The sequence below is a fragment of the Nocardia sp. GTS18 genome, from assembly GCF_013839555.1.
GTDB classification, from domain to species: Bacteria; Actinomycetota; Actinomycetes; order Mycobacteriales; family Mycobacteriaceae; genus Nocardia; species Nocardia rosealba.
Map to the genome: position 1 here is coordinate 339973 of NZ_JACBIU010000001.1, position 55771 is coordinate 395743.

58 protein-coding genes (2 of these 58 running past the window's edge) are annotated in these 55771 nt (G+C 67.0%); 21 read left to right on the forward strand and 37 right to left on the reverse strand.

What is annotated here, in order from left to right; translation table 11 throughout:
• Nucleotides 1-337: the end of a hypothetical protein gene (locus HYG95_RS01650; RefSeq protein ID WP_181696226.1), read on the forward strand. The gene continues 992 nt to the left of window position 1, outside the view; only the last 337 of its 1329 coding nucleotides appear in the window; its start codon lies beyond the left edge, outside the window; its stop codon occupies nucleotides 335-337.
• Here HYG95_RS01650 and HYG95_RS01655 read toward each other — a convergent pair.
• The 8 genes from HYG95_RS01655 to HYG95_RS01690 form a co-directional block, all read right to left on the reverse strand.
• Complete coding sequence (locus HYG95_RS01655) at nucleotides 306-695, reverse strand: ferredoxin family protein (protein WP_181696227.1); 390 nt, start codon at nucleotides 693-695, stop codon at nucleotides 306-308. The two genes, HYG95_RS01650 and HYG95_RS01655, sit on opposite strands and share 32 nt — an antisense overlap.
• The gene (locus HYG95_RS01660; RefSeq protein ID WP_181696228.1) at nucleotides 692-2278 is read right to left on the reverse strand and encodes an FAD-binding protein; all 1587 of its coding nucleotides are present in this window, start codon (nucleotides 2276-2278) and stop codon (nucleotides 692-694) included. The genes HYG95_RS01655 and HYG95_RS01660 overlap by 4 nt, the downstream gene beginning before the upstream one ends.
• 62 nt (nucleotides 2279-2340) lie before the next feature.
• Nucleotides 2341-3276: a TauD/TfdA family dioxygenase gene (locus HYG95_RS01665; protein ID WP_181696229.1), complete on the reverse strand. Its 936-nt coding sequence runs from the start codon at nucleotides 3274-3276 to the stop codon at nucleotides 2341-2343.
• Nucleotides 3277-3380: 104 nt separating this feature from the next.
• On the reverse strand, nucleotides 3381-4721 hold the full coding sequence (locus HYG95_RS01670) for an LLM class flavin-dependent oxidoreductase (RefSeq protein ID WP_181696230.1): 1341 nt from the start codon (nucleotides 4719-4721) through the stop codon (nucleotides 3381-3383).
• 15 nt (nucleotides 4722-4736) lie between these two features.
• Nucleotides 4737-5600, reverse strand: coding sequence for an ABC transporter permease (locus HYG95_RS01675; protein ID WP_181696231.1), 864 nt, complete (start codon nucleotides 5598-5600; stop codon nucleotides 4737-4739).
• Nucleotides 5593-6438 carry an ABC transporter ATP-binding protein gene (locus HYG95_RS01680; protein WP_181696232.1) on the reverse strand — a complete coding sequence of 282 codons (846 nt, stop codon included), beginning with the start codon at nucleotides 6436-6438 and terminating at the stop codon, nucleotides 5593-5595. The genes HYG95_RS01675 and HYG95_RS01680 overlap by 8 nt, the downstream gene beginning before the upstream one ends.
• A complete protein-coding gene (locus tag HYG95_RS01685) occupies nucleotides 6435-7517 on the reverse strand; it encodes an ABC transporter substrate-binding protein (protein ID WP_181696233.1) in 1083 nt (360 codons plus the stop codon). Before HYG95_RS01685 ends, HYG95_RS01680 begins: the two co-directional genes overlap by 4 nt.
• Before the next feature lie 253 nt (nucleotides 7518-7770).
• On the reverse strand, nucleotides 7771-8505 hold the full coding sequence (locus HYG95_RS01690; RefSeq protein ID WP_181696234.1) for an IclR family transcriptional regulator: 735 nt from the start codon (nucleotides 8503-8505) through the stop codon (nucleotides 7771-7773).
• A 162-nt stretch (nucleotides 8506-8667) separates the two neighbouring features.
• Here HYG95_RS01690 and HYG95_RS01695 point away from each other — a divergent pair, with 162 nt between their 5' ends.
• Nucleotides 8668-9291: a TetR/AcrR family transcriptional regulator gene (locus HYG95_RS01695; RefSeq protein WP_181696235.1), complete on the forward strand. Its 624-nt coding sequence runs from the start codon at nucleotides 8668-8670 to the stop codon at nucleotides 9289-9291.
• A gap of 21 nt (nucleotides 9292-9312) precedes the next feature.
• Here the strand turns inward: HYG95_RS01695 and HYG95_RS01700 are convergent, their stop codons facing one another.
• From HYG95_RS01700 to HYG95_RS01725, 6 genes are all read right to left on the reverse strand, one after another.
• The gene (locus tag HYG95_RS01700; RefSeq protein ID WP_181696236.1) at nucleotides 9313-10398 is read right to left on the reverse strand and encodes a lipocalin-like domain-containing protein; all 1086 of its coding nucleotides are present in this window, start codon (nucleotides 10396-10398) and stop codon (nucleotides 9313-9315) included.
• Nucleotides 10395-11633, reverse strand: coding sequence for an oxygenase MpaB family protein (locus HYG95_RS01705; RefSeq protein WP_181696473.1), 1239 nt, complete (start codon nucleotides 11631-11633; stop codon nucleotides 10395-10397). Before HYG95_RS01705 ends, HYG95_RS01700 begins: the two co-directional genes overlap by 4 nt.
• Before the next feature lie 159 nt (nucleotides 11634-11792).
• On the reverse strand, nucleotides 11793-12752 hold the full coding sequence (locus HYG95_RS01710) for an ABC transporter substrate-binding protein (protein ID WP_181696237.1): 960 nt from the start codon (nucleotides 12750-12752) through the stop codon (nucleotides 11793-11795).
• A 29-nt stretch (nucleotides 12753-12781) separates the two neighbouring features.
• On the reverse strand, nucleotides 12782-13540 hold the full coding sequence (locus tag HYG95_RS01715) for an ABC transporter ATP-binding protein (protein ID WP_181696238.1): 759 nt from the start codon (nucleotides 13538-13540) through the stop codon (nucleotides 12782-12784).
• A gap of 1 nt (nucleotide 13541) precedes the next feature.
• On the reverse strand, nucleotides 13542-14399 hold the full coding sequence (locus HYG95_RS01720; RefSeq protein ID WP_181696239.1) for an ABC transporter permease: 858 nt from the start codon (nucleotides 14397-14399) through the stop codon (nucleotides 13542-13544).
• A 15-nt stretch (nucleotides 14400-14414) separates the two neighbouring features.
• Nucleotides 14415-15704, reverse strand: a complete 1290-nt coding sequence (locus HYG95_RS01725) for an aryl-sulfate sulfotransferase (RefSeq protein ID WP_181696240.1) — start codon at nucleotides 15702-15704, stop codon at nucleotides 14415-14417.
• A 157-nt stretch (nucleotides 15705-15861) separates the two neighbouring features.
• On the opposite strand from HYG95_RS01725, the gene HYG95_RS01730 reads away from it, so the two are divergent.
• Nucleotides 15862-16917, forward strand: a complete 1056-nt coding sequence (locus HYG95_RS01730; RefSeq protein ID WP_370465645.1) for a LacI family DNA-binding transcriptional regulator — start codon at nucleotides 15862-15864, stop codon at nucleotides 16915-16917.
• On the opposite strand, the gene HYG95_RS01735 is transcribed toward HYG95_RS01730, so the two are convergent.
• On the reverse strand, nucleotides 16910-17797 hold the full coding sequence (locus HYG95_RS01735; protein WP_181696242.1) for an alpha/beta fold hydrolase: 888 nt from the start codon (nucleotides 17795-17797) through the stop codon (nucleotides 16910-16912). The genes HYG95_RS01730 and HYG95_RS01735 overlap by 8 nt on opposite strands.
• A 54-nt stretch (nucleotides 17798-17851) precedes the next feature.
• Here HYG95_RS01735 and HYG95_RS01740 point away from each other — a divergent pair, with 54 nt between their 5' ends.
• The gene (locus HYG95_RS01740) at nucleotides 17852-18637 is read left to right on the forward strand and encodes an AraC family transcriptional regulator (protein WP_181696243.1); all 786 of its coding nucleotides are present in this window, start codon (nucleotides 17852-17854) and stop codon (nucleotides 18635-18637) included.
• A 16-nt stretch (nucleotides 18638-18653) separates the two neighbouring features.
• Here HYG95_RS01740 and HYG95_RS01745 read toward each other — a convergent pair whose 3' ends face one another.
• The 4 genes from HYG95_RS01745 to HYG95_RS01760 all read right to left on the reverse strand — a co-directional run bounded on the left by HYG95_RS01745 (nucleotide 18654) and on the right by HYG95_RS01760 (nucleotide 22087).
• Complete coding sequence (locus tag HYG95_RS01745) at nucleotides 18654-20246, reverse strand: MDR family MFS transporter (RefSeq protein ID WP_181696244.1); 1593 nt, start codon at nucleotides 20244-20246, stop codon at nucleotides 18654-18656.
• Nucleotides 20243-20884, reverse strand: a complete 642-nt coding sequence (locus HYG95_RS01750; RefSeq protein WP_181696245.1) for a TetR/AcrR family transcriptional regulator — start codon at nucleotides 20882-20884, stop codon at nucleotides 20243-20245. Before HYG95_RS01750 ends, HYG95_RS01745 begins: the two co-directional genes overlap by 4 nt.
• Before the next feature lie 52 nt (nucleotides 20885-20936).
• The gene (locus tag HYG95_RS01755) at nucleotides 20937-21437 is read right to left on the reverse strand and encodes a pyridoxamine 5'-phosphate oxidase family protein (protein ID WP_067487578.1); all 501 of its coding nucleotides are present in this window, start codon (nucleotides 21435-21437) and stop codon (nucleotides 20937-20939) included.
• Between the two features lie 74 nt (nucleotides 21438-21511).
• The gene (locus HYG95_RS01760) at nucleotides 21512-22087 is read right to left on the reverse strand and encodes a DUF2637 domain-containing protein (protein ID WP_181696246.1); all 576 of its coding nucleotides are present in this window, start codon (nucleotides 22085-22087) and stop codon (nucleotides 21512-21514) included.
• A 331-nt stretch (nucleotides 22088-22418) separates the two neighbouring features.
• Here HYG95_RS01760 and HYG95_RS01765 point away from each other — a divergent pair, with 331 nt between their 5' ends.
• Nucleotides 22419-22838, forward strand: a complete 420-nt coding sequence (locus tag HYG95_RS01765; protein ID WP_181696247.1) for a hypothetical protein — start codon at nucleotides 22419-22421, stop codon at nucleotides 22836-22838.
• A 52-nt stretch (nucleotides 22839-22890) separates the two neighbouring features.
• Here HYG95_RS01765 and HYG95_RS01770 read toward each other — a convergent pair whose 3' ends face one another.
• From HYG95_RS01770 to HYG95_RS01790, 5 genes are read right to left on the reverse strand one after another with little or no spacing between them, the layout of a single operon-like run.
• The gene (locus HYG95_RS01770) at nucleotides 22891-24153 is read right to left on the reverse strand and encodes an acyl-CoA dehydrogenase family protein (RefSeq protein WP_181696248.1); all 1263 of its coding nucleotides are present in this window, start codon (nucleotides 24151-24153) and stop codon (nucleotides 22891-22893) included.
• A 25-nt stretch (nucleotides 24154-24178) separates the two neighbouring features.
• Complete coding sequence (locus HYG95_RS01775; protein WP_181696249.1) at nucleotides 24179-25060, reverse strand: SDR family oxidoreductase; 882 nt, start codon at nucleotides 25058-25060, stop codon at nucleotides 24179-24181.
• Between the two features lie 3 nt (nucleotides 25061-25063).
• A complete protein-coding gene (locus HYG95_RS01780; RefSeq protein ID WP_181696250.1) occupies nucleotides 25064-25936 on the reverse strand; it encodes a MaoC/PaaZ C-terminal domain-containing protein in 873 nt (290 codons plus the stop codon).
• A 2-nt stretch (nucleotides 25937-25938) separates the two neighbouring features.
• Nucleotides 25939-26373, reverse strand: coding sequence for an SRPBCC family protein (locus tag HYG95_RS01785; RefSeq protein ID WP_181696251.1), 435 nt, complete (start codon nucleotides 26371-26373; stop codon nucleotides 25939-25941).
• A gap of 39 nt (nucleotides 26374-26412) precedes the next feature.
• Nucleotides 26413-27618 (reverse strand): lipid-transfer protein, encoded by a 1206-nt coding sequence (locus HYG95_RS01790; protein ID WP_181696252.1) that lies wholly within the window; start codon nucleotides 27616-27618, stop codon nucleotides 26413-26415.
• A gap of 161 nt (nucleotides 27619-27779) precedes the next feature.
• Between HYG95_RS01790 and HYG95_RS01795 the strand changes: the two genes are divergently transcribed.
• From HYG95_RS01795 to HYG95_RS01805, 4 genes are read left to right on the forward strand one after another with little or no spacing between them, the layout of a single operon-like run.
• Nucleotides 27780-28784 (forward strand): AraC family transcriptional regulator, encoded by a 1005-nt coding sequence (locus HYG95_RS01795; protein WP_181696253.1) that lies wholly within the window; start codon nucleotides 27780-27782, stop codon nucleotides 28782-28784.
• Between the two features lie 4 nt (nucleotides 28785-28788).
• Complete coding sequence (locus HYG95_RS01800; RefSeq protein ID WP_220138916.1) at nucleotides 28789-29835, forward strand: hypothetical protein; 1047 nt, start codon at nucleotides 28789-28791, stop codon at nucleotides 29833-29835.
• On the forward strand, nucleotides 29808-29999 hold the full coding sequence (locus HYG95_RS24455) for a hypothetical protein (RefSeq protein ID WP_220138917.1): 192 nt from the start codon (nucleotides 29808-29810) through the stop codon (nucleotides 29997-29999). Before HYG95_RS01800 ends, HYG95_RS24455 begins: the two co-directional genes overlap by 28 nt.
• Nucleotides 29983-30747, forward strand: a complete 765-nt coding sequence (locus tag HYG95_RS01805; RefSeq protein ID WP_181696254.1) for a hypothetical protein — start codon at nucleotides 29983-29985, stop codon at nucleotides 30745-30747. Before HYG95_RS24455 ends, HYG95_RS01805 begins: the two co-directional genes overlap by 17 nt.
• 36 nt (nucleotides 30748-30783) lie before the next feature.
• Here HYG95_RS01805 and HYG95_RS01810 read toward each other — a convergent pair whose 3' ends face one another.
• On the reverse strand, nucleotides 30784-32610 hold the full coding sequence (locus HYG95_RS01810; RefSeq protein ID WP_181696255.1) for an NAD(P)/FAD-dependent oxidoreductase: 1827 nt from the start codon (nucleotides 32608-32610) through the stop codon (nucleotides 30784-30786).
• 111 nt (nucleotides 32611-32721) lie between these two features.
• On the opposite strand from HYG95_RS01810, the gene HYG95_RS01815 reads away from it, so the two are divergent.
• Complete coding sequence (locus HYG95_RS01815; protein ID WP_181696474.1) at nucleotides 32722-33984, forward strand: helix-turn-helix domain-containing protein; 1263 nt, start codon at nucleotides 32722-32724, stop codon at nucleotides 33982-33984.
• Between the two features lie 107 nt (nucleotides 33985-34091).
• Here the strand turns inward: HYG95_RS01815 and HYG95_RS01820 are convergent, their stop codons facing one another.
• Nucleotides 34092-34694: a hypothetical protein gene (locus HYG95_RS01820; RefSeq protein WP_181696256.1), complete on the reverse strand. Its 603-nt coding sequence runs from the start codon at nucleotides 34692-34694 to the stop codon at nucleotides 34092-34094.
• Between the two features lie 260 nt (nucleotides 34695-34954).
• The gene (locus HYG95_RS01825; protein WP_181696257.1) at nucleotides 34955-35554 is read right to left on the reverse strand and encodes a TetR family transcriptional regulator; all 600 of its coding nucleotides are present in this window, start codon (nucleotides 35552-35554) and stop codon (nucleotides 34955-34957) included.
• 139 nt (nucleotides 35555-35693) lie between these two features.
• On the opposite strand from HYG95_RS01825, the gene HYG95_RS01830 reads away from it, so the two are divergent.
• From HYG95_RS01830 to HYG95_RS01840, 3 genes are read left to right on the forward strand one after another with little or no spacing between them, the layout of a single operon-like run.
• Entirely contained in the window at nucleotides 35694-36914 is a 1221-nt protein-coding gene (locus HYG95_RS01830) for an alkane 1-monooxygenase (protein WP_181696258.1), read from the forward strand.
• Nucleotides 36914-37090 (forward strand): rubredoxin, encoded by a 177-nt coding sequence (locus HYG95_RS01835; RefSeq protein WP_181696259.1) that lies wholly within the window; start codon nucleotides 36914-36916, stop codon nucleotides 37088-37090. The genes HYG95_RS01830 and HYG95_RS01835 overlap by 1 nt, the downstream gene beginning before the upstream one ends.
• Nucleotides 37087-38241, forward strand: coding sequence for an NAD(P)/FAD-dependent oxidoreductase (locus HYG95_RS01840; protein WP_181696260.1), 1155 nt, complete (start codon nucleotides 37087-37089; stop codon nucleotides 38239-38241). Before HYG95_RS01835 ends, HYG95_RS01840 begins: the two co-directional genes overlap by 4 nt.
• A 178-nt stretch (nucleotides 38242-38419) precedes the next feature.
• On the opposite strand, the gene HYG95_RS01845 is transcribed toward HYG95_RS01840, so the two are convergent.
• A complete protein-coding gene (locus tag HYG95_RS01845) occupies nucleotides 38420-38731 on the reverse strand; it encodes a hypothetical protein (RefSeq protein ID WP_181696261.1) in 312 nt (103 codons plus the stop codon).
• A 13-nt stretch (nucleotides 38732-38744) separates the two neighbouring features.
• On the opposite strand from HYG95_RS01845, the gene HYG95_RS01850 reads away from it, so the two are divergent.
• Together HYG95_RS01850 and HYG95_RS01855 are read left to right on the forward strand one after the other, a co-directional pair.
• Complete coding sequence (locus HYG95_RS01850) at nucleotides 38745-39071, forward strand: hypothetical protein (RefSeq protein WP_220138919.1); 327 nt, start codon at nucleotides 38745-38747, stop codon at nucleotides 39069-39071.
• A gap of 359 nt (nucleotides 39072-39430) precedes the next feature.
• The gene (locus HYG95_RS01855) at nucleotides 39431-39940 is read left to right on the forward strand and encodes a MarR family winged helix-turn-helix transcriptional regulator (protein WP_220138920.1); all 510 of its coding nucleotides are present in this window, start codon (nucleotides 39431-39433) and stop codon (nucleotides 39938-39940) included.
• A 311-nt stretch (nucleotides 39941-40251) separates the two neighbouring features.
• Here the strand turns inward: HYG95_RS01855 and HYG95_RS01860 are convergent, their stop codons facing one another.
• From HYG95_RS01860 to HYG95_RS01870, 3 genes are all read right to left on the reverse strand, one after another.
• Entirely contained in the window at nucleotides 40252-40752 is a 501-nt protein-coding gene (locus HYG95_RS01860; protein ID WP_181696262.1) for a hypothetical protein, read from the reverse strand.
• Nucleotides 40753-41027: 275 nt separating this feature from the next.
• The gene (locus HYG95_RS01865) at nucleotides 41028-42170 is read right to left on the reverse strand and encodes a N(5)-(carboxyethyl)ornithine synthase (protein ID WP_181696263.1); all 1143 of its coding nucleotides are present in this window, start codon (nucleotides 42168-42170) and stop codon (nucleotides 41028-41030) included.
• Nucleotides 42171-42222: 52 nt separating this feature from the next.
• The gene (locus HYG95_RS01870; RefSeq protein ID WP_181696264.1) at nucleotides 42223-43179 is read right to left on the reverse strand and encodes a hypothetical protein; all 957 of its coding nucleotides are present in this window, start codon (nucleotides 43177-43179) and stop codon (nucleotides 42223-42225) included.
• A gap of 309 nt (nucleotides 43180-43488) precedes the next feature.
• On the opposite strand from HYG95_RS01870, the gene HYG95_RS01875 reads away from it, so the two are divergent.
• Nucleotides 43489-44337, forward strand: coding sequence for an LLM class flavin-dependent oxidoreductase (locus HYG95_RS01875; RefSeq protein ID WP_181696265.1), 849 nt, complete (start codon nucleotides 43489-43491; stop codon nucleotides 44335-44337).
• Between the two features lie 450 nt (nucleotides 44338-44787).
• Here HYG95_RS01875 and HYG95_RS01880 read toward each other — a convergent pair whose 3' ends face one another.
• Entirely contained in the window at nucleotides 44788-45000 is a 213-nt protein-coding gene (locus HYG95_RS01880; RefSeq protein ID WP_181696266.1) for a hypothetical protein, read from the reverse strand.
• A 159-nt stretch (nucleotides 45001-45159) separates the two neighbouring features.
• Between HYG95_RS01880 and HYG95_RS01885 the strand changes: the two genes are divergently transcribed.
• The gene (locus HYG95_RS01885; protein WP_370465646.1) at nucleotides 45160-45930 is read left to right on the forward strand and encodes a nitroreductase family protein; all 771 of its coding nucleotides are present in this window, start codon (nucleotides 45160-45162) and stop codon (nucleotides 45928-45930) included.
• On the opposite strand, the gene HYG95_RS01890 is transcribed toward HYG95_RS01885, so the two are convergent.
• Together HYG95_RS01890 and HYG95_RS25080 are read right to left on the reverse strand one after the other, a co-directional pair.
• Nucleotides 45851-47386 carry an NAD(P)/FAD-dependent oxidoreductase gene (locus HYG95_RS01890; protein ID WP_181696268.1) on the reverse strand — a complete coding sequence of 512 codons (1536 nt, stop codon included), beginning with the start codon at nucleotides 47384-47386 and terminating at the stop codon, nucleotides 45851-45853. The genes HYG95_RS01885 and HYG95_RS01890 overlap by 80 nt on opposite strands.
• Nucleotides 47383-49236 carry an acyl-CoA dehydrogenase family protein gene (locus tag HYG95_RS25080; protein WP_181696269.1) on the reverse strand — a complete coding sequence of 618 codons (1854 nt, stop codon included), beginning with the start codon at nucleotides 49234-49236 and terminating at the stop codon, nucleotides 47383-47385. Before HYG95_RS25080 ends, HYG95_RS01890 begins: the two co-directional genes overlap by 4 nt.
• 618 nt (nucleotides 49237-49854) lie before the next feature.
• Here HYG95_RS25080 and HYG95_RS01900 point away from each other — a divergent pair.
• Entirely contained in the window at nucleotides 49855-50301 is a 447-nt protein-coding gene (locus tag HYG95_RS01900) for an NUDIX domain-containing protein (protein ID WP_181696270.1), read from the forward strand.
• 179 nt (nucleotides 50302-50480) lie between these two features.
• Nucleotides 50481-51320 carry an NAD(P)H-binding protein gene (locus tag HYG95_RS01905; RefSeq protein ID WP_181696271.1) on the forward strand — a complete coding sequence of 280 codons (840 nt, stop codon included), beginning with the start codon at nucleotides 50481-50483 and terminating at the stop codon, nucleotides 51318-51320.
• Between the two features lie 41 nt (nucleotides 51321-51361).
• Here HYG95_RS01905 and HYG95_RS01910 read toward each other — a convergent pair whose 3' ends face one another.
• Together HYG95_RS01910 and HYG95_RS01915 are read right to left on the reverse strand one after the other, a co-directional pair.
• Nucleotides 51362-51838 carry a MarR family transcriptional regulator gene (locus HYG95_RS01910; RefSeq protein ID WP_181696272.1) on the reverse strand — a complete coding sequence of 159 codons (477 nt, stop codon included), beginning with the start codon at nucleotides 51836-51838 and terminating at the stop codon, nucleotides 51362-51364.
• 46 nt (nucleotides 51839-51884) lie between these two features.
• The gene (locus tag HYG95_RS01915; RefSeq protein ID WP_370465647.1) at nucleotides 51885-53045 is read right to left on the reverse strand and encodes an MFS transporter; all 1161 of its coding nucleotides are present in this window, start codon (nucleotides 53043-53045) and stop codon (nucleotides 51885-51887) included.
• Nucleotides 53046-53332: 287 nt separating this feature from the next.
• On the opposite strand from HYG95_RS01915, the gene HYG95_RS01920 reads away from it, so the two are divergent.
• Nucleotides 53333-54130 carry an SAM-dependent methyltransferase gene (locus HYG95_RS01920; RefSeq protein WP_181696273.1) on the forward strand — a complete coding sequence of 266 codons (798 nt, stop codon included), beginning with the start codon at nucleotides 53333-53335 and terminating at the stop codon, nucleotides 54128-54130.
• Between the two features lie 53 nt (nucleotides 54131-54183).
• Here HYG95_RS01920 and HYG95_RS01925 read toward each other — a convergent pair whose 3' ends face one another.
• Nucleotides 54184-54330, reverse strand: coding sequence for a DUF1059 domain-containing protein (locus HYG95_RS01925; protein ID WP_181696274.1), 147 nt, complete (start codon nucleotides 54328-54330; stop codon nucleotides 54184-54186).
• Nucleotides 54331-54434: 104 nt separating this feature from the next.
• Here HYG95_RS01925 and HYG95_RS01930 point away from each other — a divergent pair, with 104 nt between their 5' ends.
• On the forward strand, nucleotides 54435-55771 hold the 5' portion of the coding sequence (locus tag HYG95_RS01930) for an aldehyde dehydrogenase (protein ID WP_370465648.1). Its footprint extends 136 nt past the window's final position; 1337 of the gene's 1473 nt are visible here — the first part of the coding sequence; the start codon lies at nucleotides 54435-54437; its stop codon lies off the right edge, out of view.

Here is a 55771-nt window from a genome sequence, read left to right on the forward strand (position 1 = left end):
GATCATCGCCGGTTACCTTGTCGCCCACTACCTCACGTTTCTCGTCGAGAAGGGACAGGCGACGATGCTGCTGTTCGCGGACCCGCTCGACCGTGGCTGGAATCTCGCGGGCCTGGCCGATCGAGACGTTGCCTACGTGCTGTCGAGCCATCCGAGTGTGCTCGCCACCTGCAAGGTGCTCGCTGTCCTGATCGGCCATATCCTCGGCGTCGCCGCCGCACACGACCGATGCCTGCTCCTACTCCCCCCTCGTCACCGGCTGACCGGCCAGTTGGCCTTGATGCTGACCATGGTCGCCTTCACCTTCACCGGGCTGTATCTGCTGTTCGGGGGTTGAGGTCCGATCCGCTCCCGGCCTCTCCCCGGGTGAGTCGCGGCGGTGGAGCACCGTGCGGCAGGGGTGGTCCCACCGCGAGCAGAGCACCCACTGTTCGACCATTTCCCCAGCCCAGCTTCTCGCGGTACCTGCCGATGTGTTCGGTCGGCACGGATGCCGACGCGAGCGGCGTGGCATCGGGTGCCACGTAGAGCGCGTCGGCCGGGCAGTAGGCCTCGCACATGAAGCACGTCTGGCAGTCGGATTGCCTCGCGATGACCGGAATGCCCGACTCGGTACGGTCGAACACGTTGGTGGGGCAGGCGAGTACGCATTTGTCGCAGCCGATGCAGTCCTCGGCGCGCAGCAATTCGATCACAACGCCACCGCCTGACCGGTGTTGCGAGCGGCAGCGGTTCCGGTCCACGGGGTGTCGAGTCCCCCGGAGATCACGTGATGGTGCTGGGCGGGGTCGGTGCCCGGGTGATCGGCACGTTTGCTCATGCCACGGGTCTCGGTTCGCGACAGGGCCGATCGGTACATGAGCCTGCCCACCGCGGTGATCGCCACGGCCTGGCGTGCCCGCACCCGATCGCCGCCGGTGACGCTCAATTCCGCCGCGGCCACGTCCCACAACTCGTCGAGACGGCCCAGGGCGGCGCGCAGCCGGTCACCGTGGCGCAGATAGTTCTTCTCGAACGGCATCAGCTCACGCTGCGCCGCGCTCACCAGTTCGCCCGCGGTCAACGTGCCGGACCCGGCCGTGCGCAACCCGACCCGGCCCGCACCGACGACCTCGCCCTGCCCGGATGCCGATCGCGCATACCGTGCGGCGCCCGCGCCCGCCCAACTACCCGACGACATCGCCCACGCCGCATTGTGGCTACCGCCGCCGGTGAACCCACCGCAGATACGCTCCCTGGTGGCGGCGTCGCCCGCGGCGTACAGGCCCGCGACGCTGGTGGCGCAGTCGTCGCCGACCACGTCGATTCCGCCGGTGCCGCGCACCGTCCCCTCGGCGAGCAGATCGATCTCGAAGCGCTGGGTGAACGGGTCGATCCCGCGTCGATCGAACTGCAGGAAGAAGTTCGGCTGACCCACCCGCATCTGCGCCTGCACGGTCGCGTCCGCCCGATCGAGTTGGGCGAACACCTTCTGGTGCAGCAGGTTTCGTGCGATCACCGATCGTCCGCGGGTGGAGCCCGCGTCCTCGATCACCCGGCCGTCCTCGCCGAAGAAGGTGGCGTAGCCGTAGTAGGCGGTTTTGGTGATGGTCGAGCCTTTGGGCACGATCGCGTAGGCGTTGGAGAATTCCATGCCGGAGAACCTGGCGCCCACTTCGGCCGCCATCAACGCGCCGTCACCGGTGTCGACATTGGTGCCGAGCGCACCGGACAGGAACGCGCAGCCGCCGGAGGCCAGCACCACCGCGCCCGCCGTGATGCGGTAGTCACGATCCAGCTGGCGTTGCCGACCCGCCGCACCGCACACCGCACCCGACTCGTCGACGAGCAGTTCAAGAGCGGGCGAGTGATCGTGGATCTCCACTCCGATGCGCTTGAGCCAGGCGCGCATCCGGCGCATGTACTCGGGGCCCTGCACACCGGTGCGCAACTGCTGCCCGGTCACCGGGTCCACCGGGAACGGATAACGCCCCTCGACGGCTAGCCGGTTCATATTGGCATAGGTCTGGTCGAGGACCCGATCCATCCAGTAGTGGTCGGCGAGATGACCGCCCAAGGCCTCGCGGGCCGCCTTCGCCGACGCCCGCGCCTGCGCTTCCGGCGCCACGTACCAGACTCCCGTCCCCGACGGTGCCGTCGCGCCGCTGGTTCCGCAGTAACCCTTGTCGACCAGAATTACCCGCGCGCCCGCCTCTCTGGCGTGGATCGCCGCCCAGGCGGCGGCCGGACCGCCGCCGATCACCAGAACATCCGTACTCGCGGACCAGGTTTCGCTCATCGCAGTCGATCTCCTGTCGAAAGCCGGTGCCCGGCCCGCAGACCGGGCACCGGAGGGGTTTGTCAGACGCCGGTGAACTTCGTGCCGGCCACCGAGGTCGACGCGGCACCGTCGACGCCGACCGGGACATCACCCTCGAGGGTGGTGCGGTAGAGCACACGGGTGACGTCGAGATGGTCGAGGTCGCTCGGTGCCAGATGCGCGGTGGCACGGTTGTCCCAGAACGCGATACTGCCTGCCGCCCAGCGGAATCGGACGGTGTAGGCAGGCTGGGCGATCTCGTCGAACAGCAGGTCGAGCAGGGCGTCGCTCTGGCGAGGGGTGAGGCCGATGATCCGGGTGGTGAAGCCGGGGTTGACGAACAACACCCGCTCCCCGGTCGCCGGATGCACCCGCACGACCGGGTGTTCGGTCACCAGCGGCGACGCGGCGGTCTTGCGGGCGTAGTCGCTGTCGGCTTCCCAGGGTGGGATCCGGCCGCCGAATCGGTGCTCGGCGCGCAGCCCGTCGAGGAAGGTGCGCAAGGATTGCGGCAGACCGGCGTAGGCGGCGGCCAGGTTGGTCCACTGGGTGTCGCCACCGTGCTCGGGGGCGATCTCGGCCCGCAGAATCGAGGCAGCGGGCGGGTTGATCAGCGGGGAGACATCGGTGTGCCACTGGTTGGTGTAGCTGAACTTCTTGCGGCCGAACCGCTTCTCGTACAAATGGCTGTCGACGGCGAGGATCTCGGGGTACTCGGTCGGTGCGTCGTCGTCGTAGGGGTGCGACGGTGTCACCGCGCCGAACCGCCGGGAGAAGGCGATCTGCTCGGCGTGCCCGATGTGCTGATCGCGGAAGAACAGCACCTTGTACCGGTGCAGTGCCGCGGTGAGGTCCGCGACGGTGGCGTCGGTCAGGTCGGCGCGCAGGTCGATGCCGGTGACCTCGGCGCCGATGTGCCCGGCGACCGGGGCGATCTCCAGTGCTGTCGCGCTGCGAGGGCTTTCGATGGTGGTCATATCCATGGTCCTTCAGGAGAAGCTGGGGGTGGCAGGTGCTCGTGGTCGCCGACAGGAACTGCTCACCACCCGCATGAGCTCCAGATCGAGACGACGGGTCCGCATCAGGCGCTGACCTGTGCATCCCGGTGGGTGAACCGGCTCTCCACCGGCGCGAGCCCGTAATGCCCACGCAGAGTGGTGGATTCGTAGTCGGTGCGGAACAGGCCACGTTCCTGCAGGATCGGCACCACCCGGTCGACGAAGTCCGCCAAGCCACCGGGCAGGTACGGCGGCATGATGTTGAAGCCGTCGGCCGCACCCGCGTCGAACCAGCTCTGCAGTTCGTCGGCGACCTGCTCGGGCGTGCCCGCGAAGGTGCGGTGCCCGCGTCCGCCGCCGAGCTTGCCGATGAGCTGGCGAACCGTCAGATCCTCGGCTTCGGCGAGCTCCTTGACCAGGGTGAACCGGCTCTTCCCGCCCTCGATGTCGCGTTCGGCGGGCAGCGGTGGCAGCGGCGCGTCCAGCGCGTGCGTGGTGAGGTCGACGCCGAGCATGGTCGAGAGCTGGCGCAGCGCGTAGTCGGGCGAGATCAGGTCGGTGAATTCCTGCTCGAGCGCCTTCGCCTCCTCGACGGTGTCGGCGATGAACGGGACCAGGCCGGGCAGCACCTTCAATTCGTGTTCGGCGCGACCGTATTTCGCCAGTCGGCCCTTCAGTTCCCGGTAGAACCGCACGCCGTCGGCGAGGGTGCGCTGGGCGGTGAACACCGCTTCGGCGTGGCGCGCGGCGAACTCCTGACCCGATTCCGACGAGCCGGCCTGCACGAGCAGGGGCCGTCCCTGCGGGCCGCGCGGCGAATTCAGCGGGCCACGCACCCGGAACCGCTCCCCCACGTAGTCGAGGGTGTGCACCCGGGTGGGATCGGCGAAGACACCGTTCTCGGTGTCGAGGACGATCGCCTCGGACTCCCAGCTGTCCCACAGCGCCAGCGCCACCTCGACGAACTCCTCGGCCCGCTCGTAGCGGCGGGCATGCTCGGGGATGGCGTCGAGACCGAAGTTGTGGGCTTCGTCGGCGGTGCCGGAGGTGACGATGTTCCACCCGGCTCGGCCCCCGCTGATGTGGTCGAGGGAGGCGAATTTGCGGGCGAGATCGAACGGCTCGTTGTAGCTGGTCGAGGCGGTGGCGATCAGACCGATCCGCTCGGTGGCGGTGGCGATCGCCGACAGCAGCGTGACCGGTTCGAACACCGCGAGGGTGTTGCGTTCGATGCTGGGGCCGACGGCGAGGGTGTCGGCGAAGAACACCGAGTCGAGTTTGCCCCGTTCGGCGATGCGGGCCAGGTTCTGGAAGTGCCCGACGTCGAGCACCCGGTGCGCGTCGGTGCGCGGGTGGCGCCAGGCCGCCTCGTGGTGCCCGACACCCATCAGGAAGGCGTTGAGATGAAAGGTCTTGCGGGACATGGGTGGGTCTCCTGATCAAGCGTCGGTCGGGGCGGTGCGCCAGCGGGACAGGCGCCGTTCCAGTGCGACGAGAGCGAAATTGAAACCGAGGCCGATCAGCGAGATCGCCACGATCCCCGCGTACATCTGCGGGATCTGGAAGTTCTGCTGTGCGGCGGTGATGAGGTAGCCCAGACCGGCCCGCGCACCGACCATCTCGGCTGCGATGAGCACGAGGATCGAGCCGGCCGCCGCCATTCTGATGCCGGTGAAGATGGACGGGACGGCAGCGGGCAGGATCACTTTCTGGAACAACCGCAGTGGTGAGAAGCCCAGCGACACCGCCGATTTCACCAGCAGCGGGTCGACAGTACGCACACCGGTGATGGTGTTGAGCAGGATCGGGAAGAACGTGGCGTAGCCGATCAGCGCGATCTTCGACGTCTCACCGATCCCCAGGATCAGCACGAACACCGGCAGCAGTGCCAGGGCGGCGGTATTGCGGAACAGCTCGAGGACCGGGTTGAGAAAATCCGACACCGGTTTGTACCAGGCGATGGCGATTCCCACCGGCACCGCGATAACCAGGGCGATGGAGAATCCGGTGACCGACCGCGTGAGGCTGGCCGAAACATGCTCACTCAGTTGGCCGTTGGCGGTGAGCTCGGCGAAGGCCTGCACCACGACGGAGAACGGGGGCAGGAACACCTCGTCGACCAGGCCGAGTCGCGGTGCGAATTCCCACGCGCCGAGGAGCAGCGCGAAGGCGAGCAACGGCTTGGTGATGCGGGCCAGGGTCGTCACGGCCGTGCGGCCGGCGCGGACCACGCCCTCGGGGACGGGCCCGATGCGAACGGTGGCGCCCCTCGGACGGACGAGCAGTGGGAGGGCGCTAGACATGGGCAGGACTCCTGTCGGTGGGCGCGGCGGGATCGATGGCGAGCTCGAGCTGCTGCGCCCGGCTCACCTCGCTGCGCAGTTCGGTCCAGATGCGGTGGCGGTACTCACGGAACTGTTCGCTGGAGCGGACGTCGATATCGCCGGTGCGATCGATGTCGATGTCGATCACAGCCTTGACCCGGCCCGGTCGGGAGGTGAGCACCGCGACGCGCTGACCCAGGTAGACCGCCTCATCGATGCCGTGGGTGATGAACAGGATGGTCTTGCCGGTCGTGCGCCAGATGCGCAGCAGTTCGTCCTGCAGCGATTCCCTGGTCTGGGCGTCGAGGGCGGCGAACGGCTCGTCCATCAACAGCACCTCCGGGTCGAAGGCCAGGCTGCGCGCGATCGCCACCCGCTGCTTCATGCCGCCGGACAATTCGTGCGGGTAGCGGTCGCCGAAGCCGGCGAGGCCCACGAGTTCCAGGTAGTGATCGGCGATCTGTTTGCGTTCCTTGCGGGCGATTCCCTTGGCTTCCAGGCCGAAACCGATGTTGGCGCGGGCGGTGCGCCACGGCAGCAGCGCGTACTGCTGGAACACCACCCCTCGGTCGAGGCCGGGTCCGGTGACGGGCGAACCGTCGAGCAGAATCTGCCCCGAGCTCGGCGAGCTCAGGCCGCCGAGCAGGTCGAGCAGCGTGGATTTGCCCGAACCGCTCGGCCCGACCAGGACCAGGAACTCGCCGGCGCCGACCTCGATCGTGATGTCGTCGATCGCGGTGAACTTCTCCGTCGCGCCCCGCACGGCGAACTGTTTGCCGACGCCGTGCAGCGCGAGTTTCGCTGTGGTGCTGCTCATTTCGCGGCCACCACCTCTCCGGTGGGACCACTGGCGGGCTGGTAGGTGCCGTTGGCGTAGGGGTTGTACTCGTTGGTGTAGAGATCTTTCGCGGCGATCTTGCCCGCGGGCAGTTCACCGTTGCGCACGAGCCAGTCGATCCAGATCTGGATCTCCTTCTCCGCGATCACCGCACCCGGCACGGGAATACCCGCGCTGCGCCAGTAGTCGAGCAGCTTCAGGTTCTCGTTGCGGCCGCGTTCGGTGATGATCTCGGTGAATTTCGCGATCGCCTCCTCGCGCGGTGTCACCTGCAACCACCGGGTCGCCCGGGCGGTGCCCTGTACGAAGTCCGCGACGGCCTCGCCGTTCTGGGCGATGAAGTCGGTGCGGAAAACGTAGGTGCCGTAGTCGAATTCACCGAAGATGGCGGTGTCGGTGAACAGCGGGCGCACCCCTCCACGCCCGACGGCGGTCTCGCGCCACACACTGTTGAGCGCGCCGACGTCGATCTGTCCGCTGCGCAACGCCTCCTCGGTATTGACCGGCGGCACGACGATCAACTGCACCTGCTTGATCTCGGCCTCGGTCAATCCCTGCTGGTGCAGCCACTCCCTGGTGACGAATTCGTGGTGCGCGCCGAGCGTGTTCACACCGACCTTCTTGCCGATGAGGTCGCGGGCTGTGGTGATTCCAGAATCTTCGCGGACGAAGTATCCGGTGAACGACTTGTCGTCGGAGCCGTAGGAACTCAGCACCGATCGCACCGGTGCGCCACCGGCGGCGAGTTTGACCACCGCACCGTTGAACGCGCTACCGAATTCGATCTGTTTCGTAGCGGCGGCCTGGATATTGGCCGGGCCGCTCGTGGTATCACCCTCCCACCGCAAACTGATCTTGCTGAAATAGCCGAGTTCGTCGGCGAGTTCGTAGGGGGTGACCAGACCGGTCTGGCCCTGATAGCGCAGCACGGTCTTGCCGTCGGCGGTGGTCGGGGCCTCGGCGGTGCCGCACGCGGTGACCACCGTGAACGCGGCGGGAGCGACGAGCGCGGCGGCGAACGCGCGCAGCGAACGTCGTCGGAAGACAGTGGACAGCATGATTCGGATTCTTTCGACGGTGGACAATCGGAGATGAACAGAGCGGATCGGCGGCAACGCGGGCCGCCGCGCGGTCAACTGCGACAGAATCCGGGTGCGAGGCGCATCAAATCCACCGTGCGACGGCGGACGAGCGCGGGAAATACGATCATGTCGGGACTTTCATCGAAGGTGTGGCGAAGAATTCGCCACAACGCATTTCATGATGCCCTGGAATATACGGCCGGCCAATACCTATTTCGCATAGTGGAAATCAGCGTGCGCCGAATTCCGTGCCTGCGGCCGCGGTGTGGAAGTACGGACCGATACGCACCGCGATCCGGTGCATGGCGGGCACGACGGCCCGCACGAGGTCGCGATCGAGGCGCACCGCGCGCGCCTGCACCCCGAGCGCGCCCCACACCTGTTTGCCGGGCCCGAGCACCGGGACCGCGACCGCGCGGATCGGATCGTCGCTGTCGATCTCCTCGACCGCGAAACCTCGCTTGCGCACGGAGTCCATCAGCTCACCGCGGCCGCTGCCGGCCGGGGTGTGGGCGAGCAGTGCGTGGCCGACGGCACTGTCGTAGAGCGGCCTGCGTTCCTGCGGGATCTGGTTGGGGCAGAACGACACCGGTGGCCGCGCCTGGAAGACGGTCAGTGCCTCACCGGCATCGGGCACGCTGAGGGACACCGTGATCTTGATGCCGGCGGCGAGCGCGTACAGGTGCGGCGCGGCGGCGTCGAGCCCGAGCCGCGCCAGGGCAGGCCGGGCCAGGCAGGCGAGCCCGTGCCCGATCCGATATCGGTCGCTCGACGGGTCCTGTTCGAGCAGTTTGCCGCGCACCAGTGCCTGCGCCAGCCGGAATGTCGTACTGACCGGCAAGCCGCAGCGCTGCGCCAGTTCACTCACCGACAATTCCGGATCACCGCCCCGGAAGCACTCGAGCACACGCACCGCGCGATCGACGGTCTGTGCGCCGGAACGGGATGGCTCGGTGGCGGGCATGGCGGTCTCCTACTCGATGAGCTGCCCTGAACTATCGCCAGTCTCGTGAGCAGGTGCAATGCTTCCGCGCACCGTCAGCGTAATTCGAGCGGCCCCGTGAAACACTGTTCGGTGACCGCAGACCGAACGGTCGACCGCCCGCGATGCCGAGAGGAGACGGCCATGACCGACGAGCCCGGGAATTCCCGACCGCCGGCGCCGGTGTCCAAACGCAAAGCGGCGGCCCGGGGAGCGGCCCGCAGGCTCGGTGTCGAGGACTGGACTAGCGCGGCCCTGCGGGTGCTGCTGCGCGACGGCGTCGGCGCCGTCACCATCGCCAAGGTCTGCGAGGAACTCGGGGTCACCAAAGGCAGCTTCTACTGGCACTTCGACGGAATCGACCAGCTGCTCGAGACCACAGCGCAGTTCTGGTGCGCCGATCACAACGACGCCGCCCGTGGCTTTCACGACCTCGACGAACTGCCCGTCGAGCAACGCCTGGAACGCATGGGCGCGTTGCTCACCGAGGAGCGGGTCTGGCAGGTCGAGCTCGCGGTCCGCGACTGGGCACGCACCAACGCCAAGGTGGCCGAGGCGGTGAAGGCGCTGGATCAGCGGATCTTCCACACCCTGTCCAAAGCCCTGATCGAGCTGGGGTTCTCGCCCGAACAGTCGGAGATGCGGGCCGGGCTGATGTGCTTCGCGGGCATCGGTTTCGTGCACGGCAATCAGAACCTGCCGGTTCCCACGGCGGATCAGCGGCGCGAGTTCTTCCGGTTCATCACCAGCGCCGGGCCACGGTGCTGAGCCGGTTTTCCTGGTCGGCGCTCAGGTCAGCGCGACCAGTTCGTGCAGCGTCGTTCCGGCACGATGGGCGGTGCCGTCGCCGGTGTGCACGCTCAGTTCGAAGGTGGACTCGAACCGGAAGTAGCCCGGATGCCCGACGAGCCGATGTACGAGCGGCTTGACCAGGCGTGAGCGCACGACCGGCAGATCGTCGAGCAGATCGTGGGCGTGGATGACCCGGGTGACGTCCAGGCGCAGTTCGAGTCGCCCCGGCACCCGCAGTTCGACCCATTCGGGGTAGGTGCGGCCCGCGGTGGCGTCGAAGCGGGCGGGGCCCTCGGTGAGGACTGTCTCGCCGGTGGACAGCACGATGTCGGCGTGGTGGGCCAGCATCAACGGGTTGATCTCGTGGCCGCCCTTGCGCTGCTGGGTGAGCACCGAGGCAAACAGCAGCGAGTAGTCCTCCACGTACAACCGGCCCCAGTGCCAGCGCTCGATGGTCTTCTTCATGTCACCGACGCCCCAGTTGTGGTCGTGGTAGCCACGTCCGGTTACCTCGTGCCGCACGCCGTCGAGCTCGATGGTCCCGGTCACTCGCGCGCGGGGCGCGGCGACCATCCAGCCGAAGGAATCCTTACCGCCGAAACGGGTTTCGCCCTTGCCGGGCATCCAGCCGGGGACCTCGTTGTGGAACCGCAGGTCGAAGACCAAGCCGTCCTCGGCCATCCGCAGATGGTGGGTGGGCAGACCGTCGGCGTGCGGTTCGGTGCGGGCGGTGTTGGCACCGATACGCACATCGCAGGCGTCCGGCGAGAACGAGGCCGCCGAGTGCGGATACCGCCGTGACACCTGGCGGCGCGTGCCGTCGGGCGCGTAGATGATCAACTCCACCCAGGGTCGTGACAGCGGCAGGTCCTCGGGACGACGTTTGATCAGGAAGCCGATCACCACGTGGCCGGTGTCGAGGTGCGCGTCGAAATACCAGTGTTCGAAGGCGAGCCTGCTCGACGCGGGATGAAAACCGTTGTGGCGCGGCTCGATCGGCGTCAGCTCGCCGTCGCCGCGGCCGGGCCCGTTCCATACTTCGACGATGTCGGTGGCAGTCGTGGTCGCTTTCCGTCCGTTCATCGGCGCAGGGCTCCGCCTGCGTCGAAGGCCGCTTCGCGCCCCCGCATCTGGGCCCGGTACCAGTTCTCGCGATGGGCGAGCATGAGTTTCTCGTGTGCCCGCGCGAACGGCGGGCAGAACCGGCGCACGAGTTCCGTCACGGTGATCAGCGGGAAGCGCAGGATCGGGACGAGGATCCATGGGAATGCCGGTGGCATGGTGTAGTGCCGGCGCGTACCGGGGGCCATGTACATCGCGGCGTAGACCGAGTTGATCCGGAAGTTGTACATCTCGCGCAGGCGGGTCAGGCCGCGGTGACCGTCGCGGGGCGCGAACGCCGCCGGATACGACTCGATCAGTTCGGTCCCGTGCTGTCCGGCGTCGTAGGACCGTGACGCGATGGTCATCGCCAGCACGCGCAGCGCGTCGAGAACCGTGTCGGGATACCAGCGCAGCCGGACACCGAGCAGGTGGCCCATGTACTTCTGGAAGTGCAGCAGCGCACGGATTTCCGACGGTGTCGTCTGGTAGCCCAGCGCCCACAGGCCGAGGCCGGGTGTCACGCTGCCCGCCAGCAGGGTGAGCATCTGGTAGGTCTGGCTGATCGGCAGCCCCCACCGTTCGATGTCCCATTCGGGATGGCCGGCGACCTTCGCGCGCACCGACACGTGCATGACCCGTACCTTCAGCGCGGTGGCCCGGCCCGCCGAACCGGCGGTGAGCAGCGCGCCGCGCTCGGAGACGTCCATCCAGAATCGGCAGGTCTCGAGGAACCGGCGCAGCGCGCTGTCACCCGCGTACCCACCGGCCAGCGACAGTGGCGTGGCGACCGCTGCCTCGGTGTACATCTCGAGGGTCTCGGCCCCGGCGAAACTGAACAGCATGGTGCCCCAGCGCCGCCAGATCGCGGCGCCCTGCTCGACGAGTTCGGGCACCACCCAATCGGGCACCGTCTCGAATTCGGCGAACAGTTCGCGCATCGATTCCGGTGCCTCCGGGACCGCCTCGATGCCCTCGCGCAGGGCCTGCTCCAGCATCCTGCGCCCGGCTTTCGGTCCGATCTCGCCGTGCATCACCTCCGCGACGAACCGCTCGGCCACCGGGTCACCGGTGAACAGGTCTTCGCACAGGGCGATCGCCTGCTCGTCTGTCGGGAACAGCCGTTGCCTGGTCACGGCCGTGAAGACGCGTTCGACGCGCCGCACGAGCGGGGTGCCGCGCGCCTCCCAGTAGCGAAACGCGCTGGGGCACTTCACCGTTGCCCCGGCGTGAAGGTAGTCGACCTGACCTTCGACGGATTCGGCCACCGCAGGCCTCCTGACGTGAGCATCCATCCGCTGACTGCGATCAGGTCGACCATACTATGACGCATAGTTTTCCGTACCTGAAAGTACGGAAGCTAGGCGATCGCTCGCTCAGGCAACAGGAAGGAAGCGGTTGTCGATGACGGTCGCGTAATTCGGCAGCGGGGTGCCCGCCGGGATCTTGCCTTGACTCTCGGCCCACTGCCCCAGCTCCGTGAGCTTGCCCGGCAGGGCCGGCGGCAGTTGCAGAGTGAAGTCGAATTGCGGGAGCACACCGCGCAGCAGGTCGGGTCGCAGCTGGGTGGCGGCGGAGACCGCCTCGACGGCGGGCTCGGCGAGCGCTTTCAGTTGCTCGCCCGCCTCCGACAGCGCCGCGAAGAACGCGGTCAGAGCCTCGGCCTTGCGGGCGACGGCGTCCTGAGTCGCCAGATAGAGGCTGTGCTGGTGATAGCTACCACCGGTCAGCTCGACCGCGTCGGCGCCGAGGGCGGCCACCACCTGGGCCTGATACGGCTGGAAGATCGACACCGCGTCCACATCGTGCCCGCTGGCTGCGGTGACCGTCGCCGACGGCGCGACCTGCACGAGGTTGGCGGTGATGTTGTTGTGCGACAACGTATTCGCGGCGAAGTACGCGGCACTGGTGCCCAACGGTGTTCCGATGGACTTGCCCGCCAGATCCGCCACGTCGTCGATGCCCGCGCTGCGGCGGGCGATGATGCGTGAGCCTTCCCAGCGTGAACCGTCGCCGACGATCCGCAGCGACGGCGAGCGGGTGAGCACGGCGGAAGTCGGCACGTCGGCGGCGGTGGCGATGTCGACTTGCCCGGCCGCGACCGCCTGCAGCGCTTCCACTCCGGACGGGAAGTTGACTACTTCGACTGTCACATTGTGCTTGTCGAACAGCCCGACCCGATCGGCGACGGGTATCTGCGCCCAGGACGGGTCGACGACGAATCCGACGGTCAGCTTGGTCGGATCGTCGCTGTCCGCGTCCGCGCAGGCGGTGACGGTCGCGATGGCGAGCACGGTGAGCGCCGCGGCGACGACGCGGCGAGGGGAGATCTTCACGGTGGTATGTCCTAGCTCGAAAGGGAGGGTCAGGCGATGGCGTGGTCGATGCCGAGCTCGTGGTGCAAGAGCTTGCGGAGCCGGCTGTAACCGGGTTGCTCGGCCAGCGCGTCGGAGGGACGCGGCCGGGTCAGTGGGTTGGCGATCCGGTCGACGATGAGACCGTCGCGCAGCACACCGACGGTGTCGGACAGCCGGATCGCTTCGTCGATGTCGTGGGTGACGAAGACGACGGTGCGGTGGTATCTGGTCCACAGGTCGATGAGCAGGTCCTGCATTCGCAGCCGGGTCAGCGCGTCGAGTGCCGCGAACGGTTCGTCCATCAGCATCACCGTGGGCTCACCGGCGAGCATCCGGGCGATGCTCACCCGCTGCCGCATACCGCCGGACAGTTCGCTGGGTCGGCGCGTGCCGGTGCCCTCGGGTAGCTCGACCACCTCGAGGAGTTCGGCGATCCGCCGGGGTCGTTCGCGCGCTCGGACACCGCGGGCGCGCAGGGCGAACTCGACGTTGTCGGCCACCGACATCCACGGAAAGAGCACGTCGCGCTGAAAGGCCATGCCACGGCGCGGATCCGGGGCGAGCACGGGAACGTCGTCGTCGGTCACCTGCCCCGAGGTGGGGGTGATGAGACCGGCCAGGCAGTGCAGCAGTGTCGACTTGCCGCTGCCGGAGGCGCCGACCAGCACGGTGAACGAGCCGTCGGGGATCGACATGGTGATCCCGCCGAGTGTCGGTGCCGGTTGCCCGGGATAGTGCACGACCAGGTCCTGGATGTGAATCGCCATGTCAGTGCTCCTTTTCCGACCACTTGGTCAGCGGCACCGTGGCCGAGGCGATCGCCAGATCGCAGGCGGCGCCGATGATGCCGAGCACGATCAGGCAGGCGATCACCCGGTCGGCTTGGGAGAACATCTGCGACTGATAGATCCGGTAGCCGATTCCGGCGGTGGTGCCGGTCATTTCGGCGACGACGATGAGTACGAACGACATCGCCGCACCGACACGCAGCCCGGAGACGATGTCGGGAGCCGCCTCGGGCAGCACGATCCCGAGCAGGGTCTGGCGTCGGCTCGCGCCGAGGCAGCGGGCGGCCTGCAGGTAGTCGTGTGGCGTACTCGACAGGCCGGTGTGGCTGTTGATCCAGACCGGCACGAAGACACCGAGCGCGATGACCAGCGCTTTGCTGTCCTCACCGAGCCCGAACCACAGGATGGCCAGCGGAACGAGGCCGATGGTCGGGACGGGAGCGAGTAGCCGCAGCACCGGCTGGAGCAGTCGGCGCCCGGTCGCGGTGTTCGCCGTCAGCACGGCGGCGGCGATGCCCGTGAGCGCACCCAGGACGAATCCTGTTGCGGCACGGCGGGAACTGGCGACGATGTCCTCGGCCAGCACGCCGTCGAGCCACAGGCCGTACCCGGCTCGCCAGATCTCGGGCAGCGCGGGGAACAGCTCCGCGGGGAACCGCCCGCTCGCCGCGACCAGGGTCCAGGCCACTGCTGCCAGTCCCAGTCCCGCGACTGTCCAAACCAGGGCCTTCGAACGCGCGATCCACACCGGCGTGGCTGGTTCGGGGTCGCGTCGTGGCCGGGATCCGGAGGGCGCGGGCGGACCCGATGCTGTCGTGGTTCCCACGCTGATCGTCATCTCGTCGTCCTTCCTTCAGCTGTGAGCCGACGCACGTTCGGGCACCCAGTCGAAGGGAACCGACTGCGCCCGGTAGACCAGCGGGGTCAGGGTGAGCCGGTCGACCCCGGGGACGCGGGGTTCGCGGACCTCGGGCTCACCGGCGACGCCGTAGCCCTCGTAGGGACTGTGGTACTCCCAGACCACCGCACCGTCCGAGGTCACCTGGAAGATCCGGCCGCGCATGCCCTCGGTGACGAGGGTGTTGCCGTTGGGTAGTCGCTGGGCATTGCTCACGAAGGAGCTGAAGAACGTCCACGACGGGCGCTGGGAGTCCTCGGCGGTGTACTGCCAGACGATCTGCTCGGTCACCGGATCGATCTCGAGTACCCGGGATCCGGCGTAGATGCCGAGCGGAGCGGGCGGATAACCCGCACCACCCTGGTTGTCGAAGACCAGGATGTTGCCCGCGCCGGGCAGGCCCGGCGCGATCATGTGCGGGTTGTGCTGGCCCGAGATCTGATCGAGCGGGCGCGGCACCTTGTGGACGTTGATGCGCTGATGCTGGTCGCCCGGCACAGCATCGAAGTACGGGCCGAGCTGCCAGGCGATCGCGCCGGAGGCCTTGTCGATCAACGCGACGATATTGGCCTTACGGAAGCTGACGAGAATGTTGTCGGGCTGGAACACCGTGTCGGGGTCCTCGGCGTGCCAGGCGTTGGGGCCGAGCGATTTCGCACTGTTCATCTCGAGATAGCCCCACGGGTCTTCGGGATCACGGGCCGCGGTGGCGCGCAAGGCTTCCCAGCCGGCTTCGCTGAAACCGAACTCGTGCAGGTGGTCACCGGCGAGCCACTGCCAGACGATGGCGCCCTCGGGGTCGACTTCGACAAGCCCCTGGTCGCCTACCGTCATCGCACCGAGGTCGGGGACCACCCGTGGCACGGTCACCAGGAGCAGGCGGTTGCCGTTGGGTAGCAGTTCCCAATCGTGGTTCTGGCGTGCCGCGCCGCCGGGCGCCTGCCTGCCCCATTCCCACACGGTCTCACCGGTCCACGTGAGTTGCCCGACCGTGCCGTTGGCGTAGATGCCGCCACGGGCGTCACCGCTCTCGCTGAGCTGGACGCCGATGTCACCGACCCGGCCCGCGTTGAGCGCCGGGTCGATGATCCTGGGCGGAACACCGGCGAACGGCCACTCCCGCACGACGGTGCCCGCGAGATCGATGAGGCGGGTGATCGAGTCGGCCCCGGTGAACAGGATGTAGCTGTCGTGGGCGTTGCCGGGTTCGTGATGGGTGACTCCGCTGAGTCGTACGTAGGACATATCGTCTACTTCACCTGTCGTTTGTTGCGGCGGAGGGTCGCGCCGGTAACGTGTCTAATCGATTAGCGTAGGAAGAAATACGGCGCTGGACAGGGTAGAAATCGGGATGAGTGAAACCGGGACGAACTCGGACGCGGACCGCGATACTGGAGCGAATGTGACGACCAAACGGCCCACCCTCGCCGACGTCGCGACTCTCGCGGGCGTCTCGACCGCCGCGGTGAGCTACGTGCTCAATGACGGGCCACGCCCGGTGTCGGATGCGTTGCGCGCCAAGGTTCTCGCCGCCGCCGACGAACTGCGCTACCGTCCCGACCGCAACGCCAGGGCGCTACGACGGCCACGCAAGTGGCGCCAACTCGGCCTGCTCGTCCCCGACCTCACCTTGCCGCTGTATGCCGCGCTTGCCGGGCGGCTCGAGATCGAGGCGCGCGCTCGCGATCACCTGACGATGATCGGCAACACCGGCTACGACCCCGACCGGGAACTGGAGTTCACGGCGGCGTTCACCGATGTCGGCATCGACGGCCTGATCGTGGTCGGCGCGGTCAACACTCCCGAGATCGGCAAAGTCTGCCGCCGCGCTCGCGTGCCCGTCGCGTGGGTGCACAACCGCAGAGGAACCGTCGACACCCCGACGCCCCTGGTCCGCGCCGATCATGTCGCCGCGGGCAGGCTCGCGACCACACATCTCACCGAGGTCCACGGTTGTCGCGACATCGTCTTCGTCGGCGGATTCACCGCCACCGACGTGGAATACGGCGACCGGGAAACCGTCGCCGAGCGGTACGAGGGCTTCGCCTCGATCATCGAGGGGGGCACCGTGATCCGCACCGATCTCACCCCCGAGGGGGCCTATCTGGCAGTCGGTGCACACCTGCGGGCGGGGCACCGACCGCAGGCTCTGGTCGTCGGCACGAACGGCCAGGCAGCGGCCGCGACGCGTGCTGTCACCGATGCAGGCCTACGTGTTCCCGCCGACCTTCGCATTGTCGGCTTCGACGGTGGCGTGGCCCACCAGTTCGGGCAGATCACCCTCACCTCGGTGATGCAGCCGATCGATGTCATCGCCGCCCGCGCGATCGGCGATGTTCTCGATCCGGCCGATCCGGACCCGGCGATGTGGGTGCCGATGCCGGTCACCCTCCACCGCGGTGAGTCCTGCGGCTGCCCGCCCGGCGCCGATCCACCCCGGCACCCATCCTCTAGGTGACGGGAGTTGCGCGCTCGCCCGCTCCCCCGTGGCCCTCGATGGGGCGGCGCAACCAAGCCTGCAATGCCTCGGTGACTTCGGTAGGGCGCTGTTCCATGATGAAATGCCCGCCGTCGATCCGGACGAGACTCGCGTTCGGGATGTGTGCGGCGAGGTCTTCGGCGTAGCGGAACGGGATCGCCGGGTCCTTGTCGCCCCAGATCACCGAGGTGGGGCAGTCGATGGCGCCGAGTCCGGCCGCGAGTTCCGGGCGCAGTCGGACGCTGTAGCCCGCCCAGAAATGGGCGTACCACCGGCGTCCTTCGCGGGTGTTCAGGAAATCGAGGTAGTCGGCCAGGCGCTGGGTGTCGAATGAGCCGTTGCGGACGAACTGTGCCAACCCCAGGCGGTGGACGAGCCCGATCGTTCGCGCGGTGAGAAGCGGACGCAACAGCGGGCGTCGCGCTGCGGCGGAAAACAGCCCGAACAGTTGGTAGTACGGCGTGGTGAAGGTGCGATGAGCCCGGGAATTGAGGATCGCGAAGCGCTGGACCCGGTCGGGGTATCGCTGCACGAACCCGAGTCCGAGAAAACCGCCGTAGTCGTGACAGGCCAGATCGACGCGGTCCAGGCCCAGTGCGTCGAACAGCCGCACGATCCGGTCGACCTCGGTGTTGTAGTCGCAGCTCAACCGGAGGTCACGAGCCGAAGCGCCCCAGCCTTGCCAGTCTGGGGCGATCACCCGGCGCGACTGGGACAGGGGCCCGATCTGATGGCGCCATGCGGCGTGACTCTCCGGCCAGCCGTGCAGCAGGACCAGCGGATCACCTTCTCCCACATCGACATAGGCCAGGCGCGCGCCGTCGACGCCGACCTCGTTCAGTTCGTAGGTTGTCGTCATCTCTGCTCCACATCTCGCACGGTGGTCACGATCGGTGGATGTATGGTCGCGTGCATGGCGTTGCCCGCACTTCCAGAAACGTGCGCTACCGATCCAGCGACCGCCACCGCGCCGGCACGGCTGTGGCTACGTCTCGGACACGCGGTCTATATCGGACCCGGTATGGCGCTGGGGCCGCATTCCACCGCCGTGGCGAGTCTCGGTGTCGGTTTGGACGGGCCGTTCCGGGTCCGCGCGGCGGGTGTTCCCGATGTCACCGCCCGCAGCTTCCTGTTCCGCGCCCGGGTCACCCACCACATTCTCGACACGGACGGACGAAGACTGTTCTGCTTCTTCGACCCGACCTCGTCCCGGATGACCCGCTGTCTCGGCGGGATGTCGCGCGACGTCGGCGGTTTCAGCGCCGATCAGCGCAACGAGGCCGCCCTGATCGACCTGGGCAACTCCCCCGACCCCGATATCGACCGAGTACTCGATCTGGCCAGCGTGCCGGTCCCGACGATCGGCGATCCACGCATCGCCGCCGTGGCCGCGCAGATCCGCGCCGACCCGACCCAGCAGCAACGTGCGGCCGAAAAGGCCCTGGCCGCAGGACTTTCCACCTCGTACTTCCTGCGCACCTTCGCCGAGCAGACCGGCACCAGTTTCCGCCGCTATGTCCAATGGGCGCGAATGCTGCGAGTGGCGAAAGCCCTCACCGAGGGTCACGACCTGACCCGAGCCGCCACCGATGCGGGCTTCGCCTCCCCCTCGCATTTCAGCGACACGTTCCGGGCCATGTTCGGCATGACTCCCACCGCCTTCACCGCCCTCGGCGCCGAACTGCACATCGACGACTGAAACGCGGCCCGGACGCTCAGCCCTCCTTGACCAGCTCCGGCTCTTCCTCGGCCATCACGGCCTCACCGCGCGCGACCATGCCCGCCTCGTCGGACAGCGTCAGGTGCGGGATGAACAACGCGAGCGCGAACGCGAGGATCGCACCGGGAATCAGGTACCAGAAGCCGGGAACCAGCGCGTCGACGTAGGCGCCGACGATGGCGTCGTGCAGCTTGTCCGGCAGATTCTTGACCACCGACGGGATCAGCGCGCTCGGGTCGATGTTCGCCGCCGCCGCTTCCTGCCAGTTCGCCTGGAACGCGCCGGTCAGATTCTCGGTCAGCCTGCCGGTGAAGATGGAACCGAAGATCGCGATACCGAGCGCGCCACCCATCTCACGGAAGTAGTTGTTGGCACTGGTCGCCGTGCCGATCTGGTCGGGGGCCACCGCGTTCTGCACCACGAGCACGATGATCTGCATGATCAGGCCGAGGCCCGCGCCCATCACGAACAGCATGGCCGAGACCACCCACATCGAGGTGTTCGCGTCCAGCCGGGTCAACCACAGCATGTCGACGGCGATGAGTGCGGCGCCGATCGGCGGATACACCCGGTAGCGACCGGTCTTGGTGATCACGTTCATCGAGGTGATGAGCGTGAGCATCATGCCGATCATCATCGGGATCAGCAGCAGACCCGACACCGAGGCGGAAGTACCGCTGGCCATCTGCAGGTAGGTCGGGATGAAACCGATCGCCGCGAACATCACCAGGCCGACCAGGAATCCGATCACCGAGGTGAGCACGAAAGTGCGATTGCGGAACAGCCACAGCGGCAGCATCGGCTCCTCGGCGCGCGACTCGACGAACACGAACGCCGCGACCACGACGACGAACGCCGCGATCATCGACAGCATCACCGTCGAACCCCACTCGTACTGCTTGCCGCCCCAGTCGGTGATCAGGATCAGCAGGGTGGTCGCGGCCGACATGAGCACGATGCCCAGGTAGTCGGGCCGGAACTTGGGGCGGTGGCTGGGGATGCTCAGGTAGCGGAAGGCGATGAACAGCGCCGCGATCCCGATCGGCACATTGATCCAGAAGCACCAGCGCCAGTCGAGATGGTCGGCGAACAGACCGCCGAGCAGCGGCCCGGCGACCGAGGTGATTCCGAAGACAGCGCCCATCGGCGCCATGTACTTGCCGCGGTCCTTGGCAGGCACCACATCGGCGATGATGGCCTGCGCCAGGATCATCAGGCCACCGCCGCCGACGCCCTGCAGGCCGCGGAAGGCGATGAACTCCCAGAATCCCGTCGACGCGGCGGCGCCGACGGAGGCCGCGGTGAAGACGGTGATCGCGAACAGGAACAACCAGCGCCTGCCGAACATGTCGCCGAGTTTTCCGTAGATCGGCATCACGATGGTGGTGGCGAGTAGATACGAGGTGGCGGTCCATGCCATGTGGGAGACCCCACCGAGTTCGCCGACGATGGTCGGCATGGCGGTGCCGACGATCATCTGGTCGAGGCTGGCCAGGAACATACCCGCGATCAGCGCGGAGAAGATCAGCCAGATCCGCTTCTGCGTCAGGACGATCGGCGGCGGCGGCGAGTCGGCCGTCGTGGTCATCGGTGCGTCTCCCTTGTCGTATCGTCCGGCCGGTCGAACAGCCGGGCGGCCATGGCGCAGTGCTCGTGCAGCGCTGCGGCGAGCGACCCGTTCGGGTCCGCGGCCAGCGACATCGCCGCCCGCGTGGTGATGGTCGTCATGATTCCCGCGGTGAGCGAGGCGAATTCGGGGTCGACCTCGGCACCGAGCCGCGCCGAGAGGAGTTCGGCGGTGGCGGCTTCCAAACGGGCACCCGAGGCGATGAAGGCGGCAAGCACTCTCGGCTCGGCGGTGATCAGCTCGGTGACCAACGAGATACCTTCGCGCACTTCGTTTTCCGGCTGGAAACCGGCGGCGTGCAACCAGGTGAGGTCCTCGATCAGCACCCCGGTCGGACCGCCCGCGACGAACTCCTGCCGCGCTTCGGGCGTGCCGATGTCGCCGACCGGGCCGACCACCGCGTCGAGTTTGGTGTCGTAGTAGTTGAAGAAAGTGCGCGGCGAGACGCCGACCGCCTTGGCGATGTCGTCGACATTGGTCGCGTCCAGCCCGTGCTCGACCGCCAATCGCCGTGCGGCAACGCACAGTTCGATCAGGGTCCGCTGCTTCTTCTGTTCACGCAGACCGATCGAGGGCTGCTTGGCCGACTCGGAAGACATGCCGCCAAGTTAGCACAAACTGCAACTTTTCAGAAACTGCAACTACATGGGCTCAGGCCTCGGCGGTACGACCCGACAGCGGCATCGCGGGCAGGCCGAGCTTGCGGTGGTCCCAGGACCTGACCCTGGTCTGGTCGACCCGGATCACGATGCGCTTGTTCATCATCTGCTCGACGAACGGATGGACCTCGGGGCTGTACGGGCCGACGTAGCGTTCGTAGATGTCGATGGCGGCGCGCCAGTACTCCTCGTCCTGCGTGTCCTCGATCAGGTGGGCGGTGCCCTCGATCGACACGCCACGCAACTGGTCGTAGGTGTCGCCCGCTTCGGCCATGCAGGCGATGGTCGGGTCGCGGCGCAGGTTCACCGCCTTCTGCGATTTCGACTTGGTCTCGAAGTAGACGACACCGTCGATGTGACCGAACCACATGGCGGTGAGGTGTGGTTTTCCCGACCGGTCGAGGGTGGCCAGTGTGAGCACCCTCGTGCTGTCGAGAAACTCCGCGATTTCCAGCGCATTCATCCGCACTACGGCTCGCTGATCGATCCCCACTACTGGCCACCTTCCGGTCCTGGTCACTTTGCGCCGACCCTACTCAGCCGAGCAGCGCACCGCGGTCGCTCTGCCTAGGTGCGGGTTTTCGGGGTCGCGGGCGGAGTCCGTGCCTCGTTGCGGTGCTGATCCCACCAGGAGGCGCTTTCCTGCTGGGCGGCCTCCTGATCCTTGGACGGCGCCGGTGTACTCGGTATGCCGAGGACCCTGAGCCGCCAGTCGTCCTGCGGGATGGCGGCCACGATGCGCACGGGAACAACCGCCGTGAGCAGCAGGCAGTTTCCGACGCAGACTATCAGACAGATCGGGGGAACCGAGACCACGATCGCGGTCGCGAGGGTCCCCATCCGGATCGGATCGCGCGAGATGGACAGGACATTGCCGCAGATGCTGGCCAGCACGGTGACGAGGAGCAGCAACTCGTAGAACCGGACAAGGGAGGTGGCCTTCTCGTCACGGATGCCGACCAGCGTGATGAACGTGCAGGCGACCAGCGCGACCGTCAGACCGACGACAAGCGGCCACAACCACGTCAGGTGCTCCGGAACCCCCGCCACCCCGGCGAGGGTCGAGGTGAAGGTGAAGGAGGCGATCGCCGCGGCGACAACCAGTACCGCCCCTAAACCGACCAGTAGCTTCGGGACCGTCACTGGAACAGGACGAGGGAAACGGTCCGAGTGGTCCATCGGGCTCCATTCTACGGGCTTTGGCCGCCAAACACGCAGGCACTCAACAGAGTACGGGCACGCGGCGTGCCGCGCCGCGAGCGGACCGAGCGGACACCGTAAAGTCCCGTCACACACGATTCGCAAGAGGAGCTCGGCCGGCGCGAGGCATCGGATCCGGCGATCAGCGCGAGCCAGGGTCAAGCCGTGGGTTTTCGGGGTACCGGCCCTGTGAGAATTGTGGAACTCTTCCGCTTCACGCGGTCCCGATCGAACACCGGGACCGACTACACCGATGCGAAGGACCACCGAACCCATGCGAATCGCAGGACTGACCGCCCTCGCGGCGGGCGCACTGATCCTCCCGGCCACCCTGGCTCCCGCGGCCTCGGCGGAGGTGGAGGACATCACCATCTACGCTTGGGGCAACAGCGAAGTGCCCGTCGCCTGCGATTTTGTGGGTGCCAACTGCACGGTCATGGCCCGGATGTTCGGCGCCGACTACGCACTGCCCGCCACCGTCACGATCAACGGCAGCGAGCTCACTTCGCCCGAGCGCCTGGACTACCCGGACCGGCAGCGCAGCGCGGTCCGCGGCACCTGGCGCCCGCCTGCCAAGGGCACGTACACGATCGTGGCCACCCAGGGCTCCTCCACCAAGACCCTCGTCGTCGAGGTCACCGGTGACCCCCAGCTGGGCAGCGGCTCGGCGGGGCTGCCGAGCGGTTCCAGCTGACCCACGGCCGACTCGCCGACCGCCCGGTGCGGGCGGTCGGCGAGCGCACCGATCACTGCGCGAGCAAACCCTTGGCGACGTGGGTCACCTGGATCTCGTTGCTGCCCGCGTAGATCATCAGCGACTTCGCGTCGCGGGCCAGCTGCTCGACCCGGTACTCGGCCATATATCCGTTGCCGCCGAACAACTGCACCGCTTCCATCGCGACATCGGTGGCGGCCCTGGTGGAGTACAGCTTCATCGCCGAGGCCTGTGCCAGCGTCGGCATCTTGCCCGCCGCCGAGCTCTCCAACGCCCGGAACACCATGTTCTCGACGTTCAGACGCGCGATCTCCATTTCGGCCAGCTTCAACTGGACCAGCTGGAAACGGCCGATCTCCTGCCCCCACAGCTTGCGCGATTTGGCGTATTCGATGCACAGCCGATGGCATTCGTTGATGATGCCCATCGACAAGATGGCGCAGCCGACCCGTTCGACGATGAAACTGGCCCGCGCGCTCTCCCGGCCGTCACCGCCCTGGTGATCCTCGGTCTCACCCAGCAATCGGTCCTTGCTCAGCCGTACATTGTCGAAGAACAACTCACCGGTCGGCGAGGAATGCATGCCCATCTTCTTGAACGGTTTGCCCTGAGTGAACCCCTCCATGCCCTTGTCGAGCACGAAGGTGAGCACCTTGCGGTCGCGTTTGTCGCCGCCGTCGCCTTCGTCGAGCTTGGCGTAGACGACCACGGTGTCGGCGAACGGGCCGTTGGTGATGAAGGTCTTCTGCCCGTTGAGGATGTAGTCCTCACCATCGCGACGAACGTAGGTCTTCATGCCGCCGAACGCGTCGGAACCGGAGTCGGGCTCGGTGATCGCCCACGCCGCCACCTTTTTCAGAGTGACGATGTCTTTGAGCCACCGCTGTTTCTGCGCGAGCGTGCCGCGTGCGGCGATGGTCGCCGCACCGAGACCCAGGCTGACACCAACCGCCGCGACGCTACCCAGGGTCACTCCGGTCAGTTCGCTGACGAGAACCGCAGCCATACTGCCCTGAGCCGCAAGCGGATTCGATGCGGACTTCTTGTCCGGCTTCTCCGGCGCGGGCTCACCCGCCGCGATTCGGTCGGCCCTGGCCTGTTCCTTGGCCAGCATCTTGTCGACAGCCTCACCGGCCATCACATCGAGCCCGAACTGGCTGAACAGGGTGCGCATGATGTCGTAGGGCGGCAGCTCGCCGTGTTCGAGTTCGTCGATGTGGGGAAGAACTTCCTTGTCGATGAACGCGCGCACGGATTCGCGGATCATCTCGTCGGTCTCGGACCATTCGAACATCGTTGTTCACTCCAGGATTCGTGGTTCAGGGCAATCGGGCGGCGATGTCGTCGATCGACCACGCCTCGTCGGTCTCGATGGTCTTGACGTCGTGCCAGCCGGCGAGTTCGCTGATCGCACCGCCCTGTACCGCGAACACCTTGCCGGTGATCGGGCATTTCTCGCCTGCGAGGTAGGCGACCAGCGGTGAGATGTTGGCCGGGCTGAAAGCGTCGAAGCTTCCCTCGGCTTCGGCGTCGGCCGCCTCGGCCGCCATCAGCGCGCCCATTCCCGGGGTGGCCAGGGTCAGGCGGGTGCGGGCGATCGGGGCGATCGCATTGGCCCGCACGCCGTAGCGTTCGAGCTCGTCGGCCGCGACCTGGGTCAGCGCGGCGATACCGGCCTTGGCGGCACCGTAATTCGCTTGGCCCGCGTTGGGCACAGTCACCCCGGACGCCGAGGCGGTGTTGATGATGGCGGCGTTGGGTCGACGGCCCGCCTTCGACTCTGCCTTCCAGTACGCCGAGGCGTGGTGGATGACCGCGAAATGGCCTTTGAGATGCACCGCGACCACGGCGTCCCAGTCCGACTCCGAGAGGCTGGGGATGAAGCCGTCGCGCAGGATGCCGGCGTTGTTGACGACCACGTCGAGGCCACCGAATTCCGAGATCGCTTGCGCGACCAGCGCTTCAGCGCCCGCCCAGGTGGCGATGTCGTCGGTGTTGGCTACTGCCCGGCCACCGGCGGCGACGATCTCGTTCGCCACTTCCTGTGCCGGGCCGACGTCGACGCCGTCACCGCTGTTGCTGCCGCCCAGGTCGTTGACAACGACTGCGGCACCTTCGCGGGCGAACAGCAGCGCGTGCTCACGTCCGATACCGCGACCGGCGCCGGTGATGACGGCGATGCGTCCTTCCAAGGCACCCATGTCCTACTCCTTCGTTCCCGCGATTTCGGCGATGCCGTTGCTCAGCACCACATCGGTCCCTCGCACCGTCTCGAACGCGTACGTGGTGACACCGTTGTCGGTGCCCGCATTCCAGATCCGCGTCTCGAGGTCGTCACCAGGGAAGACGAACTTGGAGAAACGCACGGCCAAGCGCTGCACCCGCGAAACGTCGGAATCGGCGACTTCGGCGAGGACACCCCACCCGGCCATCGCCATCGTGCACAGACCGTGCGCGATGATGCCGGGCAGACCGGCGTCCTTGGCGACTTCCTCGTCCAGGTGCAGCGGCACCGGGTCACCCGAGGCGGGCGCGTACCGGAACGTCTGGTCGTGGTCCACGTGGTGGGCGATCTTCGCCTGCGGCGGGGACTGTTTGAGCTCGGTACACGGCTCGATCACCGGGATCGCCTCGCCGACTCTGTCGCCGGCGTCCACGCCGCGGAAGAAGCCGGACAGGTACTGCTCGTTGACGAGCTCACCGGTCACCTCGTCGGCACAGGTGAGATGGATGTAGACCAGCGAACCGGTGGACTTGGTCTCCCAGCCGATCACGCGGCCCCGCGAGACCAGCTTGTCACCGGGCTTGATCGGGCGGTGGAAGTGGAAGTCCTGCTCGCCGTGGGTGATCCGGCCGAAGATGTCCATCGGCACCACGTCGACGGCCGGCGCCATCAGCGCGTCGAAGGCCGGGACGATGGCGAACACCGGCGAGCCCACGTCGCCGCGGCGATGCGCGGGGATCGGGTCGTTGGTCGCGGCCGCGTACTCGGCCAACCGCTCCCTGGTGACCTCGAACCGTTCTTCGTCCGACCACAGGTTCAGACCGTCGCGGTCGAACTCGAAGACGTCACCCATGATCAGGCCCCGGCGGCGAGGGCGGCAAGCTTGTCCAGCGAGGTCTGCAGCTGCTTGGTGCCGTCCTTCTCGACCGCCTTGCCGAGCGCGCCCTTGATCAGCGAGCCCTCGAATTCCCCTGCGACCTGGACCTCGGTCTGGTCGCCGTCGGGGGTCAGGTCGAAGGAGAAGGTGGCCTTCACCCCGGCCATCCCGGTGCCCGTCATGACCAGCTTGGTCGGGGCGACCTCGCCGACGACCCATTCCATCTTGTTGGCCATGCCGAGCATGAAGATCTTGGCGGTCAGCGCCGCGCCTTCGGTCAGGGTGGCCGGCGGTTCGACCATCCAGCGCTCGTGGATGGTGAACCAGTCGCCCCAGGTGGACGGGTCGGTGATCACGCCCATCAGCTTCTCGGCGGGGGCGTTGAGGGTGGCGGTCTGCTCGATGTGACCCATGAGTGTTCTCCTGCGAATGGTGGTGTGGTGGAAGGCCGGTCAGCGGTCGGCGCGCTGGTACGCGGTGACGACGGCGGCGCCGCCCAAGCCGATGTTGTGCTGCAGGGCAGCGGTCACGTTGTCGACCTGACGGGCGTCGGCGGTGCCGCGCAGCTGCCAGGTGAGCTCGGCACACTGCGCCAATCCGGTGGCGCCGAGCGGGTGCCCCTTCGAGATCAGGCCGCCGGAGGGGTTGACGACCCATTTGCCGCCGTAGGTGGTCTGGTTGTCGTCGAGCAACCGACCGGCCTCGCCGGGGGCGCACAGGCCGAGGGCTTCATAGAGCAGCAGTTCGTTGGCCGAGAAGCAGTCGTGCAACTCGATGACCTGGAAGTCCTCGGCGCCGAGTCCGGCCTGCTTGTACACCTCGGCCGCAGCGGCGACATTCATGTCGTAGCCGATGATGTTCTTGGCTGTGCCGTCGAAGGTCGAGGCGAAGTCGGTGGTCATGGCCTGACCCACGATTTCGACCGCCTGGCCGGCGAGGTCGTGTTTGTTCACGAAATCTTCGCTCGCCAGGATCGCCGCGCCGGAACCGTCGGAGGTCGGCGAGCATTGGAGCTTGGTGAGCGGGTCGTAGATCATTCGCGAATCGAGGATCTGGTCCATGGTGTATTCGTCACGGAATTGCGAATACGGGTTGTTCACCGAATGCTTGTGGTTCTTGTAACCGATTTTCGCGAAATGCTCGGCGGTGGTGCCGTATTCCTTCATGTGCTCCCGCCCTGCGGCGCCGAACATCCAGGGCGCGGGCGGAAAGAGCACCTCGGAGATTTCGGCCAGGGCCTGCATGTGTTTGGCCATCGGCTGCTCGCGGTCGTCGAAGGTGGTGCCGAGCGAGCCGGGCTGCATCTTCTCGAAACCGAGCGCGAGCGTGCAGTCGGCCAGGCCGCCGCGAATCGCCTGCGCCGCCAGATACAAGGCGGTCGATCCGGTCGAGCAGTTGTTGTTCACGTTGACGACCGGAATTCCGGTCATTCCGAGTTCGTAGACAGCGCGCTGCCCGGAGGTGGACTCGCCGTACACATAGCCGACGTAGGCCTGCTGCACCTCGGCATAGGAAATACCCGCATCGTTGAGGGCGTTGGTGCCCGATTCCCGTGCCATATCCGGGTAGTCCCAGATGCTGCCGTCTTCGTTGAATCGCCGACCCGGCTTCTCGAATTTCGTCATACCGACACCGACGACGAATACCCGTTGCGTCACAGGACAGTCCTCTCGATAGATCAGCCGTGCGGCTGTCACCTATGACGCTATGAGTTCGGCTGCTGCCCGACGAGGACCGCAGCGGGCCGTTCGGGGGACCGAAACGATCATCGCCGCTGGGGTACCGTACGAATCGCCTCGCCCGACGTCGAAGGAGCCAAGTGGCGCATACGATTCCGATGCGGTTCTTCCGGGCGACAGTCGAGTCGATGGTGAAACGCGGCCTCGATGTGGAGCGCGCGCTGCGCGGAGCGGCACTCGACTGGCGGCTCTACGCCGAGGACCGCGCCCGGATGACACCGGAGCAGACGACCGGGGTGATCCGCGCCCTGTGGGAGCAAACCGACGACGAACTCCTGGGCCTCGGGCCCCGGCCGGTAGCGCGCGGCACATTGCGACTGGCCGGACTCACCGTCATCCACACCCGGGATCTGCGCGGTGCGCTCGGCCGCATGTTCGAACTCTCCGCCGTGACCACCGGCATCCGCTGGGCGTTGCGGGCCGACGACGCGGGCCGAGCCACGATCAACATCGCCGATCCAGACGTGCGCCTCGATCCGTTCGTCGCGTTCGCGATGATCGGTGGAGTGCACCGGTTCGCCGGTTGGCTGATCGGAGCGCCGGTCGCGTTGCTTTCCGTGGATTTCCCGTTCGATGCCGAGCATCTGGCCGAGGAGTACACGACGATTTTCGGGATCCGGCCCACCTTCCGCGCGTCGCGGTTGGCGATGTCGTTCGACGCGGCGTTGCTGGCCATGCCGCTGGTGCGCGACGAACCCGACCTCAAGCGGTTCCTCCGCGACTCCCCCGGTGTGCTGTTCTACGCGCAGGAGCAGGCCACGACCACTACGGCGCGGGTGCGCGCGATCATGGAGCGCAACCAGAACGGTTCCTGGCTCGGCGCCGACGAGCTCGCCCGTCGCCTATCGATCAGCGCGCCGCACCTGCGGCGGCTGCTGCGTGCCGAAGGCACCAGCCAGCGGCGAATCCAGGAGGAGATCCTTCGCGACCGCGCCGTCGAAGCGCTGGTCCACGGAGACGAGTCGATCGCCGACCTCGCCGCCCGCCTGGGCTATTCGGAGGCCAGCGCCTTTCGCCGGGCGTTTCACCGGTGGACCGGTAGCGCGCCGAGCGACTACCGCTCCACCCGAATCAGAAAGCCGTGACCGTATGACGCACACCGAGACGGAAGCCCGCTTGGACGACACGGGCAACGTCTTGATCGTACCGACGAGATTGCGCGACACCGCGATCACGGACTTCTTCGGGTCCACGATCACCCCGGCGGATCTTGCCGCCGGATCGGCGGATCTCACGCAGAAGACCGTCTACCTGTGTGGCGATATCGCAGCGATCGATGAGCATCGGTTACCTTCGGCCGCACGGGTTTTCGTTGTCCGAAAGCTGTCACACGGCTACCGCGATCACGAACTGCCGGCTCTCGTCGACCTCGGTCGTGTCCCGGTTCGTGTGCATCGCGTCGGCGTGTACTACCGCCGCTTCTTCGCCCTCGAAGACGACCACTTCGGACGGATCAGCGCCGAGCACACCTTCCAGTCCCTGACCGAGTCCACCAAACCGGGTTCGGCCCACCGCAGCGGTATCTACCTGACACCTGTCACGCGAAGAGGTGACGAACTGCATTTCCGCCTGCTGCGCTGCTCGACGAATCTCTCGGGGCCGACCGAGGGCTTCGGCGCGACCGACACGAGCATCGTCGACGCCCTGAACAACGAGGCCGCCACCGTGTTCCGTGGCCACGCGCCGCTCAATCACGTTCTGGCCCAGATCTATCACAACACCCCGGCCACGGCCGGGCGCAAACAGGCCAAGGCCAAGATCTCGGCTCATGCCGACAAGACCAAGGACATGCCAGTCGGCGGCATCATGGCCTTCTGCACCTTCTACAACGGGCTCGACATGCTGGGACCCATGGCCGCCGACCCCTTCGACTACGGCGTGCGGAATACCAGCGGCCTGACCGAACTTCGCTTCCGCCTGAAGGATTCGGCCGACGCGCGCGACGGGGTCCCCGCACGATTCGATCTGACCCTGTATCCGGGTTCCGTGTTCTTCATGCCGCTGTCGACCAACCGCCTCTACACCCACGAGATCCGCCCCCGGCGCCGGACGTCGGGTCGCTGCCGACCCGTCTGGGCTACGTGGTGCGCTGCTCGAGCGCCGAAGCCGTGCACAAGGACGGCCAGACCTTCCTGAAGCGAGCCGACGGCTTGGTGAAGCTGGATCCGCCCACGGCCGAGGGTGTCGACGAATTGCGCGGACTCTACGCCCAAGAGAACAGGACCACGTCCTTCATCGACTACGGCGACCGGTTCCGTTTCAGCATGAACACCGGAGACTACGATGCTCCCCGAGTCTGACATCTCCGACGAAATAGCCTCGTATGCTTTGCCGTTCGAGCGCAACCTCTTCACGGAGCTTTCCGGTTCGGCTGTCCTGGACGAAACGGGAAACGGCCGCCGCGGCGCGACTCTCGCCGACCCCGATACGGCGGGTCGCGTGCCGCTCGTCCGAACCACCACTCGCTATACCCGCCCGACACAGTGCTTCCGGCCGGTGCATCACCGCCTGGCACAGCAGATTCGAGCCCGCGCGGGACTGGCGGTCGGCTTCGACAACGCGCTCATCGAGCGCTACACGAACGCCTACGCCACGATGGGCAGCCATTCCGACCAAGCTCTCGACCTCGCCGATCAGTCCTTCGTCGCCGTCTTCTCCTGCTATCGCCACCCCGAGGCACCACCGAGGACGCTGATCTTCGAAAGGAAGGGGACCGCTGAGAAGTTCACGATCCCCCTGGCCCACCACAGCGTCGTCGTGTTCTCCGTCGCCGCGAATCGGCGGTTCAAGCACAAGATCGTGCTCGAGCCGTCCGCACGGTCGGTCGAAAACGACTGGCTCGGCGTGACTTTCCGCAAGTCGAAGACCTTCGTCCAGTTCCGTGAGGGTCGGCCGTACCTGCCGCAGGGCGCACGTCTCACCTCGGCCGACGACGATCAGCGACGAGAGTTCTACCGCCTGCGACGACGTGAGAACAACGAAACAGACTTCGTCTACCCGCCGCTGACCTACACCGTCAGCGAAAGCGACCTGATCCCACCGGCCTGAGGATCAGCCACCCGACTGCTCGCCGGGTGTGCCAGGTCAGCTCAGGTGGTGCACCTGCTGCTTTCCGTAGACCGGGGTCGGCACCCCTTCGAACCGGGCCTTCAGCTGCAAGGCCAGGTACAGCGAATAGTGGCGGGATTGGTGCAGGTTGCCGCCGTGGAACCACAAGCCGGGCTGCTGGGTCGGCTTCCACATATTGCGCAGCTCGCCTTCCCAGGGGCCTGGGTCTTTGGTGGTGCCCGAGCCGTAACCCCAGCATTTGCCCACCGCGTCGGCCACGTCCTGGCCGATGAGGTCGGCCGCCCAGCCGTTCATCGACCCGTAGCCGGTCGCGTAGACGACGAGATCGGCGGGTAGTTCGGTGCCGTCGGACAGGATCACGCTGTCCTCGGTGAGTTCGCGGACCTGCCCGTGCGCCAAGCGGATGTCGCCGTTGGCGACGAGTTCGGCGGCGCCCACATCGATGTAGTAGCCCGAACCTCGGCGCAGGTATTTCATGAACAATCCGGAGCCGTCGTCGCCCCAGTCGAGCTCGAACCCGGCGCGTTCCAGGCGTGCGTAGAAGTCGGCGTCGCGCTCGCGGATCGCGTCGTAGACCGGGATCTGGAATTCGGGCATGATCCGGTACGGCAGCGACGCGAAGGTGAGATCGGCTTTCTGCGTGGTCATTCCGGCAGCAAGGGCGCGCTCGGAGTACAGGTCACCGAGGCCGAGTTCCATCAGCGAATCCGACTTCACGATGTGGGTGGACGACCGCTGCACCATGGTGACCTCGGCACCCGCCTCCCACAGGGCACCGCAGATGTCGTGGGCGGAGTTGTTGGCCCCGATCACCACGGCACGTTTGCCCGCGTAGCGGTCCGGCCCGGGGTGCCGGCTGGAGTGGTGCTGGTCGCCCCGAAAGCGGTCCATCCCTGGGAAATTCGGGATGTTCGGTTTGCCCGACATCCCGGTCGCGAGCACCAGGTGGTGCGGGCGCAGCACGAGCGGGTCGCCATCGCGTTCCACCTCGACCACCCAGGTTTCGCTCGCGTTGTCGTAGCGTGCCGAGGTGCAGGTGGTCTTGGACCAGTACGGCACCTCCATCACCTTGGTGTACATCTCGAGCCAGTCGCCGATTTTGTCCTTCGGCGCGAACACCGGCCAGTTGTCGGGAAACGGCAGATACGGCAGGTGGTCGTACCAGACCGGATCGTGCAGACACAGCGACTTGTACCGCTTGCGCCACTGGTCACCGGGGCGGTCGTGCTTGTCGACGACGAGGGCGGGCACGCCGAGCTGGCGCAGCCGCGCACCGAGGGCGATACCACCCTGTCCCCCACCGACGACGAGCACGAACGGCTGTCGCGTGTAGCCGAGTTCGTGCTGTTCGCGTTCGCGTTGCTCGGACCAGGTCACCCGGGCGCGGTCGGCACCGTGACGCACGCCCCTCGGCCGCCGTGGGCCTTTGCTCTCCTCGAAGCCCTTCAACTCCTGCAGGGTGGTGAGCAGGGTCCACGCGCCCTCGTCGGTGAGCCGCAGGTGCCCGACACCGCGTCCGGCCCCGGTCTCGAAACCGATCCACGCGCTGATCACCCCGTCGGCCTCGGTCGGCGTCTCGGTGGTGTGGAAACCGGACGGGTCCGTGTCGGCGAGCTGGGCTGCCAGCATGTCGGCGACGCCCGCCCGGCCCTCGACGGTCTTGATGTTCCAGGTGAACGCGATCAGGTCGCGCCAGAAGCTGTCGGTGGCGAACATGCCCGCCGCGGTGTCGACATCGCGCGCGGCCAAGGCCGCCTCGAACGCCGTCAGCCAGGCGTCCACCCGCTGCTGGGGTCCGGCTACGTCCGATCCGTCGACGACGGGATCGAGTGTCTGGGTCATCGAATCCTCCTCCACAATCTGTGACATGAAGCACACGTCATGCGGGAGGGGTGGCACAATCGTTGCAGCGCGTTGCAGCGCTGACAGACGGCACCGATGAAGGGCGCAGGCGTGGGCGATTTCGGCGCGTTCGTACCCGGCACCGACCTCTCCGGGTACGCGCGTGAGCTGATCCGCATGCACGACGCCGTGATCGCCGGTGGGCGTTCGCCGCTGCGGCCTCGCCCTCTCGTCGCCCGGTCGTGGTCGCGGGTGCTGGCGGCGGGGCTGGTGCCCGACCAGCCGAGGGCTCGCTCGGTGCTGGCCGTCGACGATGTCGAACGCAGGCGCCGCGAATCCTCGCTCACCGCGGTGATCGACGACCTCACGCAGGCACTGTCCGATCTCACCGACACCGATTCCCAGCTGATGCTGGTGGTCGCCGACGCCGAGGGCGTGATCCTGTGGCGACACGGTTCGGCGAAGGTGCGCCACCGGGCCGACACCCTGGGATTCCGCGAGGGCGCGCGCTGGACCGAGGACGCGGTCGGCACCAACGCGATCGGCACCGCGCTGGCCGAGGCCAATCCGGTCCAGTTGTTCTCCGGTGAGCACTTCGAGCAGTTCCAGCACCCCTGGTTCTGCACGGCGGCCCCGATCCACGACCCGCGCACCGGTACCCTGCTCGGAATCGTCGACATCAGTGGTCCCGCGCTGGCCCTGCATCCGGCGGTCACCGCGCTGGTGAGTACCGGCGTGCGGCTCGCCGAAGCGCAACTGTGGCGTCATCACGAGACCCGGCTCGACCGGCTGCGTTCGGCGGCGGGCCCCGCCCTGGCCGGGTTGTCCGGACCCGCCCTGGTCGTCGACGACAACGGCTGGGTGGCCCAGGCCGTCGGTGTCGGCGCCACGCACCGGGTGGCCGTGCCGAGACCCGACCGCCCGATCACCGTCCCCGGGCTCGGTCTGTGCACCGCCGAGCAACTCGCCGACGGATGGCTGATCCGTCCGGACTCCGGCTCCCGGCTCACCCGCTTGGAGCTCGACCTGTCCGGTCCGCCGACCCTGCGCGCGCTCGGCGGCGAATCCGCCTGGTGCTGTGCGCTCTCGGCACGCCATGCCGAGATCCTGCTGCTGTTGCACCTGCACGGCCGACAGGGCATGACGGTCGGGCAGCTCAGCGAAGCGCTGTTCGGCGATGCGGACCACGCCGTCGCGGTCCGGGCCGAGATCTCCCGGCTGCGGCGGACGCTCGGTTCGGTGGTGGCGAGCCGACCCTATCGGATCGCCGAAACTGCCAGCCTCACAGTTACTTTCGGCTCGGCCGAGCGCCTCGCCGACTGCGATTTCATCCGACACAGCGCGGGACCGGGCTTACGCGCACTCTGCCGGTGACTTCGCGGTCGATGCCGTACTCGGACGATCGGCGCCGGGATGGAATTCACGACATCCCGGCGCCGAGAGCACAGCTGAGCCGATAGTCAGGGCAGCCTGGTGCCAGGTCAACTGACCGTTGCGGTGATCTTGATCGCCGGTGTGACCTTGTACTCGGTGGCGAAGGTGATCGTCTCACCCTGCGTCAGGAGTCCCTGACACGTCGGCGTCCCCTCGGCCGTGGCCAACTTCACCACGGCCGTGGTCGCTTTGAGGGTGGAGGTGGCGTTCGTGTACGTCATCGCGGTGTGATGAGTCCAGAACCCGCACGAGTTTCCGACGACCGTAGTGAAGACCAAGTTGATCGAGTTGAACAGGTCGCCATTGACCAGCGAGGTCGTCCCGGTGGCCGCATTGTAAGACTTGCCCGTGAAGTTCGAGGCGCCTGCCGCTGCGGTGAACTGCCCTCGCCACGCCGTGCCGTCGGGAGCGGTGCAGTTGATCAGGTCCGTGTACTTGATGGCACCGAGCCCGGAGGTCGTCCGGGTACCTGCGGGCAGGGAGCCCGACGAGGACAGGCTCGGACAGGTGAATATCGTTGTGCCGCTTTTGTTCTTCACGACCAGCGGTCCCGACACCGCCGAGAAGGCTCCGTTGCTGTTGGGGTTGACGACTGTCCAGGTGGTGGTCGCCGCGTGCGCGGGCGCCGAGAGCGCGGCGGTCGCGAGCAAGGGCGCGGCCACGGTGATCGCTGCCAGAAGGTGGCTGGTGCGCATTCCGAACATAGTGGTCTCGATTCATCAAGCCAGAGAACACATCAGGCGACCGACCAGACCGTCGTGCCGCGAGACGCACCGGGCGTAACGGCCCAGCCAGGTGACCGTATCAACGAAACTCGTTGCTTAGCACACAGTTTGAACTAATTAGTTTTCAAACCAATCAGTCAGGAATTATTGCTCCGCAGCGGCACGCCCGCAGCACGGCGTTCGACTCAGGCCGGGAACACACCGGCCAGCACAGCACCGATCTGCGCCACCGCGCGGTCGACACTGCCGGTGGGCTGGAACAGGTGACTCAGGGTGAGCCGCACCATGATCTCGACGATCGAGGTGATCTCCTCGTCGGACAGCTGAGGCAACTGGTAGCGGTCGCGGACCGTGATCGTGAGCGCGTCGACCGCCCGGACGAGCACCGGCTGCGCGTCGCTCACCAAAGCGGGCAGCAGGGCGGTGTCGGCATCCTGACGAGCGGAGAGGACCGCCTTGATCAACGTGTTGTCACCGGCGGTGCGCAGGGTGTATTCGGCGGCGGCGGTGATCCCGGCGAGGGGGTCGGCCGGATGCTCGCCCAACGTGTTGGCCACCCCGCTCAGGTAGATGCCGGTCTCGCGCTCGATGAGGGCATCCGCCAAAGCCTGCTTGGTGCCGATCTCCTTGTAGAGGACCGGCCTGCTGATGCCGACCTCCTTCGCGATACGCGACATGTTGACCGCGCCCCAGCCTTCGGAAACGACCATGGTGCGGGCAGCGTCGAGCATGCGATCGCGCAACAGCTGACGCATCTCGGACTGGAAGTTCGGCGATTCGGCCACCCAGCCATCGTACATGTGGCCCGAAGTGACAGCTTCGTTGACAACCTATGACTCTATGTATTTACTGAGAACACATCGGCATCAGTTGTAAACGAGCTCGACAATGCCCGGGAAATGTCTCGGTGATCAGGAGAACGAGATGACGACATCGCGAAACCACGAAGAACCGGCCACGGCCCTGCAATGGCGTGATTCCAAGCGCTATCTGTGGTTGTTCGGCCTCGTCGCCCCCAGTGCGGCAATGCTGGCCACGGCACTCGTCTGGGTGTGCAACCAGCTGGGCTGGCAGGTGGTGGCGCCGGTGTGGTGGTGGCTCGGCCCGATCCTGGTCTACGTCCTGCTGCCGACCCTCGACCGCTTCTTCGGGCCCGACGGTGCGAACCCACCGGAGGAGGTGATGGCACAGCTGGAGAACGACAGGTACTACCGCTACTGCACCTACGCCTACATTCCGGTACAGCTGATCAGCCTGGTTTTCGCTTGTTACCTCTGGACCGCGGACAACCTCTCCTGGCTCGGAATCGACGGCGGTCTGGGCCTGGCCTCGAAGATCGGTTTGGCCTTCACCATCGGGGCGATGGGTGGTGTCGGTATCAACACCGCCCACGAACTCGGCCACAAGAAGGACGAACTCGAGCGCTGGCTGTCGAAGATCACGCTGGCCCAGACCTTCTACGGGCACTTCTACATCGAGCACAACCGCGGCCACCATGTGCGTGTCGCGACGCCGGAGGACCCGGCCAGCGCGCGCTTCGGCGAATCGTTCTGGAGTTTCCTGCCGCGCAGTGTGTGGGGCAGCCTGAAGTCCGCGTGGGAACTGGAAGCCACCCGCCTGCGCCGGCTGGACAAGAGCCCGTTCTCGCTGCACAACGACGTGCTCATCGCGTGGTCGATGTCGGTGGTGCTGTGGGTGGCGCTGGTCGCGGTGTTCGGCCCCGCGATCCTGCCGTTCCTGGTGATCCAGGCCGTCTACGGGTTCTCCCTGCTCGAGACGGTGAACTACCTCGAGCACTACGGTCTGCTGCGGAGCAAGACCGCCTCGGGTCGCTACGAGCGCTGCACCCCCGAGCACAGCTGGAACTCCGACCACATCGTCACCAATATCTTCCTCTACCACCTGCAACGCCACAGCGACCACCACGCCAATCCCACCCGGCGCTACCAGATCCTGCGCCACATGGACGGCGCGCCCGAACTGCCGAGCGGGTACGCGAGCCTGATCGGCCTGGCCTACTTGACCCCTTTGTGGCGCAAGGTGATGGACCATCGTGTGCTCGCGCACTACAACGGCGACATCACCCGGGTCAATATCCAGCCGAGCAAGCGCGCGAAGATCCTCGCGCAGTACGGAGCGAACTGATGGCCGCCTACCTCTGCCCCGTGTGCGACTACGTCTACGACGAGCGCTTCGGCGCTCCCCGTGAAGGTTTCGCCGCAGGCACCGCCTGGTCGTTGATTCCCGAACAGTGGTGCTGTCCGGACTGCGGTGTCCGCGAGAAGGTCGACTTCGACATGCGTGAGGTGAGTCGCGGATGAGCGGGCGGATCGTGATCGTCGGCGCCGGTGTCGCCGGCGCCACCGCGGCACACACCTTGCGCCGCGAGGGGTATACCGGCGAGATCGTGCTCGCCGGGGCGGAACCGACGATGCCCTATCGTCGGCCCGCGGTCTCGAAGGAACTACTCGCGGGCACCGCCTCGCTGGAACGCACCCTGCTGAAGCCGGTGAAGTTCTGGGCCGACAATGTCATCGATCTGCGGGCGGCGACCAGGGTCGACGCGATCGACACCGACCGTGCGTCGGTGCGATTGAGCACGGGTGAAGACCTCGGCTACGACAGCTTGCTGCTCGCGACCGGCGCGCGGGCACGCCACATCGACACCGCGTCCACCCGCGTGCACACCTTGCGGACGCTGTCCGACATCACGGCGCTGCGAGCGGCGATCGATGCCGGCGGGTCACTGCTGATCGTCGGCGGCGGGCTGATCGGCTGCGAGGTGGCCGCTACCGCCCGCGGCCTCGGTGCCGATGTGACGCTGTTGCACGCGGGCCCCGCGCTGCTCGACCGGGTGGTGCCGCAGGCGGTGTCGGACCTGCTGCGCGACATCCATCAGGAGCACGGCGTCGTCGTCGAGACAGAGTTCAGCACAACGCATCTCGGCGACACCGCCGATGCCGTGACAGCCACGGCGGCCGACGGGCGCAGCCGGTCGGCCGGGGCCGCTCTGGTCGCCATCGGAGCGGCGCCCGACACCGCCTTGGCCGAAGCCGCCGGCCTGGCCGTCAACGAGGGCATCGTCATCGATCAGCACTACCGCACATCGGCACCGGGAGTGTTCGCCGCGGGCGACGCGACCACCGCCTTCAACTCCCACCGCGGCGAGTTCGAGAGCGGCCGGCAGTGGAACTCGGCGATGTCCGCGGGCGCCGCCGCGGCGAGGGCCATCCTGGGCCGCCCGACCGTCCCCGTCGAAATCCCTTGGGGCTGGACCGATCAGCACGGACTCTCCCTGCAATTCGCCGGCTGGGTCCACCCGCACGACGACCTCGTCGTCGAAGGCACCGTGGCATCCCGGGACTTCCTCGCCGTGGCCGTCCGCGACGGCCTGCCCGTCGGCGCCGTCGCGATGGCCAGGCCTCGGGAACTCCGCGCGGCGCGGGCGGCCATCGCCGCCGGTGCCCCCTGAACCACCAGTTCATTCCGCAGTTCCGAAAGAAGTGGAAACCTTTCCACAATTAACTATCCGGAGAAAATAACTAATAGCAGATAACGATATTCAGGGCGTATCGATTCGCGATTTCAGCCACGAAAAGAAGATGGCGAGCTATATTTTTAAAACACCCACTTTGTAGTTGGGCATACCGTCACTCCTCTGCTCGACATTTTCTGGAGATCGCCATGATATCGACCACTTCCCTGTTTCGCGCAGGCTTTATCGCTCCGGTGGCTGTCGCTACCGTCTTTTGTCTGGCCGCACCCGTCAACGCGGCGCCGGTCAGCGTGAACTGGGCATGCCGGGGCACCGTCCTCGGGATCAGCCAGACCTCGAACATGAACACGACGGTCACCGGTACGGCGCCGGGCTCGGCGGCATCGGGATCCGCGGTGGCCATCACCATCACACCCGGTGCGTCGTCGGTGCCGAGTTCGGCTTCCGGCTTCACGGTGAACAACATCAGCAACCTGAAGATGACCATTCCCACCCCGGCGAACTCGACCCTGGTCTCGGCCAGCGCCTCCGGAGGTAGCGTGGCGGGCACTGTCGCGACGTCCGGTGGGAACGTCGTGCTGACCATTCCCGGGCCGATCGCCGGTGGTACCAGCTTCACTCCACCCGCGGTGACCATCAATGTCACCGCGGGTGCCGCTGGAACGTCGATCACCAGCAAGTACGCGGGAACCAGCTACACAAGTCCCGGTATGACCATGACGACCAACGTCTCGTTCGTCGGCAACGTAGCGACTTCGTGCTACCCGAACCCCTCCCCGACCCTGACCACAACCACCGTCACCTAGGCCCATGGACAGGCGCTACGGCACGATGACCCACACCCGCGCCGACAATCCGTGGTGAAGATGTCCGGACCGGGTCGCGCGAGCGGCCCGGTCCGGGCGAGACCATATACATCACTATCGACAATGGTTGCCCCCCTTGCGGTTTGGTGCAAAGTAACCATATTCGACCGAAAAGTCCGATGGGCGTATCGCGCCCGCCATCGTGTCGTACGCTGCATGTCCGACACAGCCACGGTTCACTTCGGTGGCCGCGGTGGTGCCGATCTCGTGAGGTTCGATCGACAGGAGCCACCATGCCCCCTTCGAACGCCCGGCGGCGATACTCCCGCCCGTAGGGAAGCTCTGATCGGTGACTGCTGATGGGAAAGCTCGTGTGCCCCACTACTAGCGAACCCGCCCGGATCTCGGTCGAGCTCAAAAGGGCGCTGGAGTTCTATCACGGATCCGTCGAGGATCTGATTCGCGAATTGATCAGAGTGCTCGGCGTGAACGAGACCGATCGACGCGCCCTCGAAATCGTGCTGCTCGAGGACGAGAAATCCACCACTCCGGGCAGGCTGGCCGAACGGCTCGGCCTCACCGCGGCGGGCGTCACGATCATGCTCAACCGGCTCGAGAAACAGGGCTATATCGTCCGCTCGCTGCACCCGACCGATCGTCGCCGGGTGATAGTGATGGCCACCGAACTCGCGGCCCATCGGGTACGGGAAATCGTCGTACCCATGATCGTCGAGAGTTACAAGATGTTGCTGAGCTATTACAACACCGCCGAACTCGAAATAATCGCCGACTTTCTGACCCGCGCGGGCGAACTGCAACAAATACACCGGCAACGGCTACGTGAGGTGCATCCCTACTCGAAACCCTGAAATGGGCCGTGACGTCCGCATTGTTGCCACCGGTTCGCACGGTAGGCGTACCTCGAGGGAGAAGCCAGGATGGAATCCGTCGACCACAGCGAAATCGATCCCGGGAGTCGGCCTCGGGTTCAGCATCGATACGGGCGGCACGCCTCGACGGCACCCGCCGATCGGTTCCGGCGGCGGATGTCGCGTGCGGGCGTCGCGGCCGCGGTCGTCGGCACGGGAATCGGGATATCGCTGATAGTGCGGGCGGATTCGAGCCTGCCGACGAACAATGCGGCGATATTCTCGGGCGAACCGTCCGTACAGATTTCCAGCTACTGCGCCGTCGACGACAGTCCCGCTGTGGTCGATTCCGGCGCGGTAGCCGCCGCACCGAGCGAGGTCGCCGTTCCTGATGTCGCCTCGAGCACCGACCCGGCTACCGATGCCGGATTCGACCAACCGGACACCGAACCGCCGAGTACCGCCCCCGCACCGGAAACGACGACCATCGTGACCACCGATCCCTTGCCTGCGGATTCGCCGGATACCTCGGTCAGCGTGAGTTTGTCCGTCACGGCAAGCCTTTCGGTACAGGCCACACCGCCGCCACAAGATCCGGGTGTCGCGTCGGTCCCGGAATCCACAGTGCCCGTCACCGCGATTCCCCCGGACACCTCGACGGTCGGTCCGAGCACAGTGACGGTAACGGCTGATCCCCCGACCGTCACCGTCACATCTACCACCACGACCACCGCGGCGCCGACCACCACGACGAGTACACCCCGCACCACAGTCCCACCGAGCTCGACCACCGCCGCGCCATCGACGACCACAACGACACGGCCCCCTCCCGCGACTACGACGCCGACTGCGACGAAGCGCGCACGCCCGACTCCATCCCTCGCGCGCCCACCGTCCACGTCGTCACCAGCAACGACAACGAGGTAGACGCCTCGCAGACCACCACGCGAATCCTGAGCTCGGCGAGCACCGGCAACCACATCGGTTTCGGGACGGGCCCACACGTCGGTACCTACGAGGTCGGAAGGCCCGCTGAACTGCGTCTCGTCGGGCTACGCGACGTGCACGATAGAGATGGTGGCCTGCGTCAGTTCACCGCGTAGGGGTAGGCGTCGGAGCGGTCCTGGAACGACAGGATCCGGGGGTTCTGCACGCGACCGCCTCGGATCTCGATGGCGCGGCGAATCGTGTCGCTGGCGTCCCACGCGCCGGGGCCGGCGAGCACGACCGGCAGGTATTCGAGCAGGGCCTCGGAGTTCTCCCAGGTCGCCGAGTCCCACAGGAAGGACGGGCTGTGGTCGACGCCGTAGTAGTGCAGCTCGGTGCCCACGGCGAACATGGGGTCGGCGAACGAGGTGGGGCGCGCCCATTCGAAACCCATCCCCTCGTCGCAGGAGACGTCGATGAACAGCGTGCCGCGTGAGAAGAGGTCGAGGTCGTCGTTGGTCACGAATGTCAGTGGTGCCTCGGTGTCCTGGAACATGCAGTTCACGACCACGTCGTAGCCGGCCAGCATCTCCGCGAGCGGGCCCGGTTCCGGTGCCTTCAGTGCCAACGTACGACTCGGGGTGGCCGGGTCACGCTCGAAGTGCTGCATCCGCACCGAAGCGAAGGGCGAGGCCACCGCGGACACGCTGCGCTGGGTCAGCACCGTCACATCGCTGATGCCGAGCGCCGACAGCGCCCGCACGGCACCGCGCGCGGTAGCACCGAAGCTGATCACCGCGGCTCGCATCCGGCGACCGTAATCGCCGGTGACACCACGCAATTGGAGTGCGTGCAGCACCGAACAGTAGCCGGCGAGCTCGTTGTTCTTGTGGAAGACGTGGACGCTGAACACGCCTGCCTTCGTCCAGTGATTCATCGCCTCCCACGCGATCAGGGTCAACTCCCGATCGATGGCCAGCTGGGTGATTCGCGCGTCCTGCACACAGTGCGGCCAACCCCACACGATCGTGCCGGGCCGCATCTGCTCGAGGTCTTCGGCCAGCGGTTTGGCCAGCAGCAGCACATCGCATTCGGCGAACAGCTCTTCGCGGGTGCGGAAACCGGCGACCAGCGGAGCGAGTGCCTCGTCGGAGTAACCGAAACGGTCACCATAGCCACGTTCGAGAAAGATCTGCCCGCGCAGTCCCGGGTCGATGCGGTCGAGGTGGGCCGGATGGATGGCCAGCCGATGCTCGTTTTCCTTGCGGGAGGTCGCGACGACGCCGACGGTCAGGTCTTTCACAGTTGCTTCACCTGGTGAGCCTACCCGCTACCTTCGGCCCGGCCCGATCGGGTCAGTTCATCGTGCCTTCCATGGGGATGTAGATCTCCGATGCCTCGACGAACGCGCCACCGATCCGTGCGGCCAGGGCCAGTGCCTCGTCCGTCTTGCGGATCGCGGTGCGAATCACGTCGCCTTCGTCGTCCTCGTCGCCCGCAGCCACCAGCTCGTCGGCCTTGCGCGCCAGCCAGTGCCGGGTCACCGGTACGGCGGCGGGGGCCGCGTATCCGCCGACCTCGTAGTTGCCCGGAATGGTGTAGTTGACCGCCCATTCCAGTGCGGGGAACTCCGAGCGCATCAGACCGAGCAAGGCCGAGTTGTCGACCAGGCCCGAATAGCCGTCCGATCCGGCTGTGCGCTCGAGCAGCGTCGGCCATACCCGGCCGCGCTGGATCCAGCCCGGCAGAATGTGCGCGAGGAACTCCACCAGAACGAACTGCAGGTTCCCGGCGAGTATCTCGCCCGGATCCGCGGTTTCGCCGTCGGGTGTGGTGAACGACTGCCGTGCCCGCAAAGCTCGCACCGCTTGGCGCAGCAGGACGACCTTGCCCGAGATCGCTTCGCCGACATACCGATCCGGCGGGAGTGTGCCCTCCATGTTCGGCCGCACACGACCAACCAGTGTGCGGTCGAGCAGCGACAATTGCTGAACCGCGAGGTGATCCACTTGTTCCGGGGTGCACCGGTTGTATTGCAGCACCGTCTCCGCGACGTCGTCCGGGGTCTGTGCGGTGACGAAGTAGGGCCTGCCCCACACATACAGCTGCGGGTCGAAGTCGGCGTTGCCGCCCAGTTCCTCCAGCGCGCCCAGGCCCCACGCATTGGCCCGGAACCGGACCTTCGTCTGTTCCACGCCGAAGCGGATCAGATCATGCAGATCCTCGTCGGTGCCGTACCCGGCGATATACGGAAGTACCCGATTCTCGACCATCCGCATGTCGATCGCATGAAAACTGACGTCATACCCCATAAGGGTCAGACAGTACCCGCACCGGCGGACAAGTTACTTATCCTGCTGTCCCACAGCCTATTTCACCTCATCATAGTGTCTCGCCGGTACAGGGGAGGCGGCATCAGATGATCGGACGAGGAAGGCGCTCGGGTGAGGGTCGGCTCGGACGAATATCGACTTGCGGGTTTCGTGGCGGGCGTCGTATCGTGGCCGCAATCCGATCGGTGCTCTCCAGGAATACAGTCGCAGTGTGGGAGCCCCGCCTCATCTGAGCAGGCGTGGAGTGGGCGGCGTAATGACGCACACCCATCTCCGACGGAGGATTTCATGCATATCGGACTCGGCCTTCCCATCGCCGACCCCAGCACGCTGCCAGAATGGGCCGTCCGTGCCGAAGCCGCCGGTTTCGCCACCCTCGGACTGCTCGACCGGCTGGTCTACGACAACCCCGAACCGCTGGTCACCCTGGCGGTGCTCGCTGGTCGCACCACTCGTATCCGGTTGCAGACCGAGGTACTCATCGCACCGCTGCGCGAGCCCGCGCTGCTCGCCAAACAGGTCGCGACGCTGGATCGGATGTCCGGTGGTCGCTTCGTGCTCGGCCTCGGTGTCGGCGGTCGCGACGACGATCACGAGGCGAGCGCCACCGATATCCGCTGCCGCGGCCGCCGTATGGACGAACAGCTCCGCCTCATGCGCCGGCTGTGGGCCGGTGACCGATTCAGTGACAGCTGCGGGCCCATCGGTCCCTCGCCGACCACACCGGCAGGCCCTGAACTGCTGTTCGGTGGCTTCCAGCCCGCCGCGATCGACCGCGTCGGCCGCTGGGGCGGCGGGTTCCTCGCCGCTGCCGCGCCGTCCTGGGCGGGCGGCCTCTTCGACCTGGCCCGCGAGTCCTGGAGCAACCACGGTCGCTACGGCTCACCACGCATCGTCGCCCAGCTCAACGTAGTCCTCGGTCCGCAGCCGGTGGTCGACCAGGCCCGCACCGCTGTGCTCGACTACTACGAGTTCAGCGGCCGTGCGGACTACATGGCCGGCGGCATACTCACCACCGCGGCGCAGATCGGTTCCGCCATCAAGCAATTCGAGGACCTCGGCGCCGACGAAGTCATGCTGTATTGCTACGGCACCGATCCCGATCAGATCGACCGTCTCGCCGACGCCGTGCTCTGATAGCAGGGCCCGAGCGCCCTGCTGGACGGATACCATCGACGGCATGTGTACCTATGCGTTCGTGCACTACAAGCTGCACTGGGTATGCGTCGCGTGCCGGTTGTCGTTCAAGCGTCATCCATCGGAAGACGGTGTGCCGCATCGTTGCCCACGGTGTACCCGGCCGATGTCGTGCGCGGGGCGTGACTTTGCCGCTCCTGCGCGCCGTGATGTCGACGGGTGGTCCGTCGTCGGCGTCGTGGTCGGTGCAGGACTGCGATACGAAGGGTTCGAGCCGTGCGGGTGCGGGCGTGAACCGAAGTTCCGGCCACGCACTCGTGCCCAGGTGCGAGCACGGAAGGTCTTCGCCGCTCGATACGGGCTTGCGCTGGGTGAAGCACTCGGCCGCCCGCAACTATGACAGCACCGCTGGTCCCGCTCAGGTACGGCCGACGCGAGCCGGGAAAGACTCTAGCGTTGCGGGTCGTCGTCGGACTGGTGGTGCGCGGGGGCGAGGAAGGTCGGGAACTGGTGACCGGTGGTGATCGGCGTTGCCGCCGTGGGTTCGTTGTGGTGGGGGGTACTGAACAACGGGACGGCGTTCGAAGACACGGTGAGCTCGACCTCGTCGGTTCGGGCGGGTTCCGGAGGACGGCCGGACGTGCGCGGGTGTAGGTCGGTCATGGATTCCCCCTGGGAGTGGCTTCGAGCCGTGGTGACACCGAGCATAGCGACGACCTCCGACAACCCCTGTATGGTCGCATGCCTGCCCGGTCCCCCGCGGCCCAGGACGGTCGGACCGTCCGAACCGCGAGCGTGCCCGGGAAGGTCGGGCCTGCTCGAGTGGTTGCCTTTCGTGTGACCGTCCACGCCACCGCCCTGCACCCTTTCGTCCTAGAGCGCTACAGCCCCACGGGTTTCCGTCGTGACCACACCCTGTCATCGGCCGAAGTCCACTCCCTTTTCGAGGCTGCTCGACGCGCGCCTTCGGCAGGCAATTCGCAACCGTGGCGGTTCATCGCCGGTATGCGCGGTGACGCTGTCCATCGGCGGCTCACCGGTTTCCTCGCGCGAAGTTCCGCGGCGTGGGCGCCGGATGCGAGCCTCCTCGTCGCCAACCTCGTGCAGCGGCGGGTGGAGGACACCGACTTCGAGTACTCCGAGTTCGCCGACTACGACCTCGGACAGGCCGTGGCGCACCTGACCTTTCAGGCCAACGCACTCGGACTCCAGGTGCATCAGTTCCGGGCATTCGACCGGGACGGACTGCACCAGGAGTTCGCATTGCCTGACCATTGGGAGATCGCGACGATGGCGGCCGTCGGGCGGCCGGGCGGCGACGCCACTGGTACGGATCGTCGGCGTAAACCGTTGGACGACGTCATGTGGACGGTCGCGAACATCGGTTCACAGCATGCAGATCCGGAGCTGCCGAAGAGTGATCGGGCGATGCCCTCGAGGAGGAGCCGATCTCCTCGAGGGCGCGCACCGGGCGATCAGATCCGCCCGGTGCTGGTTCCGCGAATCGAGGCCACTATCCCGTTCGGCACGGTTCGTCGTGTGGGCGTGGTTGCGGGCCGCCCGAGAGTCGTCCCGGGGAGTCCGGCACCGTGAACGAGAGGGCCGGGTTGTTTCCGGCAAGCGCCTTTCCGAAAGCTGCCACCGTTCCCGGCCAGGCGTTGGTGACGGTGCCGTCGGCCGTTTTCCACCAGGTCGTTGCCTTGCCGTCGCGCCAGACGGTCCGGTCGAGCGCGTCGTCGAGGTGGTCCAGGTAGGTCGCCATCGCCTGGTCGGTGACCTCGATCGGTTCGCGCAGCCGGGCACTGAGTGCCAGGCAGCGCATGATGTAGCGAACTTGATGCTGTTTGACGGCGGGATTGCTGTTGGTTGGGGTGAACGAGTGCGGTCCCGCGATCAGATAGAGGTTGGGAAAGCCGGGTACGGCCAGTCCGTAGAAGGCGGTCGGGCGACCCTCTGTTCGCCACCGGTCGTGCAGCTCGACCCCACCACGCCCACTGACCCGGACGCCGTCGAGGAACTCCCGGGCGCGGAATCCGGTGGCCAGGACGATGAGGTCGGCGCGGCGTTCGATGCCGTCGACGGTGCGGATACCGTCCGGGACGATCCGGTCGATCGAGTCGGTGACGAGTTCTACGTGGGGCTCGGTGAGCGCCCGGTAGTACCCGCTGTCGATGAGGATGCGTTTTTCCCCGATCCGGTGGTCCGGGGTGAGCTTTCGGCGCAGCTCCGGATCGCGTACCTGGCGTCGAAGATGTTCCCGGGCAACGAATTCCAGCGATCTGGCCGACCATCCGGCATGGGTGGTCGGGGCCAGGACAAGGTCGGCGGCGCGGTACAGTCCGGCGCGGTACAAGCCGTGCAGGCCGGGTACATGGGTCAGCGCCCACCGCGACATCGTTCCGAACGACGCGGCGGGCTTGGGCAGTACCCACGACGGGCTCCGCTGGTAGACGGTGACCGAGGAAGCGGTGCGCGCCAGCTCCGGAATCATCTGTGCCGCCGAGGATCCGGTGCCCACCACCGCGATGTGTCCGGTGCGGTCGGCCGTGTGATCCCAGCGCGCGGAGTGGAACATCGGGCCACCGAAGGTGTCGGCTCCGCGCAGCTGTGCGACAGCGGGCCGGTGCAGCTGGCCGACCGCCCACACCACCGCTCTGGTGCGGATCAGCTCGCCCGCCGACGTGGTGAGCGACCAGGTGCGGTCGTCGTCGCGGTAATCGGCGCTCACCACCGCGGTGTCACAGCGCAGATGGGGACGCAGCCCGTGCCGGTCGGTGACCGCACCCAGATAGGACAGGATCGCTTGCGCGTCGGGGTAACGCACCCGAGGGTCACGGTAGGGGTCGAAGGCGAGCGAATACAGGTGCGCGGGCACGTCGCAGGAACAGCCCGGGTAGGTGTTCTCCCGCCACACACCGCCGACCTCGGAACCCTCCTCGAGGATCAGGAAGTTCTGCACGCCCGCCTCTTTGAGTTCCCACGCCATGGTGAGCCCGCCGAACCCGGCCCCTACGACGACGACCTCGTATTCGACACTGTGTCCGGTCATGCCCGCACCTGCCCGGCGATCGAGCGCAGCACCTCGCCGAACGGGGCTGTCTTCCCGCCTGCCCAGGTCTCCCACCACCGCAGATAGTCCGGGGATGCCATCGGCGCATCGAAGGGATCGAGTTCGATGTCGAAGCCGTCGACCAGAACATTCAGGTGCGCACCGAGATAGTCGATGCCACAACGCAATTCCTCGTGGACACGGTGGGCGTGCCGGGGCGGCAGCTGCCCGTGGGCAGCGAACCAGCTGCCGTGCGCGCGGATTCGCTCCAGCGCGTACACCACGCAGGCGGACTCGAGCAGGTGGCGGGCCGATGCGTCGTCGGCCGTGACACAGGCCTGGAACAACGCGGTGGCGGCAAGCCTTTCGCTGGTAGCGGCCGCGAGCTCGACGGCGGCGGTGTCGCAGTCGACCGCGGTGCTCGCGACGGCGATGTCACCACGGCGCAGCGCGGCGGCGAGCGCCGACTCCCGCTCGGCGAGCATGCGGATGTACCAGGGCAGAAGGTCCGGCGTGGCCGGTAGCGCCAGGGCCGATTCCGCGCGGGCGATGAGGTGCCCGGCCTGCTTCCAGAGCAGCTGGGACTCGCCCTCGGCGGTGATGATGCCTTCGGTGTTGCCGATCCAGTCGACGATCCAGTTGGTGCGCAGCGACCCCTGCGCCGCACTGCGCTGACGGCAGGTCAGCAGCACGTCGTGGGCGGTGTAGGCCAGCAACGGTTTGGCAAGCATCGACCACAGCGCGGAGAACGGTTCGGCGGCGGCCACGCGCAGGTCCTGGATGCGGCGGCCGAGGATGCTGGTGGCGTAGGTGGAGGCCAGTGCGGAGACAAGATCACGGCGAACCGTTCCCCGGTCGGCCATCGAGGTCCGGCCACCCGGCCGGCGCTGACCGGCGTAGTTCACCGTCACCGCCAACGCCGCACGCGCACCGGCGGCAGCCGCACCGGCCAAGTCGAGCCTGCCCTCCCCCAAGGCCGTGATCGCGCGGTGAAAGCGTTGCCGCACCGGTACTTTCGATTCGAATCCACCAGCGCCCAGCACCGCCCACCGACCGCCGAGCAGTGCGTCGACCGGGACGAACACCGCGTCGAACCGGATCAGCGCGTGATCCATCGGCACCCAGCCCTTGTCGGGCAGCGGCGCGACGTTCAGCCCGGGCACGAGCCCCTGCCCGGTACGCAACCTCAGCAGGAAAGGCAGCACGCCTTCGTCGCGACCGTCGGCGATCAGGCGGGCGGTGACCACACCCGTCTTGCGGGTGGTCGGATCGGCCATGTTCGGCATGAACTTCCAGCTGTCGGTATCGGGCGAGTCGAGCCAGAACCCACCACGGGCGCCGTCCCAGGTGGCGGTGGTCTGCTGGTCGGCGCCGTTGGTGCCACCGAGCTCGGTCAGCAGCAGCAGGCCGATCGCCTCCCCGGTGTCGAGCTCGGCGAGGAGTTCCCGCTGGTACGCCGAACCGTTGCCGAGTGCGGTGATCGCCCCGATCGCCAGGTCGAGATGGCCGGTGAGCACGGGCAACAGGTGCGGGGCGTAGACCGCCGCCCACTCGCACAGCACACCGCGTAACTCGGAGTCGGCGGCGATGGCGGTCGCCGATCCACCGAGGGCCGCGATCGTCGCGCGCAGCAGATCCGGTGCCAGCGCGGCCTCGGCCGACGAGGTGAGCCCCGATCGCGGCCGGTCGTTCAGGGCGATGGTCGTGGCACGCACCCGGCGGTGCGTCGCACGCGAATCGCCGAGAATCGCCGTTCGCAACGACTCGACCGTCGGGTCGGCCGGTGCCGTGAGCGGCCGATGGGCCGAATCCGGGCACACGGGAACAACAGGAACATCTAGTGTGGTCACAGCAGCGCTCTCCCAGTGTCTGCGTTGCTCCGCGCGGCGGTGGCGACCGCCACGCAGAGCTCTTTCGGGTGTCTCCCCGTGCTCGCGGGGAGACACCCGATCCGATGTCCGGGGAGAATCCGCACCAGCACAACGGCGCGGCCCCGGTCCCGTACACGAACGACCGACCGCACCGGCGGCCCACGGCCACACGGAATGCCCTTCGGGGCAGTAGAATTGAGCACACCCATACCGTCGGACTCCTCCATGACTCCGGACACAGCCGAACACTGATCGCCTGCCTCCGGGTCCGGAGTTTGCTCTCCGTCCGGCGCGCGCAACCGCAATCATCCAGCAATCGCTACCCTGGATCAGGTGTGTAGCGGTCGAGTCGGGGTGTCGTCCCGATCAGCGGCGGCGTGGGGGTTGACCAGCGGGAATGATGACACGTCAGCGAAGGTGTGGGGGCGCGATCGACCTTCGGCCGTGCACCGGTTCGTCGGATGGGCGCCCGAGTACCGCTGACCGACGACCCATGAATTGACGTGCGTTCCCGGACCGCTCGGCGACTGCGGGAAATACGATCGTGCTCGGTCGCGTCCACCGGGGTGCGATGCCGGGAGCTGTTGGGAGACAAGCGTGGTCGAACGGTTTCGGAGCGTGGTGGATGTGCATCTGGTCTTGGTGCGCGACGGGAAGTTGTTGTGGTCACGGCGGTCGAACACCGGATTCGCCGACGGGGAACTGGGATTGGTGGCCGGACACCTCGAGGAGGGCGAGGACGTGGTCGAGACAGCCATTCGGGAGGCCGAGGAGGAAGTGGGGATCCGGCTGCGCCCCGAGGATCTGACGTGTGTGCACGTCATGCAGCACCGCTACGGGAATCAGCCGCACAGAGTGGGGTTCTTCTTCCGCGCCGAGCGGTGGGACGACGACGTGGTCAACCGCGAACCGCACAAGTGCTCCGAGCTGACATGGCGGGAGATGAGCGAGATTCCGAGTGACGCGATCGCCTATCAGGTGGCGGCGATGCGCCGGATCGCCGACGGTGAGAGTTTCAGCGTGTACGCGACAGACGAGCGATGAGCTGGAACGTGCGGGCGAAGTGTGTGTCCGTTCGCGACAGATCAGCCCTTGCCTCGGTGACGAGCATCATGGCGAAGTAGTTCGGTTTCCGTACTATATCTCTCCCCTGCTAGTTGATATGCTTCTCATATCATACGTACTCGGTACTTGTTGGTACCGAAAGGGAAGGGAAGTAGATCATGTTCGTCGTCATCGGAGCCACCGGGATCGTCGGCCGGGAAGTCATCTCCCACTTGGTAGCCGCAGGCGCACCCGTCACGGCGGTCACCCGCGATCGCGATGCCGATCTGCCCAGCGGAGTTGTTGTCGCGCAAGGCGATCCGGCGGGTGCGCGCATTCCGGACGACGTGTGGAAGGGCGCGGAGGCAGTGCTGTTGAGCTCGCGTGGTGCCCTCGACTCCGCGGCCGGGATCCTCGCCGCGGCAGCGGATCACGGGGTCGAGCGGGTCGTGGTCATCTCGGCGGCGACCGTCGAGTACCCCGCCGGGGAACCGCGCTTCATGGCGGGGTTCCGAGCCCTCGAAGCCGCCGCCGAGAGTTCGGGCATGGCCTGGACCGCCTTGCGCTGCAGCGATTTCGCCGCCAACACCCTGGCCTGGGCGCCGCAGCTACGCGCCGGTGACGTGGTGCGCGGTGCGTATCGGGACGCGGCCACCTCACCGATCCACGAACGCGATATCGCCGCTGTCGCCGTGCGCGCACTGACCGAGGACGGACACGGAAACCGCTCCTATGTCCTCACCGGTCCCCTGTCGCTGACCCAACCCGACAAGGTCCGCATTCTCGGCGAGGTGACCGGTCGCAACCTGTCGTTCCTCGAACTCACCCCCGACCAGGTGCGGGCCGCGATGACGGCACAGGGACTCCCCGAAGACATCCCGGCCCGGCTGCTCGGCTCGCTCGCGGACTACGCCCGCGTTCCCGGCCCGACGACCACCACGGTCGCCGACATCCTGGGCCGTCCCGCACAGGATTTCGCCAGCTGGGTCACCGACCATGCCGCCGTCTTCACCCGCTGACCGGAGGACTCGCCGATGACATCGAACCCAGCGGCACCCGTTCATCGGGCGAGTTCCTCGGCGGATTGCTGCCCGGCACCACCGGTGCGCCGGAGGAAGTCGGCGATCACCGTGAGCTCGTCGTCGGTGTAGTCGGCGCACAGCGCGTCCATCCGGTTGTTCATGCCGGAAAACACCTCGTAGAGCGCCGAATTGCGTTCGCGCACGGCACGGACGGTGACCGCCCTGCGGTCGGCCGACTCCGGGTCGCGTTCGCGCACGACCCATCCACCGTTCTGCAAGCGGTCGAGGATCCCGGTCAGCGTAGCCGGGTGCAGGCCGGCCCGGCGCGACAGTTCCTTCGGCGACATCGGCCCGTGCCGGTTGATCAGATCGAGGCAGGTGAAGTCCACTTCCCGCAGCTCCACCTGCCCACCGAATCGCCGATTGAGCAGCGACATTTCGATATTCAAGTCACGCAGGGCGTCTTTGACCTCCACCGTGAGCTTGCGTCGCCGAGCCGCTCCGTCCGCCGCCATCCGCGCCCTCTTCTCCTACTCACCGAACAACCATACGAGTTTCATATTATACGCGCGGCGATCGTGCTGTGCTGATCGCGGCGACGACGATGGCTGTCGCCGCGATCAGGGCGGTGGCCGGCCACCCGAACCACTCGACCGCAGCGGCGCCGAAGGCGGTCCCGAGGCTGCCGCCGATGAAGTAGACCAGCATGTACGCGCTGTTGAAGCGTGCCGGTGCGTCGGGTTCGATTGCCAGGACCGTGCTCTGGTTGGCCACCTGGGCAGCGAAGAGCCCGGCGTCGAAGGCCGCCAGGCAGACCAGCGTCACGAGTGTGTTCGCGAGGCTGAAACCCATGACGACGGTGGCGGTCCCGGCGAGGACGAGGCCGGCGAGGATCACCCGGCGAGCACCGTCGCGGTCGGTCCGTGTGCCGGCGATCCGGGTGGCCAGGACGCCCGAGAGACCCGCCAGCGCGTAGAGGCCGATCCGTTCGGCCGAGTAGGAGTACGGGGGCTCCGAGAGTGCCACGGCGATGCCCGCCCAGACCGCGCAGAAGGCGAAGAACCACAGGAAGCCACGCACAGCGGCGACACGAAGCGTCGCGTGGTGGACGAACAATCCGGGCAGGGACCGCAATGTCGAGAAGTAGCCGCGCTCAGCGGTGCCGGTCACGGCGGGCAGCGCGGCGAGGCAGCAGACGGCGAGCAGAGCGCAGCCGGCCGCGAAGACGAGCAGCATCGCGCGCCAGCCGATCTCGTCCGCGAGCCACCCACCCACGATCCGGCCGGCGAGGATGCCGACGGAGATGCCGGCGGTCACCATCCCAAGGACCGTCGCGCGCCGGTGCGGGTCCGCCAACCGACCGGCGACGGAGCTCAGCCCGGCCCCGACCGCCGAGCAGGCGCCGACCAGACCGATCATCGGAGCCAGCACGGCGGCGCTGCCCGCGGCGGCGCTGGCCGCGAGCGCACACGCGAGTACCCCGAACTGAGCGGCGAGGACACGGCCGGGAGCGAAGCGGTCGACCAGCGGCACCAGCAGACCGAGTCCCAGCATGTAGCCGATCGGCCCGCAAGCCAGGGCGAATCCGACAGCGGTGATCTGGGTGCCCAGCGAATCCGCCACGTCCGCGATGGCGGGCTGCATCGGATAGATCGTCGATGTACCGACGGCAGCCGCGAGTGCCATGAACAGGATCAGGGGACGGTGGAGCCGGTCGGTCACAGGGGTCTCTGCCCAGGTATCAGGGTTCACTCGACCGACCGTAGGGAGCCGCGAATCGGGTTACCGGCGGGAAACGACCTGACCGTTCCCGTCCGGGACCGCCTTGCCGGACCCGAGATCCGCAGTGCGAGGAGCGGTTTCGATCGGCCCGAACAGGTGAACCACGAATCTGCTCGAGCACGGCATCAATCTTGTACTGTCGCAACCAGATCAGATGCTGTGCCGCGCCGGCGGTGTGGACCGGCGGGCCGGCCAATTCGCAGTCGATTCGCAGAGGAACGAGACCCATGGCCGACGTAGACACCCCACAGATCAGGACCGACATCCCGCATTCGGCGCGGATCTGGAACTACTGGATGGGGGGCAAAGACCACTATGACATCGACAAGATCGCCGGTGACGCGGGCTTGGCCGTCGACCCGGACATCTCGACCATGGCGGTGCAGTCGCGGCAGTTCCTGATCCGGGCGGTCCGGTTCCTGGCCCGTGAGCGCGGTATCCCGCAGTTCCTCGACATCGGCACCGGGCTGCCGACCATGCAGAACACCCACGAGGTCGCCCAGGGTGTCACCCCCGACGCCCGCGTGGTGTACGTCGACAACGATCCGCTGGTGCTCACCCACGCGCGGGCCCTGCTCACCAGCACCACCCCCGAGGGTGTCACCACCTACATCGACGCCGACTTCCACGAGCCCGAGAAGATCGTCGCCGACGCCCGCAACGTGCTGAACTTCAACGAACCCATCGCGGTGATGTTCATGGGCGTTCTCGGCCACGCCAAGACCTACGAGGACCTGCTCCGCATCGTCGGCACCGTGCTGGCGGCGGTCCCGTCGGGCAGCTACCTCATCATGTGGGACGGCACCGACGACAGCCAGGCCTATGTGACGCTGTGCGAGAACTACACCGGCACCGGCGGCACCCCCTACATTCCGCGCACGCAGGCCCAGATCCAGGCGGTCTTCGACGGCCTGGAGTTCGTGGAGCCCGGCTTCACCTCGATCACCCAGTGGCGTCCCGAGGATGCCCAGGTTGGCGAGGTCCAGCCGATCTCCGCGTACGGCGGGGTCGCCCGCAAACCCTGAACCGACCACGACAGCGGGCCCGCACCGGCACACGGTGCGGGCCCGCTGTCGTGTCAGTAGGCGAACAGCAGGATCTCCTCGCGGGTGTAGTCGTGGTCGGGATGGTTCGCCGCCAGGTGCGCGTTCGCGTGCTCGACCAGGTCGTCCTCGTCGGCGCCGACGATGAGGTCTCCACAGGGGCATCGCAGTCTGGTCTTCATGGCATTTCCTCTCGCGGGCAACGGTTCCGGCCGATGCGCCCTTGCTCACCGACGGTACGGTGAAATACAGTCTAGACACCTGTCCAGACAGTGAGGGAGACACGGTGCCGAGCAATCTGCGTCCTGAGGACGGCTGCACGCTGCTGATCGACGGAAAACTGAGCCGGGGATCGGGCGGGGTGTTCGCGACCGGCAACCCCGCTACCGGCGAGCGCCTCGGCTGGGCGGCCGATGCCACGACCGAGGACATGCGCGCGGCCGTCACCGCGGCCCGCACCGCCTTCGACACCACCGGGTGGTCGACCGATCCCGCGTTCCGGGCGCGCTGCCTGCGCCAGTTGCGCGAGGCGATGCGCGAGCACATCGAGGAACTGCGTGAGATCACCATCGAGGAGGCGGGCGCGCCCCGGATGCTCACGGCGGGACCCCATCTGGAAGGGCCGGTGAACGATCTCGGCTACTTCGCCGATCTCGCCGAATCCTATTCCTGGCGCACCGAGATGCCGATCGCCGAACCGATGGGGATGCGTACCCGCAGGGAGTTGCGGCGCGAGGCGGTGGGCGTCGTCGGGGCGATCACGCCGTGGAACTTCCCGCATCAGATCAACCTCGCCAAGATCGGGCCCGCCTTGGCGGCGGGCAATACCGTGGTGCTCAAACCGGCCCCCGATACCCCGTGGTGCGGTGCGGCGCTGGGGATTCTGGCCGCCGAGCACACCGATATCCCCGCGGGTGTGTTCAATGTGGTGACCGGCTCCGACCACCGGATCGGCGCCCAGCTCGCCGAGGACCCGGACGTGGATCTGGTGTCGTTCACCGGTTCCACCCGCACCGGGAAGTCGGTGATGGCCGCGGCGGCGGCCACGGTGAAGAAGGTGTTCCTCGAGCTCGGCGGCAAGTCCGCGTTCGTCGTCCTCGACGACGCCGATATCGCGGCGGCCTGCGCGATGGCCGCCTTCTCGGTGTGTGTGCACGCCGGTCAGGGCTGTGCGCTGTCCACCCGGTTGCTGGTACCGCGCAGCGCTTACGAGGCGGCTCTCGAAGCGACAGCCAGGACCATGTCCGGCATCCGCGCAGGTGACCCGGACGATCGACGCACCGTGTGCGGTCCGCTCATCTCCGAGCGACAGCGCGAACGCGTGGAGGGCTACATCTCGCTGGCTCGCAGCGAAGGCGGTGAGGTGGTCGTCGGCGGCGGTCGCCCGACCGGACGCGACGCGGGCTACTTCGTCGAGCCGACCCTGATCGCCGGGCTGACGAACCAGTCCCGGGTGGCCAGGGAGGAGATCTTCGGGCCCGTGCTGGTGATCCTGCCGCACGACGGCGACGACGACGCGATCCGCATCGCCAACGACTCCCCCTACGGCCTCTCTGGCTCGGTGTGGGGCACCGATCCCGCCCGTATCGACAAGGTCGTCTCCGCCGTCCGCACCGGAACGCT

Bases quoted from the DNA above. Each gene is read 5' to 3' on its own strand.
- HYG95_RS01660 (WP_181696228.1), bottom strand. From the start codon at position 2,278: ATGAGCGAAACCTGGTCCGCGAGTACGGATGTTCTGGTGATCGGCGGC.
- HYG95_RS01665 (WP_181696229.1), bottom strand. From the start codon at position 3,276: ATGACCACCATCGAAAGCCCTCGCAGCGCGACAGCACTGGAGATCGCC.
- HYG95_RS01670 (WP_181696230.1), bottom strand. From the start codon at position 4,721: ATGTCCCGCAAGACCTTTCATCTCAACGCCTTCCTGATGGGTGTCGGG.
- HYG95_RS01675 (WP_181696231.1), bottom strand. From the start codon at position 5,600: ATGTCTAGCGCCCTCCCACTGCTCGTCCGTCCGAGGGGCGCCACCGTT.
- HYG95_RS01680 (WP_181696232.1), bottom strand. From the start codon at position 6,438: ATGAGCAGCACCACAGCGAAACTCGCGCTGCACGGCGTCGGCAAACAG.
- HYG95_RS01685 (WP_181696233.1), bottom strand. From the start codon at position 7,517: ATGCTGTCCACTGTCTTCCGACGACGTTCGCTGCGCGCGTTCGCCGCC.
- HYG95_RS01690 (WP_181696234.1), bottom strand. From the start codon at position 8,505: ATGCCCGCCACCGAGCCATCCCGTTCCGGCGCACAGACCGTCGATCGC.
- HYG95_RS01695 (WP_181696235.1), top strand. From the start codon at position 8,668: ATGACCGACGAGCCCGGGAATTCCCGACCGCCGGCGCCGGTGTCCAAA.
- HYG95_RS01700 (WP_181696236.1), bottom strand. From the start codon at position 10,398: ATGAACGGACGGAAAGCGACCACGACTGCCACCGACATCGTCGAAGTA.
- HYG95_RS01715 (WP_181696238.1), bottom strand. From the start codon at position 13,540: ATGGCGATTCACATCCAGGACCTGGTCGTGCACTATCCCGGGCAACCG.
- HYG95_RS01720 (WP_181696239.1), bottom strand. From the start codon at position 14,399: ATGACGATCAGCGTGGGAACCACGACAGCATCGGGTCCGCCCGCGCCC.
- HYG95_RS01725 (WP_181696240.1), bottom strand. From the start codon at position 15,704: ATGTCCTACGTACGACTCAGCGGAGTCACCCATCACGAACCCGGCAAC.
- HYG95_RS01735 (WP_181696242.1), bottom strand. From the start codon at position 17,797: ATGACGACAACCTACGAACTGAACGAGGTCGGCGTCGACGGCGCGCGC.
- HYG95_RS01740 (WP_181696243.1), top strand. From the start codon at position 17,852: ATGGCGTTGCCCGCACTTCCAGAAACGTGCGCTACCGATCCAGCGACC.
- HYG95_RS01745 (WP_181696244.1), bottom strand. From the start codon at position 20,246: ATGACCACGACGGCCGACTCGCCGCCGCCGCCGATCGTCCTGACGCAG.
- HYG95_RS01750 (WP_181696245.1), bottom strand. From the start codon at position 20,884: ATGTCTTCCGAGTCGGCCAAGCAGCCCTCGATCGGTCTGCGTGAACAG.
- HYG95_RS01765 (WP_181696247.1), top strand. From the start codon at position 22,419: ATGCGAATCGCAGGACTGACCGCCCTCGCGGCGGGCGCACTGATCCTC.
- HYG95_RS01770 (WP_181696248.1), bottom strand. From the start codon at position 24,153: ATGTTCGAATGGTCCGAGACCGACGAGATGATCCGCGAATCCGTGCGC.
- HYG95_RS01775 (WP_181696249.1), bottom strand. From the start codon at position 25,060: ATGGGTGCCTTGGAAGGACGCATCGCCGTCATCACCGGCGCCGGTCGC.
- HYG95_RS01780 (WP_181696250.1), bottom strand. From the start codon at position 25,936: ATGGGTGACGTCTTCGAGTTCGACCGCGACGGTCTGAACCTGTGGTCG.
- HYG95_RS01785 (WP_181696251.1), bottom strand. From the start codon at position 26,373: ATGGGTCACATCGAGCAGACCGCCACCCTCAACGCCCCCGCCGAGAAG.
- HYG95_RS01800 (WP_220138916.1), top strand. From the start codon at position 28,789: ATGACGCACACCGAGACGGAAGCCCGCTTGGACGACACGGGCAACGTC.
- HYG95_RS01805 (WP_181696254.1), top strand. From the start codon at position 29,983: ATGCTCCCCGAGTCTGACATCTCCGACGAAATAGCCTCGTATGCTTTG.
- HYG95_RS01810 (WP_181696255.1), bottom strand. From the start codon at position 32,610: ATGACCCAGACACTCGATCCCGTCGTCGACGGATCGGACGTAGCCGGA.
- HYG95_RS01830 (WP_181696258.1), top strand. From the start codon at position 35,694: ATGACGACATCGCGAAACCACGAAGAACCGGCCACGGCCCTGCAATGG.
- HYG95_RS01835 (WP_181696259.1), top strand. From the start codon at position 36,914: ATGGCCGCCTACCTCTGCCCCGTGTGCGACTACGTCTACGACGAGCGC.
- HYG95_RS01840 (WP_181696260.1), top strand. From the start codon at position 37,087: ATGAGCGGGCGGATCGTGATCGTCGGCGCCGGTGTCGCCGGCGCCACC.
- HYG95_RS01845 (WP_181696261.1), bottom strand. From the start codon at position 38,731: ATGTTGTTCACCGTGAAGCCGGAAGCCGAACTCGGCACCGACGACGCA.
- HYG95_RS01850 (WP_220138919.1), top strand. From the start codon at position 38,745: ATGACCATTCCCACCCCGGCGAACTCGACCCTGGTCTCGGCCAGCGCC.
- HYG95_RS01855 (WP_220138920.1), top strand. From the start codon at position 39,431: ATGGGAAAGCTCGTGTGCCCCACTACTAGCGAACCCGCCCGGATCTCG.
- HYG95_RS01870 (WP_181696264.1), bottom strand. From the start codon at position 43,179: ATGGGGTATGACGTCAGTTTTCATGCGATCGACATGCGGATGGTCGAG.
- HYG95_RS01875 (WP_181696265.1), top strand. From the start codon at position 43,489: ATGCATATCGGACTCGGCCTTCCCATCGCCGACCCCAGCACGCTGCCA.
- HYG95_RS01880 (WP_181696266.1), bottom strand. From the start codon at position 45,000: ATGACCGACCTACACCCGCGCACGTCCGGCCGTCCTCCGGAACCCGCC.
- HYG95_RS01890 (WP_181696268.1), bottom strand. From the start codon at position 47,386: ATGACCGGACACAGTGTCGAATACGAGGTCGTCGTCGTAGGGGCCGGG.
- HYG95_RS01905 (WP_181696271.1), top strand. From the start codon at position 50,481: ATGTTCGTCGTCATCGGAGCCACCGGGATCGTCGGCCGGGAAGTCATC.
- HYG95_RS01910 (WP_181696272.1), bottom strand. From the start codon at position 51,838: ATGGCGGCGGACGGAGCGGCTCGGCGACGCAAGCTCACGGTGGAGGTC.
- HYG95_RS01920 (WP_181696273.1), top strand. From the start codon at position 53,333: ATGGCCGACGTAGACACCCCACAGATCAGGACCGACATCCCGCATTCG.
- HYG95_RS01925 (WP_181696274.1), bottom strand. From the start codon at position 54,330: ATGAAGACCAGACTGCGATGCCCCTGTGGAGACCTCATCGTCGGCGCC.